Origin of the sequence: Fibrobacter sp. (assembly GCA_012523595.1) — a bacterium.
Classification (GTDB): domain Bacteria; phylum Fibrobacterota; class Chitinivibrionia; order Chitinivibrionales; family Chitinispirillaceae; genus JAAYIG01.
Genome location: JAAYIG010000139.1, coordinates 1 through 43,624 on the forward strand (window position 1 = coordinate 1; position 43,624 = coordinate 43,624).

General features: G+C 44.6%; 33 protein-coding genes and 1 pseudogene. 10 read left to right on the plus strand and 24 right to left on the minus strand.

The genetic code is table 11. The features are described from left to right. The coding region (locus GX089_09570) for a cadherin-like domain-containing protein (protein NLP02730.1) at positions 1-1,936 on the minus strand (1,936 nt) is incomplete at its 3' end. 164 nt (positions 1,937-2,100) lie between these two features. Between GX089_09570 and GX089_09575 the strand changes: the two genes are divergently transcribed. Continuing rightward, complete coding sequence (locus GX089_09575) at positions 2,101-3,063, plus strand: radical SAM protein (GenBank protein ID NLP02731.1); 963 nt, start codon at positions 2,101-2,103, stop codon at positions 3,061-3,063. Positions 3,064-3,153: 90 nt separating this feature from the next. On the opposite strand, the gene GX089_09580 is transcribed toward GX089_09575, so the two are convergent. The 4 genes from GX089_09580 to GX089_09595 all read right to left on the minus strand — a co-directional run bounded on the left by GX089_09580 (position 3,154) and on the right by GX089_09595 (position 6,733). Next, positions 3,154-3,561, minus strand: a complete 408-nt coding sequence (locus GX089_09580; protein ID NLP02732.1) for a MerR family transcriptional regulator — start codon at positions 3,559-3,561, stop codon at positions 3,154-3,156. Between the two features lie 30 nt (positions 3,562-3,591). Then, positions 3,592-4,608: an NAD(P)-dependent glycerol-3-phosphate dehydrogenase gene (locus GX089_09585; protein NLP02733.1), complete on the minus strand. Its 1,017-nt coding sequence runs from the start codon at positions 4,606-4,608 to the stop codon at positions 3,592-3,594. Further along, positions 4,605-5,984, minus strand: coding sequence for a ribosome biogenesis GTPase Der (gene der / locus GX089_09590; GenBank protein ID NLP02734.1), 1,380 nt, complete (start codon positions 5,982-5,984; stop codon positions 4,605-4,607). The genes GX089_09585 and der overlap by 4 nt, the downstream gene beginning before the upstream one ends. Before the next feature lie 149 nt (positions 5,985-6,133). Further along, the gene (locus GX089_09595; protein ID NLP02735.1) at positions 6,134-6,733 is read right to left on the minus strand and encodes a hypothetical protein; all 600 of its coding nucleotides are present in this window, start codon (positions 6,731-6,733) and stop codon (positions 6,134-6,136) included. A 159-nt stretch (positions 6,734-6,892) separates the two neighbouring features. Between GX089_09595 and miaA the strand changes: the two genes are divergently transcribed. From miaA to GX089_09615, 4 genes are all read left to right on the plus strand, one after another. Beyond that, positions 6,893-7,834 (plus strand): tRNA (adenosine(37)-N6)-dimethylallyltransferase MiaA, encoded by a 942-nt coding sequence (miaA, locus tag GX089_09600; protein NLP02736.1) that lies wholly within the window; start codon positions 6,893-6,895, stop codon positions 7,832-7,834. 362 nt (positions 7,835-8,196) lie between these two features. Continuing rightward, the gene (locus tag GX089_09605; GenBank protein NLP02737.1) at positions 8,197-9,819 is read left to right on the plus strand and encodes a PAS domain S-box protein; all 1,623 of its coding nucleotides are present in this window, start codon (positions 8,197-8,199) and stop codon (positions 9,817-9,819) included. 571 nt (positions 9,820-10,390) lie between these two features. Continuing rightward, complete coding sequence (locus tag GX089_09610; GenBank protein ID NLP02738.1) at positions 10,391-10,696, plus strand: hypothetical protein; 306 nt, start codon at positions 10,391-10,393, stop codon at positions 10,694-10,696. Continuing rightward, entirely contained in the window at positions 10,689-11,015 is a 327-nt protein-coding gene (locus GX089_09615; protein NLP02739.1) for a DUF3392 family protein, read from the plus strand. Before GX089_09610 ends, GX089_09615 begins: the two co-directional genes overlap by 8 nt. 432 nt (positions 11,016-11,447) lie before the next feature. Here GX089_09615 and GX089_09620 read toward each other — a convergent pair whose 3' ends face one another. The 9 genes from GX089_09620 to GX089_09660 all read right to left on the minus strand — a co-directional run bounded on the left by GX089_09620 (position 11,448) and on the right by GX089_09660 (position 20,751). Then, positions 11,448-12,176, minus strand: coding sequence for an FHA domain-containing protein (locus GX089_09620; GenBank protein NLP02740.1), 729 nt, complete (start codon positions 12,174-12,176; stop codon positions 11,448-11,450). Positions 12,177-12,864: 688 nt separating this feature from the next. After that, the gene (locus GX089_09625; protein ID NLP02741.1) at positions 12,865-14,616 is read right to left on the minus strand and encodes a hypothetical protein; all 1,752 of its coding nucleotides are present in this window, start codon (positions 14,614-14,616) and stop codon (positions 12,865-12,867) included. A 217-nt stretch (positions 14,617-14,833) separates the two neighbouring features. After that, complete coding sequence (locus GX089_09630) at positions 14,834-15,727, minus strand: DUF883 family protein (GenBank protein ID NLP02742.1); 894 nt, start codon at positions 15,725-15,727, stop codon at positions 14,834-14,836. Then, entirely contained in the window at positions 15,706-16,137 is a 432-nt protein-coding gene (locus GX089_09635) for a phage holin family protein (protein ID NLP02743.1), read from the minus strand. Before GX089_09635 ends, GX089_09630 begins: the two co-directional genes overlap by 22 nt. Positions 16,138-16,153: 16 nt before the next feature. Continuing rightward, entirely contained in the window at positions 16,154-16,528 is a 375-nt protein-coding gene (locus tag GX089_09640) for a hypothetical protein (protein NLP02744.1), read from the minus strand. Between the two features lie 178 nt (positions 16,529-16,706). Then, positions 16,707-17,012, minus strand: a complete 306-nt coding sequence (locus tag GX089_09645) for a hypothetical protein (protein ID NLP02745.1) — start codon at positions 17,010-17,012, stop codon at positions 16,707-16,709. A 40-nt stretch (positions 17,013-17,052) separates the two neighbouring features. Continuing rightward, positions 17,053-17,436 carry a hypothetical protein gene (locus tag GX089_09650; GenBank protein NLP02746.1) on the minus strand — a complete coding sequence of 128 codons (384 nt, stop codon included), beginning with the start codon at positions 17,434-17,436 and terminating at the stop codon, positions 17,053-17,055. Between the two features lie 16 nt (positions 17,437-17,452). Then, positions 17,453-18,460, minus strand: coding sequence for a hypothetical protein (locus GX089_09655; protein NLP02747.1), 1,008 nt, complete (start codon positions 18,458-18,460; stop codon positions 17,453-17,455). Between the two features lie 110 nt (positions 18,461-18,570). Further along, complete coding sequence (locus tag GX089_09660; GenBank protein NLP02748.1) at positions 18,571-20,751, minus strand: response regulator; 2,181 nt, start codon at positions 20,749-20,751, stop codon at positions 18,571-18,573. Positions 20,752-20,957: 206 nt separating this feature from the next. On the opposite strand from GX089_09660, the gene GX089_09665 reads away from it, so the two are divergent. Next, a complete protein-coding gene (locus GX089_09665) occupies positions 20,958-21,839 on the plus strand; it encodes a hypothetical protein (GenBank protein NLP02749.1) in 882 nt (293 codons plus the stop codon). A gap of 91 nt (positions 21,840-21,930) precedes the next feature. Here GX089_09665 and GX089_09670 read toward each other — a convergent pair whose 3' ends face one another. Then, complete coding sequence (locus GX089_09670; GenBank protein ID NLP02750.1) at positions 21,931-23,250, minus strand: SGNH/GDSL hydrolase family protein; 1,320 nt, start codon at positions 23,248-23,250, stop codon at positions 21,931-21,933. A 311-nt stretch (positions 23,251-23,561) separates the two neighbouring features. Here GX089_09670 and GX089_09675 point away from each other — a divergent pair, with 311 nt between their 5' ends. Next, a complete protein-coding gene (locus GX089_09675; GenBank protein NLP02751.1) occupies positions 23,562-24,905 on the plus strand; it encodes a hypothetical protein in 1,344 nt (447 codons plus the stop codon). A 299-nt stretch (positions 24,906-25,204) separates the two neighbouring features. Here the strand turns inward: GX089_09675 and GX089_09680 are convergent, their stop codons facing one another. Next, positions 25,205-26,923, minus strand: a complete 1,719-nt coding sequence (locus tag GX089_09680; GenBank protein NLP02752.1) for a glycoside hydrolase family 97 protein — start codon at positions 26,921-26,923, stop codon at positions 25,205-25,207. Between GX089_09680 and GX089_09685 the strand changes: the two genes are divergently transcribed. Next, positions 26,846-27,592, plus strand: a complete 747-nt coding sequence (locus tag GX089_09685) for a hypothetical protein (GenBank protein ID NLP02753.1) — start codon at positions 26,846-26,848, stop codon at positions 27,590-27,592. The two genes, GX089_09680 and GX089_09685, sit on opposite strands and share 78 nt — an antisense overlap. Positions 27,593-27,657: 65 nt before the next feature. Here GX089_09685 and GX089_09690 read toward each other — a convergent pair whose 3' ends face one another. From GX089_09690 to GX089_09720, 7 genes are all read right to left on the minus strand, one after another. Next, a complete protein-coding gene (locus GX089_09690) occupies positions 27,658-29,697 on the minus strand; it encodes a glycoside hydrolase family 5 protein (protein NLP02754.1) in 2,040 nt (679 codons plus the stop codon). Positions 29,698-30,112: 415 nt separating this feature from the next. Continuing rightward, positions 30,113-31,204: a sialate O-acetylesterase gene (locus tag GX089_09695; protein ID NLP02755.1), complete on the minus strand. Its 1,092-nt coding sequence runs from the start codon at positions 31,202-31,204 to the stop codon at positions 30,113-30,115. An 834-nt stretch (positions 31,205-32,038) separates the two neighbouring features. Next, positions 32,039-33,625 carry a family 43 glycosylhydrolase gene (locus tag GX089_09700; GenBank protein NLP02756.1) on the minus strand — a complete coding sequence of 529 codons (1,587 nt, stop codon included), beginning with the start codon at positions 33,623-33,625 and terminating at the stop codon, positions 32,039-32,041. Between the two features lie 85 nt (positions 33,626-33,710). Continuing rightward, the gene (locus tag GX089_09705) at positions 33,711-36,680 is read right to left on the minus strand and encodes a LamG domain-containing protein (GenBank protein NLP02757.1); all 2,970 of its coding nucleotides are present in this window, start codon (positions 36,678-36,680) and stop codon (positions 33,711-33,713) included. A 195-nt stretch (positions 36,681-36,875) separates the two neighbouring features. Beyond that, complete coding sequence (locus GX089_09710) at positions 36,876-37,139, minus strand: hypothetical protein (protein NLP02758.1); 264 nt, start codon at positions 37,137-37,139, stop codon at positions 36,876-36,878. A gap of 183 nt (positions 37,140-37,322) precedes the next feature. After that, the gene (locus GX089_09715; GenBank protein ID NLP02759.1) at positions 37,323-37,955 is read right to left on the minus strand and encodes a hypothetical protein; all 633 of its coding nucleotides are present in this window, start codon (positions 37,953-37,955) and stop codon (positions 37,323-37,325) included. Next, positions 37,859-38,695 carry a hypothetical protein gene (locus GX089_09720; protein NLP02760.1) on the minus strand — a complete coding sequence of 279 codons (837 nt, stop codon included), beginning with the start codon at positions 38,693-38,695 and terminating at the stop codon, positions 37,859-37,861. Before GX089_09720 ends, GX089_09715 begins: the two co-directional genes overlap by 97 nt. A gap of 1,345 nt (positions 38,696-40,040) precedes the next feature. Between GX089_09720 and GX089_09725 the strand changes: the two are divergent. Further along, positions 40,041-40,832: pseudogene (locus tag GX089_09725) on the plus strand (poly(3-hydroxybutyrate) depolymerase). A 259-nt stretch (positions 40,833-41,091) separates the two neighbouring features. Here the strand turns inward: GX089_09725 and GX089_09730 are convergent. After that, entirely contained in the window at positions 41,092-41,733 is a 642-nt protein-coding gene (locus GX089_09730) for a LysE family translocator (protein ID NLP02761.1), read from the minus strand. A 505-nt stretch (positions 41,734-42,238) separates the two neighbouring features. On the opposite strand from GX089_09730, the gene GX089_09735 reads away from it, so the two are divergent. Further along, positions 42,239-43,273: an IS630 family transposase gene (locus GX089_09735; protein NLP02762.1), complete on the plus strand. Its 1,035-nt coding sequence runs from the start codon at positions 42,239-42,241 to the stop codon at positions 43,271-43,273. Positions 43,274-43,624 lie beyond the last annotated feature (351 nt).

Genomic DNA, 43,624 nt, shown 5'->3' on the forward strand with positions numbered 1-43,624 from the left:
CAGTCTGCCCGGATACTTTCCATTTGATACCAGACACTCTGGCCCGTAAATCTCCTCCGGCATTTCTGCTCCCGACAAAATCACTGGATGGAAAGATCTCCAGATCACGGATCACACTCTGATGATTGTAGTTGGGACCGTTCCCGTCACTGTCATCCCAGATAAACTGCAATGAAGGAAGGAAAGTTCCCGCTGATCCGGGGGTAAAAGTTCCGCGGTATTCAGTAAACCCGTCCTTACCGGTTCCTTTCGGGGTAAGCTCTATGATGTTCACTGTGGTGTCAGTCGGTCCGTAATTACCCACCGCGGCCTGCGTTGTCAAATGAAACCTGAGCACGGCCCACTGTGAAGAGGGATCATTGAGCACCTGGACAGACACAGTCTGTTCTTCCGCGGTCAAGGTAACCGGAACTCCGCCGCCGACTATCCATGTCGAGGCACTTCCCCACTGAGAATGATTCATCCCCATTCCAGTCTGAAGGTCTGCAACAGAAAAAGTCCCCCACCCGGCATAGATCTGCCACTGACTTGCTCTGGGAGGCGCAAAAAATACCCCTTTGGAAGGATCAAGCATCCTGATCACAGCCGTGGCTGTATCCGATGCATCGCCACTCCTTAAGGCATACACAAAACGATCGGTACCTGCCCACCCCGCTGCGGGTGTATAAGTAAACGATCCGTCTGAATTGAGGGCAACTGTGCCATGGGATACCGGTGTTATAAGCGATGCAGACAAGGTCTGCCCGGGTGTAGGATCTCTATCATTTGCAAGCACACCAGGAGCCGCAACAGTCAGGGTTTTACCGGTGGTATCAGCATACCAGTCATCCCCGGCTACCGGAGGGAAATCCAGTGTTACATCTGATGATGCGGATGTCTTAAGTGCCCGCATCCCCTGCCCCGCCTCAGGCAGCCCCCCAAAACCATCATGCGCTGTATATGTCCAGCCCATCGCGCCTGCATACCCGTTTTCCATCAGATAGTTCCAGCACTGCGCGGGCGTCAGTCCGCCTAAAGAATCAGAAAGGCCCTTTGCAGGAAATTCTGCGATGACAAGAGGCTTGTCGAGTCCCCAGTAGGAGGCAGGATGGTGGAAGGGGGATCGTTTGGTCCCGGCCCACTCATAGTAATGAACCATATAGAAGTCCAGCGTTCCATCCGGATCACCGCCAACACTTACAAGCGCAGAATCTGTGTAGTAGTTGTGGTCTCCCTCGATGGTATTTGACCCTGCGATAAAGGCCCAGCATCCGTTGCTTACCGGCACTCCCGGAACTGCCCGGTGAATAGCCCCGGTCACCTGGTTTACTGTTTTCTGCACATCGGTGATCTCGATTCCTGAGGCCATACTTCCCCAGTCACCCGCAATCGACTTCACCATCCCCTCCGGTTCATTGAAAATCTCCCAGCATAGAATTGCAGGATGGTGTCCGATAGCCCTCACCAGTGGAACCACAGCATTGTCAATAAATGCCTTGCGTCCCTCATCGGTCTGCAGGATCATCTTGTTTGCCTCTATATCGACACCAGTCTTTCCAGTTTTCATCATGTCAAAAGACAGCAGACACAGATCGATGCTTACACCGCGGGAGTACCCCATGTCCAGCACCTTTCTGATATTAGCCACTGTAGATTCACCAAGTCCTGTAGTAAGCTTTGTAACCGGATCTATGAGAGGATCATTTGAACAGTCTGTAAACAGCCACCATCGTACCGCATTTCCCCCTGAATCCGCCACACCCTGAATCATTTCCTCAAACCAGAGCGAATCAAGAGGATACTTGCCCACATCGCCTCCGAAATTTTTCCAGGCAGCGTTGATTCCAGACACGAATATCTTCTGTTCATAGGACATTGTTACCCGGTCAAGCGGGCCGGCACTGGTGATCATCACACAGAAAACCACTGTTGCTGATACGGTTATCCAGTTTTTCATGTTTTACCTGTTTGTCAGTGTTTATCGGGTATCGATAATATCATACCGGTACAATGTCATTGGTTTCGATACCGATTCCGACCCCGATTGGGAAAATGCACCTACTACTAAAATATAAATGGCCGCTGAAACTATATTTCTCTATTCCATTCCGGAGTGAATATATGAGAATAATGCCTCTTCAGAATTATCTGCCGACTCTCAAAGGGATCCTATACAATTCCATAATACGGGAACCGGTTTATCCTTTTTACGCATCTTTCAAGCTGACATCACGCTGTCATTTCGGCTGTCCATTCTGCAACGTAAAAAAAGATCCTGTGAAGGATCTCTCCACTGAGGAGGTCAAGGCTATCCTCAAAAACCTCTCCTGTTCACCGGTACTGATGGTAAGCTTTGAGGGTGGTGAGCCTTTGCTTCGGGAAGATATCGGGGAGCTGCTCCGGTTTGCCCGAAGCTGCAGGTTTTATCTCCTGTTTACTACAAGTGTAAAAAATCTCACATCGTATCCTCTGGATGAGTATGCAAAGTATATAGATTTCCTTCATGTCTCGATCGATGAGGGGCACGACAACCTGGAAATGTTCAAACTTCTGCCTGAACTCTCCAGGCTTCCCCTCCAGGTATCGGTACAGACAGTTGTAACCAGAGATACAGTGGAGTCACTGGATGAAAAAGTGAGACTCTGTCATGAGCAGGGTGCAAACATAGTAGTAATCCCTGCGGCACACATGGATAAAACAGAAAACTACTTTCCTGATCTTGATCTGCTGGAAAAAAAGCTGCTTTATCTAAGAAAGATCTATCCTGCCACGATTCATACACCTCAAGGCTATTTCAGCGCTTACAGAAAGCAAAAATGCTCTACAGCATCAGTAATAATTTCACCTGACGGATTCCTGTATTATCCCTGCCATATCCTCGGCAAAAAAGGACCGGACCTGAAAACTGTGGATCTCTGCGAATGGCTTCGTTCAGAGGAGGCAAAGCAGGCAAGACAGGTGATGCGTGAGTGCGAAAGAAATTGCGGATGGTATCAGTACTACTCAATTGACTCTTACACTTCGGTGTCGTCGGTTATCGATGCGCTGCGGCCAGTGCTGTCCAAAAAGAGGACCACTGATTAATATGACTTAAGATGTGATTACTTTGATTTGAATTACGGAAGAAGGTTTAGATACCGATTCCGAGTTGAAGAGAGATGTAAGCCCTGCTCTTTATTCCTTCAAAATGGAGAGAATGCCGGTGAGTTCTTTTCTGATTTCATCGATATACTCTTTCTGGTTTTCAGCCGCATTTTGAGAGGAGGGCTGGGATGGTTTTTCCTCAGGAATATCCAGAGCCAGTTGAAGATCGGGTTTCATCTGCCCGGTCTCGGGAATTTCCTTTATCTCAGAGAGCTTTTTCTTGGCTCCGGGGATGGTAAATTTTTCTTCGTAAAGCAGAAATTTGATATAGTTTACTAAATCTATATCTTTCTGCCTGTACGCTCTGTTACCCGCGCGATTCTTTTTTGGACGCAATTGGGAAAACTCACTCTCCCAGTACCGCAGAACATGCGGTTCGAGGCCGGTCAGACTGCAGACTTCACTGATTGAATAGTATGCCTTTTTGATATTGACCATAAAATACCTCTTAAGAGTAACCGGTTATATTTACCACCATTCAGGCTTGGATTCCCGCAGCATCAGATCCCGCACTGCAAGCCTGGCACTTTTATTCTCGAAAAGTGTCTTGTATACTTCCTGAGTAATTGGCATCTCAATATCGAGTTTTCTGGACAGATCATACACAGATTTTGTAGTCTGAACTCCTTCGGCGACCATGGTCATATTGTCAAGAGCCTGCTGGAGATTGAGACCGGATGCTATAAGCTCACCCATTTTTCTGTTCCGGCTGTGTTTACTTATACAAGTCGTTATCAGATCTCCGATACCTGCCAGTCCGGAAAAGGTAGAACTCTGTGCTCCCATCTTTTCCCCCAGCCTCATCATCTCCGCTATACCTCTTGTCAGAAGCGCACCCTTTGTATTGTCCCCGAGCCCGAGTCCATCACAGATTCCTGCTGCCAGAGCGATTACATTCTTCACACTTCCAGCCAGTTCCACTCCCCGCATATCGGAATTTGTGTAGATACGAAAAACCTCTGTTGAAAAGGCTTCCTGGATGATTTCAGCAAGTTTCAAATTGTCAGATGCAGCCACCACAGTGGTGGGAATATCTCTTGAGACCTCTTCAGCATGAGAAGGTCCGGAGAGCGCTGCCAGCTTATCAGTTGACAACCCGGGGATTTCATCCATTATTACATCTGTCATAAGCTTCAGAGTGTCATTTTCTATCCCCTTGGACACCACAACCCATCCCTGTATCATATTAACACAAGCTTTTTCAACCGATTTTGATACACACTTCATCGTTGAACGCATAGTCTGTGACGGAACCGCACAAACCATATAATCCGAAAGCTGGATCGCCGGCCGGATATCGTTTACAATATCAATAGATTCCGGAATATGTATTCCAGGAAGCTTCACAGAATGCTCTCTTTTATCTCTGAGCATTTCAGCATCAGAGGGATTGAACTCCCACATCACAATCTGATGACCACGTCTATGCAGGAGAACCGACAAGGCGATAGCCCAGCTCCCCGCACCAAGAATGCCTATTTTCACACTTCCTCCCGGGTTTCGGTCTGCCCTGCACTGCCCCGATGTTTCGCCTTGGCTATGGGACGGAACTCCAGTATCAAGGGGCAACCTTCAAAATTATATGTTTCGTAGATCTTGTTGGACAAATAACGGATATATGCCGGAGAAATCTGCTTTGGATTGGTGACAAAAAATTTAAAGAGTGGATAAGGCGCATCTACCTGCTTTGCACCGAGAAATCTTACCGGATTTTCGGGAATTGCAGGATGAGGGTGGGATCTGACCCAACTGAAAACTCTATTCTCGAATTCTGCAGATGGAACCCTGGTTTTAAGCCGCTCTTTTATCTCCAAAGCAGTGTCGATTACTGCTGTAACTCTCTGACCAGTAAGAGCCGAGATAGAAACCATAGGTATGTAACGCAGTTCCATAAACTCTTCGCGTGTGGCTGCGACCAGTTGATCAAAAGTCTTATGGTCCTTCTCCACAGTATCCCATTTGTTCCAGGCCAGAAGCATCCCTTTACGCATCTCCTGGATCTTTTTGACAATCCGAAGATCCTGTACGCCGATCTTGTTTTTTACATCCACGACAAGAACACAGATGTCACAACGTTCGATACTCTGAATTGCCCTGAGATTGGAATAGTATTCCATGTCCTCCCTGACATGAGAGCGCTTGCGCAGCCCCGCAGTATCTATCAGCACGATTCTCTTGTCTTTGTAAAGCATCTCGGTGTCAATTGCATCCCTGGTTGTTCCTGGTTCATGATGCACTATCATTCTGTTTTTTCCAAGAAGCTTGTTTACCAGTGATGATTTTCCGGCATTGGGACGTCCCACTATGGCCAGTTTCAACACAGGCTCCAGGGATTGCTCAGGAGGAACAAGGGATCCGCTTATGCGTTCGATTACAACATCAAGAAGATCCGCTACACCCAGGCCGTGAAGCGCGGAAACCGGGTAGATGCTGTCTATGCCAAGAGCACGGTAGGTGTTAATCTCATATTCGACCTTCCTGGAATCCGCTTTGTTTACAACAAGGATAGTCTTTTCAGACGCAGCCTTCCTTAACTGCTTCGCAATCAGCATGTCAAGGTCGGTAATGCCGCTTTTAGCATCAATCAGAAACAGGACCAGATCCGATTCCTTTACAGCAATATGCACCTGCTCGTGAATCGCTTCCGCCATCTTTTCACGGCTGCTCGGCAGCATTCCTCCGGTATCGATGAGAATGAACTCGTGTCCGTTCCAGTTGGCTGTGAAATAGTGCCGATCCCGTGTGACACCGGCAACATCATCAACAACTGCAACTCTCTTCCCGATTATTCTGTTAAACAGGCTCGATTTGCCCACATTTGGCCTGCCGATAACCGATACAACCGGTTTTTTATTCCCCAAACCACCTCCCGGATAAGCAGTACCAAAAGTTACCTTATTTTTAATGCGTTGTCAATAATAAACTTACAAGAATCCTTTAGAGATTTGCTGTAACAAAAAGACAGAGTCGTAAAGAGAAGTCAAGGGATGATTACGGAGAACACTGCTGATCAGTAAACCGGACCTGTTTCATAATACCCCCCTACCGATTTACGGTAGGAGAAAACCAGCAGATAAAGAGGTGCTTTGAAGGAATCCGGTGCGGTGATTGTATCTCTGTTTCTGTAGCTGCGCTCAGGAGTCCTGCTCCCGAGACTGTCCTGAACAGCAAAAGTGGTCTGGGATCCGCTGGCGATTATATAAAATTTATTTATAGAGGTATCTCTTATGCTGAAATAATCGGTATCATTGGCCGAGGAGAGGGTGCCAAAGACTTTTTTGGGAAGATGGTCTGATGTCTCAATGGTATTATTGGGTTCCCGTTCGAAGGCATGTGTAAAGAAAACCACCGAATCTACAGAGAGTGGCTCATCATTAACCGACATAATCCTCTTATCTGCCCGTATTACGAAACGGGTATTACCCGGAAATGGTTCTGAAGGCACAATGAAAACAGTGTCATTTGTCGCAGAGATTGTGTAATAGTACTGCTCGAAAAGTGGTTTGATACTGAAGGAAATCTGGCCGGTGTCACTGATTGCCCTTGAGAAGCAGAGAGGAACTGACTGAAACGGGGAAATTGTATCGGATATATTTTCAGGCAGAGACATAGTGAAGGGCTCTATCGTTCCCGATGGGATGACGCAGTGCAAAACCGAAGAAATAATAAGTGTGACAGTTATTTTCAAGAAAAGACGCATAACGTAATTATATGGTTATAGCAGATATTGAGCAAGAGATCAGAAATTCAGGTGAAGACTGAAAAAGAAATGGAAAAAAAGGACCTGATTGTTATCTGCGGGCCAACCGCCAGCGGTAAAACACGACTCGGAGTATATCTTGCCTCACATTACAATGGAGAGATTATTTCTGCAGATTCCAGGCAGGTATACAGGGGAATGGATATAGGAACCGGCAAAGATCTCAATGAATACTTTATCAACGAAAAAAAGATTCCCTGTCATTTGATCGATATTGCAAACCCACAGTCTGTATACACCCTTTTTGATTATCAGAAGGATTTTTACAAAGTTTACAGAGAGATAAAACTCCGGAATCGTGTCCCATTTCTTGTTGGGGGCAGCGGGTTGTATATCGAGGCTGTTCTGAAAAATTATCAGATTCCCGCCATACCGGAAAATGAGGAACTCAGGGAAAAATTAAGCGGACTTGAAAAGGAGGAGCTCAAAAGGGAGTTGGAGAAGATCGATCCTGATCTTTACAGCAGAACCGATCTGAGCAGTAAAAAACGGATCATTCGGGCACTGGAGATTGCCTGCTACAGGCGTGAAAACCCTGAAAAAGATGAAATCAGACCAGTTGAGAAGATTAACCCTCTTGTAATCTGTACCCGCTGGGACAGAGAGCGGCTCAGGAAAAGAATCGACCTGAGGCTTGAATTGAGGCTTCAGGAGGGTATGGTTGATGAGGTCAGGAGAATACTTGGGTCGGGGATATCACAGAAGAGATACTCGTTATTTGGTATGGAGTATGGGTATCTTGCCAGATATATTGAAGGCGAAGTTTCCTACACTCAGGCAGTAGAGCAGTTAAAACACAGCATTCATCAACTGGCAAAGCGTCAGGAAACATGGTTCAGGGGGATGGAGCGGCGTGGAATTGAGGTACACTGGATTAACGGTGCTGATCAGGAGGAGGCATCAGAGATAGTGAGCCGTTATTTTTCTCCTGTGGACAACCCCAATTGTTGATACACCCCAAATCGGGGTCGGAATCAGATTCAAAACCGAAATGCTGCCTGCAAATTAACAAAAATCTGCTCAAATTTACCAGAGACGCTGTTTAAAATGAACATTACAATTTGATTCACATAACGCGGCAATGTGTCGGTTAGGATCCCGATAAGAACAAGAATTTTCCCTTCCATGGTAAAATCAAGGCAAGTCATTTCCTGATCATGTTAATTGTTTATACATATCCCAATACAAACAGTTGATCACCATCCAAAAGTCTCCACACCTAAAAAGTCCCTGTAAAAGAATTCAAATATAAAGGCTTTTGGTCAAATTTTTGCCTTGTAATTTCACAATGTATGTCTAAGAGCACCACCTTATTGAAAGATTGTCTTCAGTTCCTTTTCAAGTCAACTGCTGAGGGAGTTTATGCTGTTGACGAGCATGGGAAATGCATCTTTTTCAATCAGAAAGCCTCAGATCTGACAGGCTGGCAAAAAGAAGAGGTGCTGGGCACTCAGATTCATGAAATCATTCATCGATGCCGAAAAAACGGGACCATCTATCCTCAGGAGGAGTGCGAAATGCTTGGGGTGCTGCATAAAAAAAGTGCTGTGCGAATAGAAGAGGATATTTGTATTCGCCGGGATGGAACCTTTTTTCCTGCCGATTATTCTGCCTGGCCTATTATCAAGGAAGAGGAAACCCTGGGAGCGGTAGTATTGATAACTGATATTACCGGGCGGCTGAATACTGAAGAATCACTGAGAAGACACGCTGAGGGTCTGAGTTTTCTCTCCAATACTGCCACTAAACTGCTCAAATCATCGACCCTGTCTGATCAATTCAAAACAACAGCTGATTTTCTCTACTCCGTAGCAGAAGATGCCATAATTGCATTCAATGAATTTGATCCCGGGAACCGCACATTGACAATCAGGGAACTGCGCTGCACAGATAATGAAAGGGAGATTTTAAGGAGAATTCTGGGACGGAATGTTGAGGGGCTGGTCTTTAATTTTACAGAAGCGACAAGGGGCCGGATGATACCCGGGAAACTTGATCTTCTGGAGGGGGGTCTTTATGATCTGACATTCAGGCAGATCCCCAGGTCCATTTGTGATACTCTCGAGCGGGAACTGAATATTGGAGATGTTTTTGCGATGGCCTGTGCAGTTGAGGATGACCTTCTGGGCACAGCCACTATCCTTTCCCATGCCTGCGGGGGTTTTCTGAGGAACAAAAACCTGATCGAATCTATTGTAAATCAAGCCGCATTATCTCTCAAGCGTACCCGTATAGAAAACGAGCTTAACATCCGTCTTGCAGAATCAGAACGCTTCGCTTACACTTTCTCTCATGAGCTGAGAACACCCCTGGTTACCTTGAAGTCCTTCCTGGGATACCTGCATCATGATATTAAGGAGCAGAATCAAATGAGCATCAGGGATGATTTAAACCGCATGGAAAATGCAGTGGTTAAGATGAGTGATCTTTTTGATGATCTACTGGAATTAATGAAAGCCGGAAGGAAGAGAAATCCCCTGGAGAAAGTGATGTTAAAGAATATCGTAGATGAAGCGCTTAAACTTGAAGAGGAAGCAATCAAGCGTCAAAATGTGACAATTAAGACTTCAGGCGAGAATATCTCTTTAATCGTTGATTTCCCTGGAATGGTGGAGGTATTTCAGAATCTTATCAACAATGCAATCAAGTTTATGGGCTCCCAGCCCAACCCTGAAATAAAGATCGGAGCCATAAAAAAAGGTGAAGAGACAATACTCTATGTCAAAGACAACGGGATTGGTATTGAGCCTCAATACCAGCACAAGATTTTTGACCTCTTTGAGAAATTTCACCCGGAAATTGCGGGTACAGGAACCGGTCTTGCAATCGTAAAAAGAATAGTTGAACATCATCACGGTAGAATCTGGGTGGAATCAGAAGGTAAAGGTTCAGGTACTGCGTTTTATTTTACGGTAGGACATACCAGTTTTCCTTAGGTTTTTCTCACAATTGGTTGATTCTTGACCAACTCGTTGTTTCCTATTTAATTTAGTACCATCGCTTTACTTTTGGCTTCCACTGTTGAAAAGAATTCTTGCTTAACAGAATCGAAGCTATAGCCCGCTTCAACTTTTTTGACAAGAATTTATTTACTCCCTGCTGGTCACTGGGGGCTGGAGAGATAACTATCACTATTCACAGAACATAATATTTGGATTGTCTTTCGGAACTTTCATTTTCTGAACCTGTGAGAGTTCCCTTGATTATCCGGAATAACTTCCGTTAATCATTCCTGTTTCATCTATTTCCATTCTCTTCTCCCACCGTTACTCTGCGTGAGATTCTTTTTATCACCATCAACTATTTATCCGATGCCGGTTCCATCCCCAATATCAATACCATCAGTAAGTTTTCAACGTAAACCCATGTTCTGAAGTTTATCTGACACTACGATAAAAAATGTATATTAAATTTCAGACTGAAAGGATTTCAATGCTCTTATTTGTATTCAAATTGTTTATAATGAAACATAGATAATTCAGATACAAAACACAGGTTTTCGACCTCATGATATCGGAAGCACGGAAACAGGAACTTGACTCTCTTCTACTGGAAGCTCAAAACGAAAGAAGCAGCAGTAAAAAGATACTGATAATTTCCGGGTTATTTTCTCTTTTATGTGGGATTGGTGCTTTTGTTTCCGGTGTAATCGAGTATAACACAGCCGGTGCAGTGGGCCCATCGTTTGTTTTCGTAGCCGCCTGTCTTCTGATGGGTTTAGCAGGATGCATTGCCGGACCACTGATTCTTTATCGTTATTTCCGCATTCTTAAAGAGGAAAAAGAAGCTTTAGTGAGGGAAAGCAATGCTTGATGACCTGGTACGCCACTCAGCACTCTTTATCCATCAGAATATTCAGGAGGTCTGTTTCAGTATCACTTCTGTTGTTATGGTGCTTTTAGGACCGTATATAAACAGTTTTGTAAAACGAACCACAAAAAAGCTCAACTCGTTTCTGCGCTATTTAATTTTTATCCTCCTCTGCTCAGCAGGCTATGGAGCCTTATCCCAGATTCTCTATAAGGGATTGCGCCTGTGGATGGTCGGGCTTGCCAATTTGGTCCTGATAGTTGCCGTGGTAATCATTTTCCTTGCCCTTGCCTTACTTGCAAAACAGCAAAGAGAGATTTAGGAGTAATCCCGTATCGAAAATCGATATACGATGAGTTCTATTCATTGGGGTGAATAAAATTGGGTTTCGATTGCGATTTCGAGACTGGCCCCGATGGAAAAAATTAAAAAAAGGGACGGACCATCTTTTTACTTTTTTCTCCGTCATTGGCCAACCGAAGCAAATTCTGGAAAGAAGGCTCCCGGAATCCTTGATTCATCTCCGGGGTGAATTGTTGACCCGATAGATTAAGCGCTTAAGCCAATATCTCACTCCTTCACCCCAAAGGTGACTTTATGAACGCCCAAAATGGCAAAATCTCCAGGAAGGCTAATTCAATATCGGCAGGAAAAAATGTTTGATTGTGGTGAATAAATATAGGAGTTCGATTCCGACCCCGATGGGAAAGTTAAATTGTGATCAGCTCTGAAAAACTTGGAATCATCCCGAATTTCACTGGCTTACACCCATCGCCTCTTCATCCAGCCTTCTGCACCCCTCGATAAGCAGAAAAGTGATACTCATGGTGATTTCCGGGTTGTCCGGCTGCACATCTTCAGGCGTAAAGACAAATGTCCCCTGATTAACGTTAAGAATATCGTAAACCGCCTCCTCGCCGGTTTTCTGGTTAAAGGCAGCTTTGCATATATGTCCTCTGCAAAGAGCAAAGGTTGCCTCACCGACAGGTGTACGCATCTCAAGAATACCTGTTTTCTCACCCGATTCTATCATCTGAAAGATCTCTACCGGGCAGAGATGTGCCAGATCACCGGCAAACCCCGGTTGACTCTCCTCGTTTAAAAGTTCACTGAGATCGTACTTCTCGGTTACCAGACACTGGGCTCGGGAACGTAACTCCTTAAACTCATCCATGATCTCCATCTTATCCTCAACGATCCTGGCTGTGAACACTGCCGAGGCAACGCGGATCTTATCCCAGTTCTGAAGTTTCACAGGGCTGTTTTTAGTAAGTCTCGATGAATTGAGGAAAGTACCATTTGAGCTCCCGAGATCACTGAGCAAATAATGATGTTTTTTAAATTCGATGGATGCGTGCTTGCGGCTGACACGGGGTTCAGGAAGGACTATGTCGTTATCATCAGCGCGTCCGATGGTGAGTTTCCCTTTCTCAGGCACCTGCAGAGGTTCTTCGGGGTAGCGTACTAAAAAAAGGTGGTTCATTGTAGGTCCTTTTTATGATCGGGCTGATATGTAATACAAAAATATAAAATAATTCCGGATAACTGCCATCAGTCCAGGAAGGATAATTCAGCCCTGGGGTTACTTTTAGTACGACAGTACGACAGTACAACAACACGAGGGTACGACAGGACGAGGGTACGCACACAGCATATTTCTGCAGTTTTTATGATCTTTTTTTTTTATTTACGATTACAAGCAGAAACAAACGTTTCTGGATTACTCTCCAGGAAGAGAAAATCGGAAAAAACATTCGATACCGATTCCAATTCCGAGACCGACCCCGGGAGAAAAAAGTAAAAAAGGGACGGGCCGTCTTTGGTGGCATAAATGCCGCCCTTCTATAAAGGAAAACCCCAATAGCCGGGGTGAAAAACACGCGACATTGGGATTTTGTTTCTCTAATCCCGGTTCACCGGGCTTGTTTTGCTTAGAGGCACCATTTATGCCGCCGATGGCCGGAACGGTATATCGAGGGATCCAGAATCGGGCCAAGCATTGTGCTGCCGCTTCGGGTAGCGGCACTGAAGCCAGCTTCGAATCCTTGAGATCGATCACCTGAAGGTTAAGAAGCTACAGATAGAAGAGAAGGCATAAGGATTCTCCCTATGCCTTCTTTGAGAGGTTATGTGCCTGTATTCAGGTTATAAAAGCTCCGGCCACCGGCATCTTACTCTACAATAAATGAGAGTACTTTCCTGGAAACATTGCCGACATTGTCACGTGAGCTTATATCGAGAGTATAGTTGCCGGGTTTTTCAAACTTCAGTATTCCCCCATACTTCTCCTGACTTGCCTTATTAATAGAGTACCAGATTCCATTGACACCGGCGGAATTGTCCCGTGCAGCCAGAAAAAGCGAAGTTGACTTCGGAAATTTCATCGGTGAACCCTGCCCGACAACACTGAAGGTTTCCACGATTTCCGGGGGTGTTTTATCCACTAAAATAGTTATCGATTGTGCATCAGTAACATTGTTTACGTTGTCTTTGCCCCAGTACTTGATTATCATAAGACCTTCTTTGTCAATGTTGAATGACCCTGAATAATCAACCGGTGGCTCGTTACCTATCTGATATTGAATCGACTTGACCCCCGATGCATCATCCCGGGCAGAAAGCAGAATTCTGGTTTCCGGAGTTATGCAAACTGCGCCATTTTTCTCTAACTGAGGCCCGCTTATCTCATATTTACAGCGGGGAGGTTTGGTGTCCATAAACACATAGGTGCGGATAATCTGGCTTTGATTTCCTTTTCTGTCTGATGCCCGCACCGACACACTCCGTTTCCCATCCATTGGCAAAAGAGTGAATGGTTCGGTGTATTTCTTATAAGCAGCACCATCTATCGAATACTCTATTCCGGAAACACCGCTCATATTGTCCTGTGCATTAACCTTCACGCGTGTACGAGGAGAGATATACTTAACTTTTTCAGACTGGACGAAAAAATCACCGCTGTAAACCATTTCAGGCTGCGGCGCTTTGTCATCGATCGAGAAAGTCATTGATTTTATCTTTTCGACATTACCTACATTATCGGAAGAATAGAAGAAAATAGTATGCTTTCCATCATCGAGTTTTCTAAGCGAGACGTAATTCCTGTAAGGTGTAAAGCTGATATCATTGTTGAAACGATAAAATGTCTCTTTGACACCGGAGAGGTTGTCTTTTGCATTGATGATCATTCCCTCTGACCGGGTGAAGATAGAATCTCTGCCTTTATCCGAGAGAGCTTCGCTGACCGGAGGAGTAAGATCTACAACAAAACGGCTGGTCTGTGGTATGCTTGTGTTTCCTACACGATCAGCACCAAAACAGGCGACGTCGTAAATATTCTCTTCACTAATCGCCATCTTTCCATTCAGCCTTTTGTAAGCTGAATTGTTGATCGACAAGTAAACTGCATCTACGCCTGAATGCCTGTCTTCACTTTCGATCTGCAGTTCCAGCCCTTTACCATAAAAGGATACATTCGGAGGAAGAAAAGTCTTTTCTTTAACACCGGAAGAATCTGAAGGTACCCTTATTGGATTGGGATTTATGTATGAAGGAGCTCCATCCAGCTTGATTTTACACGCAGGAGGTTCCCCATCAGCATAAAAACGCAGATTTACCGTTTCGTTTGTTATGGCATTTATCCAGCGTAAAGACTGACGTCCCGACACATCCAGCTTGAGTCCTTTTGCGGCACCGCTTCCCTCATCAGTAGAAAGTATGTAGGAGGGAGCAGACTTATCTGCTGATTCTGCAAGCCTGACATACACCTCTTTTTCAAGCGGCCAGTAAATCCTGTTCTTCGCTGTATCAACGTAGACTTTCTTAGGATATTGGGCTATAGGAGATGAGGTGTTTTTTTGCTCCGCATATACAGAACAAACGATGAATATTGCTGTAAGAAGTGAGTAAATAACAGTTTTCATCCGACCTCCCCGCCATGTGTTTAATCGATTAATAGAATATAAAACCTCGCCACACAGAAGGAATATAAAATTGGCTGCTGCACACAGCCATTCTATTTTCTAATATAATCAGGTTTCAGCCAGATCCTGCATGCAATAAAATCCAATTTCAGGCCTTTTTATGTCTGAATTACCTGTGCAGAAAGCGCAGGTAATTCAGATACAGAACTGAACAGACCTACGCTGCTTTTTTTCCAGGATAATTTTTCCCCATTTTTTCTTCCGCTTTTTCTGTAGCGGCTTTTACAGTCTCTGAGATCTTGGAACTTACTTTCCCACGCCTCTCGGGTTGATCTGCTCTGGAAATATCTTCCGGCAAACCCTGTTTCTCTGATTCCTCTTTTGCGGCACTGAGTACTTCTTTACCCCTCTCCAGAGTTTCCTTTCCCTTTTCTTTTGCCTGCTCAAAAGTCTCCCTGACATTTTTTCCGACGCTTTTTTTCTCGGTTTCAGTCACTGGCAGCAAAAGTCCGGTAATCACTCCTGCCACAGCCGCTGTCAACCCTGCAAGCAGTGGATTTTCATGAACTGCCCTGTCCGTCCGCCTCAGCATCTCCTGAGAACGCTCCTTTGCCTGTTCCGAATAGTATGACACTTTCTCTTTTGTATTTTCAATCCTTTCCTTTGCCCTCTCCTTTACCTCTTCGGAAGTTTCACGGGCTCTCTGCTCAAACTGTTCTCCTTCCTGTTTTGTCCGCTGCATTCCAGACTCAAATTTATGCCTGATCTCCTCTTCAGGCCTCTCTCTTCTTCTGTAAAACTCCGGCCTCCCTTTTCCATCCTGGTGCTGAATGTCATAGAACATCCACACAGCCCCCGAGGCCATCAGCAGAAGAGGTAATTTGTTTTGTCTGTATGCTCTGACAATCCTTCCCCTGAACCTGTTTACCATTCTGTTGGGACTTATCCGGTCAGCCAGCGCGTCAAGCAATCTGTTCATTTCATCACGGGTTTCCTCTATGTCATGCTCGATTTCACTTGAACTCTTTGGCTTACCGCTTTCATTGACAGGGGCCCAGTTATGGATCTCCACCTGTTCTCTATTTTCTGTCAAAGTTCCTTTTTCAGCCATCGCTGATCCTCCTTGAGTGTATGGATCGTCTTCTCAGGCACCGGTGAAATACTGGTCAACTTTTTAAATGCCCTCCAGAGGCCGATTCCCCCAACTGCAAGGACTATCACTGCCGTAATAAGCGGCATCAGCCAGATTGCCACTGCCGGAGATAATCCTGCAGCCACAAAACCTGAATAACCAAGGAAAGTCAGCCCGGCCAGCAGAAACAAAAAGCCGGCATATAAAACAAAAGACCAGACTACCATGAAAACCGAATTCTTTACTGCAGAGGAGATTTTTTCGGAAGTTTCCGCTTTCGCCAATTCGATTTCCTGACGGATCATAGTGAGAGATTCATCACGGAGATCCCTTATCAGGTCAATTGCAGACTCCTCCTCTACAAACACTGTTCTGTCTTGAAAACTCATCTTTAGCCTCCCCGGACTATCGCTGTCCCGATTTTAGTACTCTGGACAGGGCCAGACCTGCGGCAAACATCACTCCAACCGTTACATAAGGATTGCGTCTCGAAAAATCCTGCAGATCATGCATGATATCATCAGACTTTTTCTCCTTAAGATAGTTTGTCAAAGAATCCAACCTTTCCGCTGCCTTATCAGCCCAGCCTGCAAAATAGTCGTCCTGTTCATAGAGTTTCTCGGCTGCTTTATGAATCGCAGTCCCTATTCTGGATAACTCCTGAACCGCAGCATCTTTACCCGATGAGGCAAGGCGGTTTCCTTTCTCCCTTATATTCCGATTGATATCGGAACCGGGTTCCTGAGAGCTCCTCTTATCTTCAAAATCTCTTATATCCATAGATTTGCTCCTTGAAATGGTCCTATTATGACTGCGCTTCAACCGGAGGACTTATTTCATAACCGGGAGTAATATGAGGACAAATCGCAAGCTCAGAGGGGATTGAACAAGCAAGAGGACATCAGGAGCAATATCTTAACCTGAATCACACTGCCATCTTATGTTGAGGAGAACACTATTATTTCTCTGATCTCTGAAATATCCATCTGATCGTCTCAAAAAAGAGTATAGTCGTTATTGCAGAAGTGATATAAAGCATCATCTCTTCAACAGGTATATTACCGATTTTATACAATGTCACATCAGGACTCCAGGACCATATCCCGGCTCTTGTTGCAAAAAATTCAATTGTAATTAAAAGAGAAAATGTGACAGAAACACAAAACACTGCCGCACTTTTTGCCACATTTCTCCCGATCATCATGTACAATCCTGTTTGTATAATGATGCTTCCAATTACCCACCACATCAGATACCACTTCATTTTTTCCTCCGGAAAAACCCTTTCTCAGAAATCTGGTGCTTCACCTGGCATTTTCGCAATGAAGATATTTATCAGATGTCTTATAGCTTCCGCTCCCTTCGGTTCTATTTTTTTTCAAGACTCCAGGATACAGATACAATTCGAGCATTATAATGGCAAAAGACCACCAGAAAAGGTACTCCTCAACCGGTGATCCGGCAATTCTATATGGAATAAGCCATGTCACTTCAGGATTCACAATCCAGGCCCCTACGCGTATAAAACAGATATACTGAAAACCAGCGGATAGAACACAGAGCAGAAGGAATGTAGATACTGCAGCCTTCCTGCTGTATTTATCAAGACGTTTATACAGCGGAACAGCGGCAATGACAGCAATCACACACAAACAAAGATCCAGTGTCAGATATAACGGGAAATTCATGCTGATGATCCACCCCCTATTTCTTGTTAAGCAGATACCGTGCGGTGTGAAAAAAGACGATGCAGATCAGCCCCGATACAAAGGCCATCTGAGTCATTTCCGGCTGCCAGATAACAGGAAAATCTCCAATCCTGAAAAGCAGAATCTCTTTACAGTATAGCCCCGGGTGAGTGGTATAATCCGGAAAAATCCAGATACCTTTTACGCGCGATACCACATCCCACAGGAATTCACAGATCACAAACAGCAAAGTGGTAGACCAGAGTTGAAAAGCGGTAAATTTGCGGTAAAAAATGAGTCCGGCAAGACCAAAGGGGAAATACAGCCATTTTACCATTCCCTGCATGACGGTGGAACCGAATATTATGGCAAAAAGCGCAACAGTAAACAGTATAGTAAACCATACCGCCTTTAACAAAGCATCCAGTCTTGAATTGTTTAAAGGATCCTTCATTCTCAGTGTCAGGATTACTGCCAGATGACCCATAGCCGTTGCAAAAGGATAAAACAGTACATCACCAAGCACCATCTGACCGTTCCCAATCTGCCATATAATACCGGTTATAAGATCGGGAAAGAAAAACCACCAATCGTTTACAACAGCAGTAAAGCCGAATGCATAAGCGAAAATCAGATTCAGGATACAGCACAAGGCAGTAACATCCCAGCTTGTAACCTGCGAAAAGGACTTTTCAAAGCGGATTTTCCTGGAAATCGCCAGCATCATAATTATCGCTCCACCGAAAACACAAAAGACCTGTTTAATATAGACAAACGGTTCATTTGTCTTTCTTTCAGGAAATCGTTCCTCGAGGAGTTGCCAGTTATCAGCGTAATACTTTTCATGGACATTGGAGTATTTTATCTGTCTGGTTTCCACAACACGGGAAGGTAAAGACCTCCCGGATGCGGGAAATACTTTCCCAAGCCCATTCAGAGAGACAGCTATGGTAGTGATAATAGCCAGCCCTATCAATTCACTGTAATGCACTTTCAGGTATAGTGAAATCGTTTTACTGGACATAATTTTATTATCCAATTGTGAGTTGGATAATGTCAATGTATTATTGACCTGTTTCGATACGATAGGTTTGCTAAACGGGAAAAAGCGATTCTTATCCGGAGAAAGATCTGTTATTCGGAAGTTGGCAGGACTGTAGCCAGAACACTCTTTAATTCATCGAAACTGTATGGTTTATGAAGCACGGCGGCAAAGCCATATTTCTTATAATCAGCAATTGCCGTATCTCCGGTGTAACCGCTGGAGACAATTATAAGCAGTTGTGGATCTCTTTTATGAAGTTCGTCCGCCAGTTCACATCCTCCCATTCTGCCAGGAACAGTAAGGTCTGTTATTACTGCGCTGTACTTTTTACCATTTCCGCTTGTTTTGTCGTACTTTTCAAGTGCTTCTTTTCCTGAAGCAGCATGATCCGAATCAAACCCCAGGCGCTTTAGGATATGTGAAAGGCTCATGCGTACCGGCGCATAATCATCCATAATCAGAATACGTCCCGGAACAAATCGCAGAGGTGATGAAGGAGCCGGGAGAACCGTTACCGGTTCATGTACAACCGGAAGCAGAATTGTAAAGACTGTCCCTTTATTTTCCTGTGAATCAACTGTTACATACCCTTTGTGTTTTGTTAAAACTGAGTATACAACCGCAAGCCCTAAACCGCTGCCCCTGGTTTTAGTGGTAAAATATGGATCAAAGATACGGGCTTGAATATCCGGAGACATGCCGCAGCCGGTGTCTGCCACCATTGCTTTGAAAAAACAGCCTTTACCAAGAGTAGACAGGTCATCCTCTTCAAGGTTTACAACTCCTCCGGAAATTTTAACTTCGCCGCCTCCAGGCATAGACTGGATGGCATTAAGGATTACATTTTGAAACACCTGACGAATCTGAGACTTGTCACCTCTTACATTGGCTTCTTGCTCATCAAGAGAAATCTTCAGGCTGACACCTGATCCCCTTACAGAAAATTCACCTGCTTCCTTTATAAGATTCTTTATGTCAAATACCGTTTCGATGTGAGGTCCGCCTTTTGCAAAGGATAGTATCTGATTGGTAAGCTCCCTTGCCGCCAACGCCGCCTTTTCACCCTCAGAGAGAATCTCTGCGACTTTGGACTCAGAACCAAGCTCCATTTTTCCAAGAGTAAAACTGGATATTATTCCACAGAGATAATTATTGAAATCATGGGCAACTCCAGCGGCAAGCTGACCTATGGACTCGATATTTTTAGCCCTGGCCAGTTGCTGTTCGGTTTTTTTCTGCACTGTAATATCATGGATTATCAGCAGTTTTCCTAATAATTTACCATTACTTTTAATGGGAGATTGCGATAAGATAAGATCTTTTCTTCCGGAGGCATCTGTTATGGAAGCCGGGTTCCCGGTATAGTCTTGAGAAAATTCATAACCTTCGATCAGTTTCTGCAGCGACAATCCGGTCAGACCGTTTGCCTCATTACCCAGAAGTGAATGTGCGCTCCGGTTGATCTGGGCAGCAAATCCACTTTGGTCAAACAGAATCACAGCATCATGTACATTCTCGAAAATATGACGGAATGATTGCTCGATCTGTTCATTATTTACACAAAGAAAGTAATGCCTTTGTATGGCTAGATACAAAAAAAGGGTATTGGTAAGTATTCCAAGACAGGCAAACCTTAGCAGTATGGGAATACCTAAAACAAACGCTCCACAGACAGTACATACTGAAACGATAGAAGAGAGAACCGAACCTGCAAGCACAAGCCGAAGCTGTTTGACCAGTTGCGGATCGGATGCTTTATTCCGTAAGCGTTCAAAGCAGAGCCAGAAAGGATGGAGGGGAACCAGTGTCAATGAAAGATTAAAAGAGATAATCAGCCAGATTGTAGGCATATATAAAAGTACTTTGCTTCCCTCCATTTTTACACCCCTGACAGGGGGGAAAATCACGACTATACACAGCGACAGAATGAAAACCAGAAATGACAGGCGGTAAGCTGTATCCTGTTTTCTGCCCAGAAGCTCATAGACAAAGTTGAGAAACAGGAACCCAAGCGCAAGCATGGGTGTCAGAAGCAGTCTGTTGAAAAAAGGGTTGATTTCAGGAGAGAATGGAAGGTAGCTTAGATAATCGATAAGGGGCACTATCGACATGAAGAATGTGTAAAGCAGGAATGAAGTGTTCAGCCGTGACTTTCTCCTCTGCCCCAGAACATAGGAGAAAATTGAGAGGTTTAAAATGAATGTCAATAATGAAATAAAGGTGTAGATATCAACCACAGGTGTTATCTCAGTTGAGTTTTCGAATTGCAAATGCGTGTTTCAGGGTAAGTAAAAAATAACACATGGCAAATATTGATAAAAGATTATTCTGAATCAATCGCAGAAGAATATGATGTGAATTTGGTTACTTAGAAGCCCGGTTAACCGGGCTTGATTTGGCTGGAGGCGGTATTAATACCGCCGATTCAATATCTGATCTAGCGGTAAACAAATTAGGCAGGATATAATTTTACTAGATGCGGGTCCTGCAGGTTATTCTTCTTATCTTTTCCTTTTCCCTCTGTACTGAAATAAAGTATGAAGGCCAGATGCCGCCTCAACTCGACACAATTTCCCTCCAAAAAGAATACAATCGCATACTGAAAATCATTAACCCTGAACCCCGCATTGATTCCACTCCCATTTTAATCCGGTTTTACACCAGTGCGGATCAAAGAACTCTCGGAGTAAGGATTCCTGAATGGGGAGGGGGAGGCGCGGCAGGAAGAGATCTGATCGTCATTCCTGTTGATAAAAAATACGCTTTTCACAATACCGATTTTTACAGGATAATAAGCCATGAAATGGTTCATATTGCCCTTGCCAGATCATACGGAAAACTCCATGTGCCAAGATGGTTTCATGAGGGGGTGGCAATGGCGCTATCAGGTGAGCTCTCCTTTGATGAACATGTCATTTTGTCGAGAGCAGTTCTTACCGGTTCCCTTCTGTCTCTTGATACTATCGAAAAACTTAACAGATTCGATTACTGGAAAGCTCAGCTTGCATACTGTCAGAGCCATTTCGCCGTTTCTTTTCTCATTGACATGTATGGGATCGATTTCATTCCGGAACTGCTCTCTGCTACAGAGCAAAGAAGGAATTTTGAGAGAGGGTGTCTGGAAGTCTTCGGACTCAGTAAAAAGGAATTCGAAGATCTTCTTCAGAAGGAGATCAGAAAGCGTTTCAAATATCTGTTCCTGATTTCAGATTACTCCCTTTTCTGGATCGGGTTGACTATACTTTCAATTGTCGCTTTTGCAGTGACAATTGTAAGGAATAGAAAAAAGGCACGCCTGATGGAGATGCAGGAGGAATTGGAAGGGAGTGAAACCACAGATGAACAGCCTGCCGGTTAATTTTCAAACCAATTTCAATCTTCCACAGCCTAAAGTGCTTTGATCTTGCGCTGAGGGCATTTCTTTTCTGTTAATTCTGGGCCATACTTCTCTAAAAACATGTATTCAAAAGAACAGAACTCGATAAAAACCGGGCGATGCAGACTCCTCTTTTTGTGTCCGGTTTGTAAGATCCATTTGCCGGTAAGTAGACTTTATTTATTAGAGCCCCGCTGAGAGAATAAATCGACAGCGTACCTCCACGCTTAACACTTATCTCATACTGCTTATTGACCAATTTCAACTGCATCATACCTGAATGCATCTTTTCCGTCTGTTTCGTTCCTTTTTTAGTGGAAACAGAAATCGCATAAAGGCTGTCCATTTTTTCAGCCCACAGGCGGAACATACTGGCTCCTCCTGCTGCATTGGGATGAACCCCGTCACTGAGCTCTGATGTATGTGTAGAGAAATAGGTATAGAAATCAGGCCCGGGAATCAGGTTGTTTTTTACGGTCAGCGAATCGATCGCTCTCAGAAAATCGGGATGAACCTGCCATCCTGCTTTCGATGAGTCGGTTCCGATTATCTTTGCGATAATCGGCTGAATCCCGTTTGCTTTACATGAATCGATTATCTTCTGCATGTTGGACTTATATGTCGAGACATTGTAAGCGCTTCCACCCCAGGCATCGTTGGTTCCCATCTCAATTGCCCAGTACTTCGCGTTTCGCGCTATGTCAATATATGCAGAGATATCATTTGCCATAGTTGTACTGTTTATACAGGGGATTCCTCCTCGGATAACAGCAGGAGTAAATGAAGGGTTAGATTTTGTTATAAGGTCGGCAAAGCTTTCTGAGGGAGGGTTTGATTTGTAAGCGTTGGCAGAAATGCTGGTACCCGGGAAAAACCAGATATCATCACCCCCGCTTGTCACATCAAACACTTCAATTTCATCAATGGAACCCCCACCCTTTACAATTGACATCTTTAACCATTGTGAATTGCCGAAATCGATGGAATGTGCCCGCGCCGTTACGCTGTTATTTCTGATATTCAATACTGGTGTCCAGTCCCCATCATCCCCGTTTGTGGAATTCGTGGAAATAAGAATATCATAATCAACTGGTACGTTCAGACCGCTTTTACAGGATGTCGCTGAAGCGATCAAATCAGACCAGGAGTACCCTGGATTATTCCAGTTCAACAGAACCTTTGCAGGTCCGGCATCCACATTTATGGCAATCCAGGAATTGTCACTGACCATAAAAGCCTGGCCCCCATACTTATTATCAGTCAAATAGGAGAGATTTCCGCGGGAAGAGTAAACTGTTTTTCCACGTGAGATGATCGGGTTTGCAGTCATGGAAAAACCAACAGTGGCAAATATGATAATGACAATAAAAGAGATCCCTGTTCTGATTCTCATAATATCCCTCTCTTGTGGATACTGTGCTTGAATACCTGATCAGAATTCAATTTAAAATCGGTTCGGTATGCAACAAATAAGTTTCTTGCGCTGAAAGACTCAAAGTGTTGACATCGATGACCACATTGGTTCTATAAACATCTGTGTTGTCAAAGTTGTCCACAGAATCCAAACCGGCAGTCCACAAAAACCACAATTCAGCAACTATATTTTTTATTATATAGAGAAGAAGATTCTTATATTCACACTTGAATCTGAATTATCATGTAAAAAGTGCAGCAATTCAGGTACAGAAACCAGGGATTCCAAAAATGAACTTCATTTTTCGCATGTTAAAAAGCCGCCTGTTGGAGGGGAGCTTAATCGGGGTATTATTCATCGCAACTTCAGGCAATCTCATTGCAGATACCCTGATTGAACCTGATAATCCATTGATCAATTATTACGGAAGATTCGATTTTACCAACCCCAAGGCACCTCGCTTCAACTGGTCAGGCTCCTCAATCGAGATAAAGGTAAGCGGCACATCGACATTTGGCGTTGAGCTTGCCGACGGGGCAGGATACTTCGATATTGAAATTGACGGAATAGCTCAACCCACACCCCTTTACGCAGATTCATGGAATTCAAAAAAATATAATCTCATCAGTTCGCTTTCACCCGATGCACATGTGATCCGCATTGTCAGGCGAAATGAACCATATTGGGCAATAGCCACGTTCGGAGGATTCTATTTGTCCAGCGGCGCAGAAGTCCTCCCGCAGGAAAAGCCAGTACGTAAAATGGAATTTCTCGGTGATTCCTGGACTGCCGGTTACTTCATCGAGGCCTGCGATGACCAGCAAGCCCGTACAAACACCAACAAATCCTGGGCACGTCTTACCAGTAAAGCATTCAGGGCACAGGATATTATTCTGGCCGAATCCGGTATAGGTCTGGCAAAGAGTCTGGGTGGTAAAACATGTTTACCGCAGAAATACTCCTGCACCTTTGATACGATGGGGACAGCTCAATCACCATCCTGGGATTTCTCCAAGTGGATACCCGACATTGTCTCTATCTTTCTTGGCATCAACGATAAGAGTTCCGGATGCTCTGACAAAGAATTCAGTGATGCAATTCACTCTTTTGTAACAACCATCAGAGGCAATTATCCAAATACACCCATTCTTTTTATCGCATACTCAGGGTGTATGGATCAGGCAGCCCGATCTGCCGTAGCTGCAGAGACAACAAGTTTAGGTCATAAAGGTGTTTACTTCCTGGAATGTAAACAGCAGGTAAAGGGCTGCAGTTGGCATCCTGATACTGCTGATGCCAGGCAGATATCAGACTCGGTTGTAGCCTTTATAAAACAGATTACCGGATGGGATACTGGAACAGTCGATGTTGTACAGGAAAAAGTCATGTACAGGGCACACAACACAGTAGAGATCAGTGCTGCACAAATCAACAGCCGTACAGTTTTGATCTCATCTCCAAGGCTTAAAGCAGGTGATAAAATCCGGATTGTCAATGCAAATGGAAAGCTTGTAGAACATATGTCTTTTGATCTGTCAGGAGTGTGCAGGTGGAATACAGCCAATATCCCGGAAGGTTTCTATTTCGTAGGTGGGCAAAAAACCGGATGGGCAAGGGTTTTTATTAAACAATAATTTTGATTGGTAATTTCCGGTTAACTTATCTCATAATTATACAAAGACAAAAATATTTGTTCTTCATATCGGTATCGGTATTGGCATCGAATGTTTTTCATCCGATTTCATCTGGAGAGTAATCCAGAAACGTTTGTTCCTGAGCAAAGCCTCGATGATTCTTTTTCGTGCTCAGCCAAGCAGCGCTCGTAATCGTAAATATAAAAGATCATCAAAAAACTGCAGGGTGAACTAGATATGTACCCTCGTATTGTCGTGCATTCGTATTGTCTTGCCCTCGTCCTGTCGCACTTCCCCCTTCAATATCCCTCCAGCTTGACAATAACCAAACCCTTGCCGCCAGTTCCCATCCGCTTCAGATCCAGAATTCTGCCGTTTTCCATCTGTAATGAACCGAGCATCTTCCCATTGAGATTAAATATCCGGACTGAGGTCAATTTGTCTTTATGTCCAGCAGGGAGCCTCAGCACGCTGCCTGCAGAAACCAACATTGACACGTGATTTCTGATTGTCTCATTTTTGTCCTTCCGTATGGTTCTGACAGGATCCAGATTTTTCAGCCTCACAACAAACCCGCCGTTCGCACTCATGGTAACGGTAATTGATCCTGTTGATTCTACCGTACCCTGTAACTCATCAAATGTGGTATTTGATGATCCATCGGCAATACGCAGCATGGAATACTGCACGCCTGAGGGGAGAAAAGAGAGGGGTACCGTTACACTCTGTGAATTTCTCTGCCCATTAATCCCGCCGACATACCAGTGGTCCCCTTTTTTCCGGGCAATAACCAGATAAGTCCCGGGTTCTCCAAGAAGATATTTTGTATCATCCCAGGCCACAGGGACAGTAGAGAGAAAGTCCCGGATATCTGAGGAAAGCGATGTATACGCGCTCACCCTGTCAGCAAAATGCTGTATACCGGATTCAAACATCACCGACAGTGCCAATTCGTGGCCACTGGTTGTTATGTGCCTGTTCGCCATGGCTGTAAAAGTGACTGGAGTATAATCCATAGATCCGACAGCATTGCGGGTGAACGGTAGAATCGTATTACGCACCGGCTGGCCGGATGGATACCTTCCATCGTATTTGTAATATTCAGCCCCCCGCACCGATTCCATAGTCATCAGGTTCGGATACGTGCGCTGCCAGCCGCGCGGCACAGTACACCCGTGAAAGTTTACAGCCAGTTTGTACTCCGCGGCATCACGCAGGATATCGAGATAGTATTGAATTATCCACTGCTTGTCTGCATGGAAAAAATCGACCTTGATCCCCTTGACACCCGCAGTGCTTATCGTGTTCATTTCATTCCGGCGTGTACTGGCACTGCTCATGCGGTTGCGTGGCTGCATATTGACTGTGCTGTTTGTGCCGCCGCTGTTGTACCAGAACAGAAGCGACACGTTCTTACCTTTCGCGTAGTTTACAAGATCCTGCCAGGTGCCACCACCGCCTGATGTCATCTGGTTCCATCCGACATCTACCAGGCTGTACTCCCACCCGAACTGCTGTGCCATATCAATGAACGGTGTAACGTTACTGTAACGGGTTACATCCTCGTTCGACCACCACGACCACGATGCACGGCCCGGGCGTATCCATGATACATCATCGATCATCGAGGGTGTTGCCAGATCGAATGCCAGAGTTTGTTCGAGTATTCCGGCAGGGGATGCATCCACAGCCACTACACGCCAGGGCATTACCCAGGGCAGGGTCCAGGACGGGTTCACCGGACCATTGTTGTTTGCTTCAGCCTGCAGCGGCATGGCAAGACGGTACACATTATTACTGGGCTCCCGCAGGTGCATGCCGCAGAAATTCTCTGTAACATCGGTTTCAAAAAAGAGCACGTAGTGGCCGGTTGGTGTTTTAAAAAGCGCAGGCATGGCCCATCCACTGGCGCCGTCACCGCAAATTGTAACTCCTGATACCTGAGTACCAACAGGAATATTGTTGTTCCAGTAGTTTTCATACCCCGGCTGGTAGGTTCCATAGATATCATAGGGCATGATGAAAGCAGTGGAGTTGGCTGGAAGCCTGATCGCATTATCAATAGTTCCACACTGAAAGCATATATTCTTGGGGGTTCCGGCAGTGATGCGGTCCGGGCAGTAAATGGCATCGAGGGAATTGTAGGATTTATCAGCAGCGGCGGGAATTATTCAAAAGATTCACCAGGTGCCGCATTGTCTTATAAGTTAAGGTACCTGAAGGATAATTCAGTCGCCAACATCATCCTTACTTCAGAATACAATGTAAGACAATGCCAGAGAGTGTCAAACAGCTATGAAGTCAAACTAATGTATATTGAATGTACAAATTGTGACGATGCGGGAAGTGAAGCTGAGATGTATGGATGGCTGGCGGTCACAGTACCGGGTTCAGATCCGGTTTATCTGTGGTCAGTCGGTGAGGAACAGGCGCAGATCGTCAATGATATCGGCGGGATTCTTAATATCAATGCCTCAACAAGAACAACCCTGAAAAATGTCGATAACAACACCTATATCACTCTCAGCGGAAACCTTCAGGAAGATGACACCGGGGGTGACGACAACCTCGGTTTTTCGACAAAGAATGTTTACGTATCTGAATTTGACGGAAGAACGATAGAGCTGAATTTTAACGGTGACGGGAATGTCGCAAAGGCGATTTTCATGATTACACCGGTCGATTGACCGCTAATATAAAAAAGCCTTGCCCCGGTGGAGCAAGGCTTTTTTTATACAGACAGTTTTTTACTTTACCGGCAGACTACTTTACTTGTTAATTTATTAGCCCCCTGACGTACCTCAAGAAGCATCAATCCGCTGTAATCAGCCCCGATTTTTATTCTGTTCATTCCCGCTTTTGCTCGGATATTGCCGGAGTGAATCTTTCTCCCCTGCAGATCCCTAAGTATCACCTGCACTGTTCCAGATACAGGCACACTGAAATCCGCGTGTATCATGCCATTTGACATGAATGCACGAAGAGTGCTGGCAGTTGCGAAAGAAGATGTCCGTATTGTGGATGTTGCGAATTTGGGTCTGGTCACAGTTTTCCACTCCTGATCGCCCGGAACAGCACTTGTTTCAATCAGCGAGACCGCATCAACATTTCCATCATACTTCGCACCGGCCTCTACATTAAATGTGTAAACAGTGTCATAGGCACCTGCTTTTGATTTGAAAATAATCCAATCTACATAAATCGTTCCCCTGAACCCGTCAGAATAAGCCTGAAGCGCCAGGAAATCTATCTTCGACGGATTGGCAGGAACAAGCGCATCCTCGTTCAATGATTGATCGGTCAGAATTGGTATCCGGTACTCTTTCCAGTTATTCATCGTTATCGCACCAAATCTCCCCTCCCGCCATGTCCAGTTATCAGACATTGTCACAACACTCAGTGCCAGCCATCCAAACTTTCTAACCCCGGCGGAATCATAATCGGTTTCTCCGTTTACATAAGCACGCACTATGATTGTATCATAGGGAGTCATATCCTGTTTTGTAACAGTAAGCTGGACCTGTCCAAATGATGTGTCAGCGGAATAAAGAACTTTCATGGAATAATCACCTGTCGCAACCTTCACCAGAGAGGTATCTCCCGGAAGCTTTGGCAGCCCGGCGGCGGAACGGATAGCGTTAAGAAGGCCCAGATCAAAAATTTCACCGGTTTTACGGTCAAAAATTGTCATGGTAAGATTGCCCTTGTCTCCGGTATCCCAGGCAGCCGGGATCATCCCCCTGCTAAGGGCCGCAGACACAACATAATTGTAGAATATCCTCCTGGAAAGAATATGGCGCTCCAGTGATTCTCCTGTCAATGTCATACGCTTGACCGCACCAAACTCTCCAATAACAACCGGGATATCCTTGTCCACAAATTTTGTTTTCATAAAATTGAACATAGAGTCCACAAAATTCTCATCACACCATCCGGTATTACGCTCAGTATCGGTAGTGGAAAGATTGTTCTTTCCCCAGTAATAATACACCTTACCCCAGTCTTCATCCTTTTCCATAAGTGCGAACTGGTAGGGATAGAAGTGGACTTCCGCCATTAGTCTGCCCTCGATCTGATCTGTGGGCATGGTGTTCATTACCTGATTGGTCAATTCTATGTCGGTTCTTGGGCCCTGTACAACAAGTGTACGAGAGGCATTGTTTCCACCTGTGGCACGTACCGCGTTGATAAATGTCTGATGATAAGAGTTAAGGATTGCCATGCGGTCAGCACCAAAAGGGGTACCGTAAACATCCTGTACAGCCGGTTCATTGGTACCGGCAAAGAGCAGGTGACGTCCATAGTCCTTAAAATAGTTGGCAATCTGTGTCCAATAGGCATTCTGTCTTCTGTTAACCTCTTCCTGTTTGTCTGCAGAAACACACTCCTCAAGCCAGCCCCCGTCCCAGTGACTGTTAAGAATAACAAAAAGACTGTCCTTTATGCAGTAATCAACTACCGTCTTGACCTGAGCCAGCCAGTTGGGATCGATAACACAACTTACTGTATCTGCATGGGAATTCCATGCACAGGGGATACGTATGGTCTTAAACCCGCCGGCTTTAACCGAGTCTATAAGCCTCTGGGAAGGCAGAGGGTTTCCCCACAGGAGAGGATCTTTCGGCACCTCCAGGCTGTTTCCTATATTCCAGGCAATACCCATCTCTGCTGCAATGGATTTTGCTGTCGGAAGAAGGTCCTGTGCCTGCACCGAAAAGGTTATCAAAAGACAGACGGCAAGAGATACTATACCTGTTTTAAGCGTTAATCTCTCCCTGAGTTTCCTTGTCATACTCTTCTCCTTTATCTTCTGAGATTATTTTTCAGGCCATTATGGAATAATATAAAACCAACAGTTCAAAAAATGTAAAGTTCCCATATTTTCCGTTCCCCAAAGATCTACGGCAGAACGGCAAAACGACGATACGACAATACGAAGATACGAGGGTATGAGGGTATGAGAGTACGAGGGTACGACTCACCACCCCGATTTATCGGGGTTTTCCTTCCGTGGAGGCGTCATTAATGGCGCCGACCAAATCAGGCGAGGCCTCCAACACCTTATTCTTAATGTAAATAATTGATCTTTGCAAATGCTGGTTGGAGAAAATCAGATGAAAAGCAATCGATACCGATTCCGATACCGACCCCGATCTTAAGAACAAAAATCAATGCTCGCAAAACTTACCGGATATTGCTGCTTATAATTACCGGACTAAAACTACCGATGCTCTGTTGCCGGATGTCTTTTGCTTTACTATATAGATTTGTCCGGTCTTGACCTTTCCTGAAACGCCGTCATCTATACCTGTCCGGTAAACCATGCGCCCGTCGAGTGAATATATAACCGCGATTTTTTCCAAAGAAGCCAGATCTTTCACAGAGATTACTCTCTTTCTGTCCACTTTGACCCCTCCTGTACGGGGAACATAGTTTTCATCCGCAAGAGAGAGGAAAGCCCTGGCAAAACGCCTGCCCAGCTCCTTCATCCCCTCATTGTCAAAATGCGCCTTCCATTGATCATTGGGTCTCATAGCAAGGCCCGATGATGACGCGACTTTACAATTAGGCAACTTTGGAGCAAGCTCGTGAACATGCGTATTGTGACCGGCACAGCAGGCCCCCGGAGCCTGAAGCAGTTCTCCCAAAATTATGGGAATATCACCAAGCCCCAGATCCTTCTTCAGGCTGTCAAAAATTCCCTTTGCCGCATTTACCCACCAGGATTGCCCGGCATCGGCTTCCCCCTGATGAAACAGAATTCCCTTTATCACTCCGGATTGCTGTGCGATTCTGCATCGCTTGACCATCCATCCATACGCATCACTGCTTACTCCCACAGGACGGGTATATTCTGGAATAGTTTCCTTTGACCCTTTTTGAAAAACCTTTATGGACAGTCCTGATAAAGCACATGGAATAAAACCTATTTTGATGTCCTCACGGATCGAATCCAGGAGAGTTTTACCGAAATAGTCCGATGGCCCGATCCCCTCACTGCAGTTATGGTATGGAGGAAAAGCAGTATACCACTGATCATGTGTGCGCTCAATTTTCAGGTTCGTACAGGCAGTAGACATTTCGTTGCAGTCTGTAAAGGCCAGCACTTTTACACGCTGGGCCTTAAGCGATGATGTATCACAGTCGAAAGCATCACCCGGTTTCGCTCCCCCAGCCATATTTGACTGTCCGAAACAGAGAAAGATGAAGAAATTGGGGTCCGGTTCCGCCTCCGCCCGGGACAATAAACAAATAAATATCGTAATAAGGATGCAGCTTCTTTTAAGCATCGACATCATGAGTCTCCTTCGTATTGATAATACCAGTTTAATATAAGATTTTAGTGAAATAAACAGGCAATAAGTCACCATTCAGGAACACTTTTCGTATACATGATGTGTACAAAAACTGCGGTACTAATTGGATTTTGCCAAAAGCCTGTCGGGCACTGATGAATCCGGATCTTTCTGCTGTTGATAAGAATCAGATTAGAACATATAATTCCAACTATGAATTTGAAAATCAGAGTCTTTAAGAGTCATAAGGAACTTGAGACTGACACTTTGGATTATTGGAAAAAGCAGTCTCCTGAAGCAAGACTTGACGAAGTGGAAAGGTTACGAATAGAAGCAGGAAAATTTCTTTATGAATATCCAGCCAGACTTCGAAAAACTGTTAAGGTTACTCGAATGTCACAAAGTTAAGTACATGATTGTTGGTGGATATGCTGTAGCTTTCCATGGTTCCCCCGTTTCACCAAAGATATCGACATCTACTATTCCGATTCAGATGAAAACATTACAAACCTTAAAAAGGCATTGCTCGATTTTGGATTTCAACACCACCAACTTCCTGATGAATTATTCAAGACAAAAGGAAACATTATTACATTCGGTATTGAACCAATAAGAATTGCTCTCTTAAATGAAATAGACGGAGTAAAATTTGAAAATGCTGGCTGAAGAGGAAAATATGGGAACACCGAAGTAAACTTCATAAGCAAGATCGATTTAATCAAAAACAAATCTTCTACTTCCCGTCTGCAAGATAAATCAGATGCGGAAAATCTTTCACCATAGTATTATGGGATTTTTCCGGCTACTGGTGCAAAAAAGGAACAATAAAATTGGCAGTTAAAATGTCAGTGCCGAACTTGGAGTAACCTTCTTTATTGTCCCGTCGCTGTTAAATTCCATCTTGTCAATGCACACCATCCGTTTGTATGTTCCTCCTCCATTGGGACCGTTGCTTATGTGGTAAACGATATACCACTGACCCGCAAACTCAGCAACACCTGCATGATTAGTGGGTTCATCCTGACCTGCCGCTTTAGGCATCTGATCAAGGATAATTCCTCTGTAATTCCATGGGCCCATCGGGCTGTTGGAGGTGGCATAGCCAATTTTGGTGGGATTTGCAGCGCCATGAGCGTAGATCAGATAATAGGTACCATTACGCTTTATCAAATATGGCGCCTCGAAAAAACTGGGGGGAGTATTCTTTTTCAGTGCCCCCCCAAGCGAAATCATGTCAGAATTGAGCTTTACTGTTACCATAGTCCAGAAACCACCGTAAACAAGATACGCCTGGCCATCATCATCGATAAAAACTGCCGGATCAATCGTATGAGGAGTCTGGTCGATATTGGTAATATTCCATGTGCTCATCTCAAGAGCATCATTGATAAGCGGCTTACCCAGAGCATCACTCCACGGCCCCTCGGGACTGTCTGCAACAGCAACACCGATTGCCATCCTGTCACTGCTGTAAACGATATCATTGATCGGTACATACCAGTAGTACTTTCCATTAAGTCCTTTTATCATGTGTCCTGCCCAGGCATTTGCGTTAGTCCATGAGAAGGTATTCAGTTTCATGGGCGTGGTCCTGGTCCAGTTGACCATATCGGTACTCTTGAGCAGATACCATTCCCGCAGGTCAAATCCCCTTGTCCCCTGGTCATGACCGCAGGCGATGTAGAAAGTACAATTATCAACCATGCATGCCGGATCTGCAGTATATACATCCGTGAAGATCGGGTTGCTCTTGCTTGTCCCCGGTCCGGGCGGAGTGCACACTCCCGCACTGTCCATCGTAACAGTAAGGTTCGAGTCGATATAAACTGAAACCGGGACCTTTTTTTCCCGGTATCCGCTCTTTGTGGCTATGAGCGTATCAACTGTTTCTGATCTTTTGGCAATTGTATGTTTTTCGCCGCGGGCAGAATTGGAAGAGCCATTTTTAAAATGCAGGCTGTTACCAACCCGCAGAACCGAACAGGCATAAGTTTTTCCGTTCACGTTTATGTTAACAATACTGAACCCGGGAACAAAAGAATTTAAAGTAATGATTTGTGAAGTTTCAGAACCTGTAAAACTTTCGGAAAAAGTTCTTTTACCATTGGCCGCAAATATCATAATAGTTCCGCCGCCTGTGGATGCCAGTGAAACTGAAAGTCCGGTACTTTTAATATTGAATTTTACCGGAGATGCCTCCGGTGCTGTCTCCCTGAATACCGGTGTAACATCTGACTCCAGCAGGAACCTGCCATCGTTGCCTGTTTTTGCAGAAATGCCCGGTTCATTTTTCAGGGTAACTGTGACGTCCCTTAATGGACCGCCGCCGGTTTTTGTAACGGTTCCGGAAAGCTTTACAACTGATTCTGAAAACAGACTCGTGCTGAGAAAGAGCACCAGTAGAGTGCTTATTGTTTTTTTCATGATTGGTCACCTGTATGGCAGAATAAATGGTATTTATAGATCAGCATTATGTATTGTAAATTCCCCCTCAAAAAGAGAAGATCCCTCACCTCAGGTTCATGAATTTACTGGTCACAAGCACCTTGCTGCCGCTCATCAACTGAGCAACGTATGTGCCCCCGCTTTTGGCTGACCAGAAAACCTTTCCACCGGCGATGTCCTTAAACTCAGCAACCACCTCTCCTTTGACATTGAATATCCGCAGAGAGACATTCCCGGCAGCCTCCAGAGGACCTCTTATAATGAAACTGCTGCCTAAACGGCTCATCGAGAAACTCCTGTGGCAGGGAAGATTGAGCACACCGATAGAGGCATTCCGAATTTTTACACTGTAGCTTTCAGCAGTTCCGGTTTGAATACTCACCCTCGATACTTCTCCTGCAGAAGCATTGAATGAATTCTGCACCTGACCATCTGCAATTACATTGTAAGCAGCCGGGGAGAGCCCCTTTATCCCGATGTTTGTCTTATGGACGGTTCTTTTGAGGTTTCTGAGTGTCAACTCGATGTAATCGCTGTTTTCCCCGATAACAGCCTTTGTGTACTGATCCTGATCCAGCTCAACAGAGAGCTTTTTTGAAACCATATTGAGACGCTTGCAGATTCCATCTTTCGGCGTGATAACAAGGTTCGATCCGCTTCTCTCAATGTCACATCCGTACCCGTAAAGTCCGAATACCGGATCGTCAACTATATCGGCGCTCAGAATTCTTATCGCTCCCCAGAACCCCAACTGCGCTTCTCCATCCAGGTTCCGCCATCCGTTCTGCAGTTTCCCGCCGTCTTTCATCTGTACCGTGCCTATGTAGTTTGGACCCAGTGCAGCCTGATAGGTCCATGCTGCAGCACCCAGATTATCCGGATCGGAATTGATCTGACCGGAGTTTATATGTGCGAGGTTTGCAATTTTTGCGGCATAAGCAAGACGGGCGTCGAGTTCCGGGGTGCTTGAGTGGTTCAACATCCAGTCATTCATTGCATATCCTGCCAGCGCCACAGTGTACTGAAACTGCCACCATGCTTCACCGCAGATAGTGATCGGAACAGCATAATAGTACCACAAAGGAGAATTTCCCCTGCAGGCCCTGGTTTTTGCGTTTATCTGCCCCATCATATTCGTGTTGTCGTTCATCCTGGCAAGCGTATAGATAGCTTCTTCACCGGTATTATCGTAGCTGTATTCCGAACCGAACGGATAAGGGTTACTGCGAAAATTATTGTATTTGGTCCTCATGATTTCAATTACCCGGTTAGCCTGAGTGGTAAGCCCCTCAGCCTGCAGAGCAGCAATGATCTCAGGGGTAGTCTGCTCCCCCATGACTCCTGTGTCCCAGTTATAGGCAACCCCCTGACCATACTGGGCATTAAGGATATTGTAACACCTGAGAAGATAGGTCTGCGGAGGATGTATTGTCTGGACAATATCTGAATGCAGCTTTGCAATCTGATACATCGCAAAATAGGTGTTATAAATATGGGGATAAGCATAGCCGCGATAGGTTGGAGTGGTATTTGGTTCAGGCATGAGGAAATCATAGATGAGGTAAGAGTTATGAGTGTTACGCATCAGCCTGTTCCATATAGCTGTTTCAAGATACTGATCAACAGCATTGATTTCCGATATTACGGGATTGTAAACATTTTTCCAGGCAAGAAACAGCCCCTTTACATATCCCCAGTCATCACCCCAACCCCAGTAGCCGTTAAACACATTCCTCTTCTGCTTCTTCTCCATCAACCAGTCATCAAAGACTTTGTCCTGAAGCATCCCGGGGGAATTCCACTGCTGTTTCTCGACCAGAAACGTTGAGTGTCTCTGGATTGCCGCCCCCGGAGGCTCGATAACATTGAACTGGAGAGTGGTTTTCTCATTCTCACCATAGTTCACTACGATATCATTCGGCCCCAGACGGGAAAATTTCAATTGATAGATGTGATAGTCGCCGGATTTTGCTTCACCAGGTGAAACAGTGGTCTCACCGGGAAACTCTGCTGTAACGGAGTTGATCGTTTTAGTTGTCCTCAATGCTGCTTTAACTGTCATATCTGTAGACACAATCATACCCGGAACCACGGTAACATCCACCAGTCCCTCTTTGTAAATCGTTTCCCTCATAGCCTGCTCGTTCTCGACTGCGAAAAACTTGAAGGCGTAAGTCTTTGACAAACCCGGAGAGAGAGTCAAAGAGGTATTTGGCAGATATCCCCTTCCCAGAGATTTGATCCTGTCGGAATGGATATAGTAAACATGCAGGCCTTTGGGATACTTATAGCGGTCTCTCCAGTTGGAACGGCCGGCTGTATCGATTGCCCAGGCACTTCCCGGGTGATGAGTTCCCTCCCAGACATCCCTGTATTCAAATCCAGCTCCGGTACTGGCATCAGGAATCATCAGAAGAAATTTGCCCCTGCCGCTTGGTCTTGTTATCCGCATATAAGAGCTGTTCTGAGCCACATGCGAATGAGCCAGTGTCCGTGTCTCATATATCACATCATTACTCTGCAGCCATTTCTCATTGAATGGCAGCGGCAGGCCGATATCTGCAAAGACAATATCCTGGTTGCCTGTGTTTTTCAACGTTATCTCCCAGAGAACATAGTCTTCCACCAGCGAATATCTTTCTGTCAGTTCGAAATTTCTTATCCCGTCACTGTTTGCAGAATTGTTGTATGTGACAGTTATCTGGTTTCCATTCTGGCTCTTGCGCCTCACGTCGGCAGATCTGTTTGTAGATGCCTCGATCCAGTTGCCCGAACCCACTCTGTAGGAAAATAGAAGCTCACCGACCCACTGGTGATCAGAGGTGTTCTGATCAGGGCTGTTTGTGGCATTCATGACATAGTTGGTTGGATACATGTCACCTGTAATCTGAAACGAGGAGATCTCCCCATGGCTTCCGATGTTAATTGAGAAGTGACTGTTTGAGATAGTCTGGGCGCCGGAACTGAAAAAGAGTGTCTGAACAATCACCATCAAAGCAGAGAATCCACCGGGAAAAAAGCGTGCTTTATTCATTATATATCCTTTTTGCTGACACAACATGATCTCACTTGACACGTCAGTAATCAATATAAGAATAAACCCGTTTTTATTCATCAGGAATAAGTTTTGAGAAGATAATTCTGTTGAGGATTAACTCAACACATCCTCAGTCGGTATCGGCATCGGTATCGAATGATTTTCATACGAAGGCAATTACTGCATTGACAATTAATAAGCGGGAAGTCTCCCCCTGCCTTCAGCCCGCAGAAGACTGCGGTCTTCCGTCACCCCCTCTATGTTGACATAGTGCTGTGCCCTGCGGGAAAATGTTACAAGTCGGGTAAGTAAAGCTGGCTTCTTAATCTTTACTGGTGGAAGAAGAAACGATAATTGTATACCGGATTTCCAGGGTAGACCTAACGCCCCCTCATATGTCGTGTTGTCGTGCTGTCGTATTGTCGTTTCTGAATAAGGTAATAAGGTTATGGTCATTATTTTTTCTACTTGCTACTAAGGTTTTAAAGACAGATACTAAGGTTTTTAAGAGACAGATACAGAACTAAGGATTAGACACATATCTCGTATTGTCATAACACTCGTTTTTCGTTTTGTCGTACCCCTGCATTGTCGTACTGTCGTACACTCTTACACTCGTACCCTCATACAAGCCAGCAGTTATTTCACTGAGGTAATTGTCATAAAATCTCTTCCGCCGTTTGCAGACGCAATTTTACAAATAAAACTGCCTTCAGCTTTAAACGGCAAGCTGATCATTGCTTTTTGCGAGCTCAATTGCAGGTCTTTTGAAAAGAGCTGACGTCCGTTCAGAGAGAACAAAGTGACTTTGTAGTCCCCTGCGGCAAATCCTGAGAGCAGAAGATTTTTACCGGTAAGCATTACACTTCTTTTGGCATTCGTAAATTTCCCTGGCTGAACTGCTCTGACAGGCGGGTCAAGAAAAAATTTGGCTATTTTAGGAGAACGCTTTGAACCCACTTTATTGAAACTGCCAGCTATGTAAAGTGAATGTGACAGGCTGTCATAAGCCATATCCGAAACCGTACCATTCGGACCATTTGTGATCATAAAATTTGTGAAGTCAGGAAGACCACTGCCATGATACATCATTTTGGATGATTTTGCAGGTTTGCTGGATGTGTTCAGAGATCCATAGAGAAAAACCCCGTCATTACCGTAAGGCTCAAGTGCAATTACGGCCGAAGCCGGACCAAGGAATGTACCTCCTGATGACCCGGCGAGACCATAATTGGTCCACCCGTCGAAACCACTGAAATTCCCCCGATCCACATCTTCTCCCGATTTGCGCTCAGGGCGATATCGTATACAGTTGCAACTACAATTTCCAGAGTATTAGGATCTCTGCGGGAACAGCCCTGACCTGCATAGTAATGGAAATATCCATCGTACCAGGACCCCATAGACTCCAATACATGATTATTCCCGTAATAGATCGTAAAATTCCCTCCCACTTCCAAAGATGTTCTGGTAAATGCGATAGCGTTCACCTCCCCATCTACCCCGTCAGTCGAGTCATTGGCAAAATAGGTGCTTTTTATCTTGTTCCATCTGTTTCCATCCCAGTAACCAATACTGCGTACACTGTCATCACCCAGTTTTTTAAAGTAACCCCCTGCATAAACATTGCCGACAGAATCGACTGCAAGTACTCTTACAGAGTTATAGCTGCAGCCTCTTTTACCGCCAAATGCGCTCCAGGTTTCTCCATCATATTTTGCAAAGTGCGCAAAAGAACCGGTATCGTCCAGGTATAAATTCCCTGCGGCATAAATGTTTCCGGCAGTATCAAAAGTAAATGTACTTACAGTTCCCCTGATTGTCCCTACCGGTTCCCAGTCATCTTCGATTTTCCGGACAAGCCCTTCGACAGTGTCCCCGGAAAGTGTAACAAATACTCCGGACGCATGCAGGACCCCATTCTTATCACAGATTATTTTGTCCACAGAAAGACAGGAAGCATTCTCATTGACAGGAATCCAGTTTTCCTCATTGTACGCTGACACGCTCATAAAGATGGCTGTTGAAAAAGCAGCAGACAGGATAAGCGCATTGAATTAATCTTATTCATACCGGCGACCCTCGTTTTTTGTAAAAATTTATATGGATGAAAGGCTCTAAAATCGTCAGTGTATATTATACATTTAAGATTCGTTGATTACAATATATGTCAACGGTTCTGCCGTTTTTAGTTATGTCCGGTTAACTTATCTAATCTGTACAGACATATTACAACAGAACAGGGTACAACAATAAGAGGGTGCATAAATCCACCCTGGAAATCCGGTATACAATATTCGTTTCTTCTTCCACCAGTAAAGATTGAGGAGCCAGATTAACTTACTAGACTTGTAACATTTTCCCGATGGGCATTACACTATGTCGACACAGAGGGGGTGACGGAAGACCGGAGTCTTCGACGGGCTGGAGGCAGGGGGAGACCTCCCACTTATATTAGTTCTTCAATGAACAAACTTTTCTGGATTACTCTCCAGGAGGAGTAATTCGGATGAGAAGCATTCGATTGATACCGATTACCGTCACACCGTTCCGGTTTCTGGAACACTTTATAAAAACTCAACTCCATAATTCTGTATTCCACAATAGTGACTCCTTATATTATGGTAGGGGGATCATCTTTCATGCACTAAAAGAGATCATCGTACAAGCCCATGAAATTAACAGTCTCATCTTAAAACACAGTTAAGAAGGGTGGAATCTATGTATCAACCCGTCGTACTCAGTCTCTTTTTATTCATCTCATCAGCCTATGCCGTTAATCTTAGCGGTAAAGTCACAAACAAAGCCGGAAAACCCATCGCAAATGCCACTGTAAGCCTGGTGAAAGAGGGCTCCAGTGCCAAAACAAACAGTGAGGGTCTTTTCTCTATTACCTCCGTTTCCAATCTCTCTTCCATCACTTTAGCTCCTACAAATCAGAAGATTACCCTGGAAAACGGTGTTTTAAAGTTCAACCTTCCTGATGCCGTGCCGGTGAAGGTCGAATTGTTTGATATCAAGGGGAAATTGCTTGGAAAAGAAGCGTTATCTGATGTATCGAGCGGATTCTATTCCTTTAACATCGGCAATAAATTCCGTTCAAAACTCCTTATCATCAGGGCTACTCTCGGTAATGAACAATTCCTGTTTCGCTATGCTCCATTAAGCGACAACCACCCGTTTATTCAATCCAGATCAACATCCTTAGCCGGAAATTCAGGACTGGCAAAGATGGCCGCGATCGATGATACCATTAGAGTCACTGCAGAAAATTATAAAACCAAATCTGTTCCGATCACCTCTTACGAACAGGATAATATCAATATCACTCTTGATTCCGCAAATGGAAACTGTTGCACTGCCGGATGCGGTAAAAATCCCACTCTTAAAAGCGGCAGACAGACAATTCAGGTTAATGGTCAGCAACGGGAGTTCATGATCAGAATTCCTGAAAACTACGATAACACCCGCTCCTATCCAGTGGTATTCGCGTTTCACTGGAACGGTGGAAGCATGAACGATATTGACGGTGGGGGATCCAGTGGATACACCTGGTCCTACTACGGACTCAGGGAACAGGCTGACAAGAGTACAGATAAACAGATGATTTTTATTGCGCCTAATGGTCTCAATGCAGGATGGGCAAACAGCGGCGGTCGAGACATCGCGTTTGTAGACGAAATACTGAAACGCATCAAGGAAGACCTTTGTGTCGACACTACACGGATCTTTGCGTTGGGTTTCAGCTATGGCGGAGGCATGAGTTACTCTCTGGCCTGTTCACGGGCAAAAGTGTTCCGCGCTGTGGCAGTATACGCCGGTGCACAGCTCAGTGGATGTGACGGCGGAACAACTCCAATTGCTTACCTGGGAATTCATGGGATAAGTGACCCAACATGCAGCATCAGCGCCGGGCGATCACTGCGCGACAGATTTGTCAATAATAACGGCTGCACCGCTCTGAATGCCCCTGAACCCTCTCGCGGAAGCAATACACATATTTGTACACGGTACCAGTGCAGAGATGGATATCCTGTAGAATGGTGCGCCTTTGATGGCGGTCATACTCCGGGGCATGTGGAGGGAGGCGGTGATGATGGCGCCAGAACATGGACCAAAAAGAAGGCCTGGGATTTCTTCACTCAGTTTTAATTAGTATCTGCTCCCTTCTCTGAACAACGGCTCTGAAGATGGCTCTGCAAAGGGCTGCTCCTTCAGTGCCGGTTCTTTTTGTATCAACAATAGTCAATCAGTTCAGCGAGTGATTATAGACACACTCGGAGAGAAAGAATAGTGGGGCACAGACAAGGATCGTTGTTTGCACGTAATGGCAGATCAATTAAAACTGCAGTGTCCGGTGAAAACCGTATACACCAGTTAAGCTTTATTTCGTAGTGAGAATAACCTTTTATTTTTGACTGAATGAGATTAGCAGTTTGACTCCGAGAGCGGTAACGCATCCGCCCGCAAGACGGTCAATCCATTTCCTGGAACGCAAATAGGTCCCTCGGGCCTTTTGTGATGATAGACTCACTGCTACTATCGAGTACCATCCTGTCTCGATGGCAAAAATTACAGCCACCAGGATAATAGCAAGTGTCAAAGAATAAATCCCTGGAAGAAGTGCGGTAAAAACACTTGCGTAAACTACCGCGGCTTTTGGATTACTCAATTGTGTCCCGAGACCCAGTAAAAATGCATTTTTGCTGTTTTCTTTATCGGAAGTGACAGTTGAATCGAATGGCTTTGATGAATTTCTCCAGATCCTGAGCCCCAGAATCGCAAGATAGAGCCCTCCTGCAATTTTAAACGCCATATAGACCTGTGGAACGGCAGTAAAGATACTGTTGAGTCCAACCAGAGCTGCTGTGGCATACGTTGCTCCGCCAACGCCCATACCCAGTGCAGCCGCCAGACCGGCAGAACGTGAAAAGGAAACTGAAGTGCGTGCAACCAGTATGAAACTGGGTCCGGGACTGACCGCCCCTGCCGCAATTGCCCCTGCAATTGCACAAATAGAGAGTAGCTGCTGTAAAACGGTCTGTTCCATTCTATATAAAACCACGATTCACGAAAAGGTAAGTCTTTAAGACCCGTTGATATAGAAATAAAATAAATCGGCCGGATAGTGGAGATTCTTTTTGTAAACTATTTTAATTTTTTGTATCTTTTTCTATAATAATCAAAAATAACAAGGGACAGTACCTGAAGCAGGGCATGTAAGAATGATGATCATATTCACCCCTAAAGAAAAAAATCAATAGAAAAACAGCATAATGTTTACGTTTTTTTTATTATTGTCACTATTATTTACATCCTGTATAGAATCAGTAAACAGCAATAACAATGATGGTGTCGATAATTCATGTAATGTATTAACTAAAAAAGTAAAAACAGTTTTAAGAACAGGATTGGATGCCTGGGGGTTACACGGAAATCCTAAAGAACTAATTCTTTTATCATTCTTTAACGAGGACACTGTCTCATACGAGACTTCTATTACCTCGGCAATAATATATACCCTAATATGATATTCCAAAACTTATATTTAGTGCATGGGAAAACGAGATTTCAGAAAACTTACTTCTGAAGCGCAGCTTGAAATAAAAAAGGCTGCGATCAAAATGGTAAAAGCTGGCCAATCTCAAGAATATGTCGCCAATTTTTTTGAAATTAATCGGAAGACATTGTACACATGGCTCAAACAATTTGAGGAAAAAGGACCTCAAGGACTTAAGTACCTGACCCGCGGTCGTCGATATGGCGAACAGCGTATTTTGACTGTAGATCAGGAAAAGCAGATTCAGCGTATGATAACTGATAAATGCCCTGAGCAGTTGAAACTTCCATTTGCCTTGTGGACAAGAAAAGCCGTGCAAGAGTTGATTGAGAGTCAATTTGAAATTCTCTTGCCGATACGAACAATTGGTGAATACTTGAAGCGTTGGGGATTTACTCCGCAAAAACCTTTGCGAAGAGCATATGAACAAAAGCCGCAAGCGGTAAAGCAGTGGCTTGATAAAGAGTATCCTGCGATAAAGAAACGAGCGAAGGCTGAAAAAGCAGAAATCTACTGGGGAGATGAAACTGGCTTGTCCAGTGAAGATAATCGTGGACGAGGGTATTCTCCTGTTGAGAAAACACCTGTTCGGTATACTACAGGTGCTCAATTCTCTACAAGCATGATCTCTGCTATAGCCAACCAGGGACAACTTCGTTTTATGATTTATAAGGGTGGGCTCAATATCGATATATTCCTTTCTTTTCTGAAGCGTCTTATTAAGGATGCGCATAAAAAGGTTTTTCTGATTGTTGATAATTTGCGTGTTCATCATGTGAAACTTGTCCAGGAATGGCTAGATGAGCACAAAAATGAAATTGAGTTGTTCTTCTTACCTGCGTATACACCTGAGAGAATCCCCGATGAATATTTGAACCAGGATGTAAAAACTTCTACCAGTAACAAACGAGCACCTTGTGATCAAAAAGAACTCTCTACAAACCTTCTCAATTATATGAAAAGTTTACAGAAAATTAAGTCCAAAGTTAGATATTTCTTTAACCATAAACTTGTTAGCTATGCAGCATGAAATGTGTAACATTTGAATTGCCGGAATAATAAAAATAACAAGGAACAGTACCTGAAGCAGAGCATGACGCAATGCAATATGCTGTCCTGAAAGCTTGCACACTGCATTGCAGTGTGCAAGGAGTTATGCAACATTTTTCTGCCAAAGGAAAGGATGCGCGCGGAAAAAGGAAATGAAAGATAAAGGAATAATATATTCAAAAAGATAATACGGACATTACAATCGGGTGTGCGGAATTTTTTGTGTAAACTGGTATATAGTGCAGGTGTATTTAATGCTACAAATAATATAACTGTATAGTTTATGTAATTGCAATAGTGTTTCCAATAATTGGAACCCTTCCCCCATGGG

Bases quoted from the DNA above. Each gene is read 5' to 3' on its own strand.
- GX089_09580 (NLP02732.1), bottom strand. From the start codon at position 3,561: ATGGTCAATATCAAAAAGGCATACTATTCAATCAGTGAAGTCTGCAGT.
- GX089_09710 (NLP02758.1), bottom strand. From the start codon at position 37,139: ATGACCATAACCTTATTACCTTATTCAGAAACGACAATACGACAGCAC.
- GX089_09640 (NLP02744.1), bottom strand. From the start codon at position 16,528: ATGGATATAAGAGATTTTGAAGATAAGAGGAGCTCTCAGGAACCCGGT.
- GX089_09695 (NLP02755.1), bottom strand. From the start codon at position 31,204: ATGATGTCGATGCTTAAAAGAAGCTGCATCCTTATTACGATATTTATT.
- GX089_09630 (NLP02742.1), bottom strand. From the start codon at position 15,727: ATGGCTGAAAAAGGAACTTTGACAGAAAATAGAGAACAGGTGGAGATC.
- GX089_09655 (NLP02747.1), bottom strand. From the start codon at position 18,460: ATGTCCAGTAAAACGATTTCACTATACCTGAAAGTGCATTACAGTGAA.
- GX089_09635 (NLP02743.1), bottom strand. From the start codon at position 16,137: ATGAGTTTTCAAGACAGAACAGTGTTTGTAGAGGAGGAGTCTGCAATT.
- GX089_09575 (NLP02731.1), top strand. From the start codon at position 2,101: ATGAGAATAATGCCTCTTCAGAATTATCTGCCGACTCTCAAAGGGATC.
- GX089_09675 (NLP02751.1), top strand. From the start codon at position 23,562: ATGAACTTCATTTTTCGCATGTTAAAAAGCCGCCTGTTGGAGGGGAGC.
- GX089_09730 (NLP02761.1), bottom strand. From the start codon at position 41,733: ATGGAACAGACCGTTTTACAGCAGCTACTCTCTATTTGTGCAATTGCA.
- GX089_09650 (NLP02746.1), bottom strand. From the start codon at position 17,436: ATGAATTTCCCGTTATATCTGACACTGGATCTTTGTTTGTGTGTGATT.
- GX089_09645 (NLP02745.1), bottom strand. From the start codon at position 17,012: ATGAAGTGGTATCTGATGTGGTGGGTAATTGGAAGCATCATTATACAA.
- GX089_09680 (NLP02752.1), bottom strand. From the start codon at position 26,923: ATGCCCTATGATATCTATGGAACCTACCAGCCGGGGTATGAAAACTAC.
- GX089_09665 (NLP02749.1), top strand. From the start codon at position 20,958: ATGCGGGTCCTGCAGGTTATTCTTCTTATCTTTTCCTTTTCCCTCTGT.
- GX089_09735 (NLP02762.1), top strand. From the start codon at position 42,239: ATGGGAAAACGAGATTTCAGAAAACTTACTTCTGAAGCGCAGCTTGAA.
- miaA (NLP02736.1), top strand. From the start codon at position 6,893: ATGGAAAAAAAGGACCTGATTGTTATCTGCGGGCCAACCGCCAGCGGT.
- GX089_09610 (NLP02738.1), top strand. From the start codon at position 10,391: ATGATATCGGAAGCACGGAAACAGGAACTTGACTCTCTTCTACTGGAA.
- GX089_09595 (NLP02735.1), bottom strand. From the start codon at position 6,733: ATGTCTCTGCCTGAAAATATATCCGATACAATTTCCCCGTTTCAGTCA.
- GX089_09720 (NLP02760.1), bottom strand. From the start codon at position 38,695: ATGAGCGTGTCAGCGTACAATGAGGAAAACTGGATTCCTGTCAATGAG.
- GX089_09690 (NLP02754.1), bottom strand. From the start codon at position 29,697: ATGACAAGGAAACTCAGGGAGAGATTAACGCTTAAAACAGGTATAGTA.
- GX089_09700 (NLP02756.1), bottom strand. From the start codon at position 33,625: ATGAAAAAAACAATAAGCACTCTACTGGTGCTCTTTCTCAGCACGAGT.
- GX089_09670 (NLP02750.1), bottom strand. From the start codon at position 23,250: ATGAGAATCAGAACAGGGATCTCTTTTATTGTCATTATCATATTTGCC.
- GX089_09625 (NLP02741.1), bottom strand. From the start codon at position 14,616: ATGAAAACTGTTATTTACTCACTTCTTACAGCAATATTCATCGTTTGT.
- GX089_09620 (NLP02740.1), bottom strand. From the start codon at position 12,176: ATGAACCACCTTTTTTTAGTACGCTACCCCGAAGAACCTCTGCAGGTG.
- GX089_09615 (NLP02739.1), top strand. From the start codon at position 10,689: ATGCTTGATGACCTGGTACGCCACTCAGCACTCTTTATCCATCAGAAT.
- GX089_09705 (NLP02757.1), bottom strand. From the start codon at position 36,680: ATGAATAAAGCACGCTTTTTTCCCGGTGGATTCTCTGCTTTGATGGTG.